The organism is Streptococcus pyogenes (genome assembly GCF_002055535.1).
GTDB lineage: Bacteria > Bacillota > Bacilli > Lactobacillales > Streptococcaceae > Streptococcus > Streptococcus pyogenes.
On record NZ_LN831034.1, the window covers coordinates 689,634 to 747,304 of the forward strand.

The 57,671-nt window shown below is 37.0% G+C and carries 55 protein-coding genes and 3 pseudogenes (2 of these 58 cut by a window edge); 48 read left to right on the forward strand and 10 right to left on the reverse strand.

Annotated elements, in window-relative coordinates; genetic code table 11:
* From B6D67_RS03670 to B6D67_RS03700, 7 genes are all read left to right on the forward strand, one after another.
* Positions 1 to 299, forward strand: the end of a protein-coding gene (locus B6D67_RS03670) for an ABC transporter ATP-binding protein (protein WP_002990237.1). 412 nt of this gene lie to the left of the window's left edge; the window shows 299 of its 711 coding nt (coding positions 413-711); the start codon falls outside the window, past its left edge; the stop codon is at positions 297 to 299.
* An 11-nt stretch (positions 300 to 310) separates the two neighbouring features.
* Positions 311 to 1,531 carry an ABC transporter permease gene (locus B6D67_RS03675; RefSeq protein ID WP_010922149.1) on the forward strand — a complete coding sequence of 407 codons (1,221 nt, stop codon included), beginning with the start codon at positions 311 to 313 and terminating at the stop codon, positions 1,529 to 1,531.
* A 253-nt stretch (positions 1,532 to 1,784) separates the two neighbouring features.
* Entirely contained in the window at positions 1,785 to 3,518 is a 1,734-nt protein-coding gene (locus B6D67_RS03680; protein WP_010922150.1) for a glycerophosphoryl diester phosphodiesterase membrane domain-containing protein, read from the forward strand.
* Positions 3,519 to 3,644: 126 nt separating this feature from the next.
* Complete coding sequence (rpsP, locus tag B6D67_RS03685) at positions 3,645 to 3,917, forward strand: 30S ribosomal protein S16 (protein ID WP_002985074.1); 273 nt, start codon at positions 3,645 to 3,647, stop codon at positions 3,915 to 3,917.
* A 9-nt stretch (positions 3,918 to 3,926) separates the two neighbouring features.
* Positions 3,927 to 4,166: a KH domain-containing protein gene (locus tag B6D67_RS03690; RefSeq protein WP_002985072.1), complete on the forward strand. Its 240-nt coding sequence runs from the start codon at positions 3,927 to 3,929 to the stop codon at positions 4,164 to 4,166.
* 1,033 nt (positions 4,167 to 5,199) lie between these two features.
* Positions 5,200 to 8,103, forward strand: coding sequence for a leucine-rich repeat adhesin HupY/LrrG (hupY, locus tag B6D67_RS03695; RefSeq protein ID WP_413225543.1), 2,904 nt, complete (start codon positions 5,200 to 5,202; stop codon positions 8,101 to 8,103).
* Between the two features lie 19 nt (positions 8,104 to 8,122).
* Positions 8,123 to 8,524, forward strand: coding sequence for a pyridoxamine 5'-phosphate oxidase family protein (locus B6D67_RS03700; protein ID WP_002985067.1), 402 nt, complete (start codon positions 8,123 to 8,125; stop codon positions 8,522 to 8,524).
* 179 nt (positions 8,525 to 8,703) lie between these two features.
* Here the strand turns inward: B6D67_RS03700 and B6D67_RS03705 are convergent, their stop codons facing one another.
* Complete coding sequence (locus B6D67_RS03705) at positions 8,704 to 9,579, reverse strand: cation diffusion facilitator family transporter (RefSeq protein ID WP_010922152.1); 876 nt, start codon at positions 9,577 to 9,579, stop codon at positions 8,704 to 8,706.
* A 135-nt stretch (positions 9,580 to 9,714) separates the two neighbouring features.
* Between B6D67_RS03705 and B6D67_RS03710 the strand changes: the two genes are divergently transcribed.
* The 11 genes from B6D67_RS03710 (at position 9,715) to B6D67_RS03760 (ending at position 20,225) form a co-directional block, all read left to right on the forward strand.
* Positions 9,715 to 10,236, forward strand: coding sequence for a TetR/AcrR family transcriptional regulator (locus tag B6D67_RS03710; protein ID WP_002985059.1), 522 nt, complete (start codon positions 9,715 to 9,717; stop codon positions 10,234 to 10,236).
* A gap of 214 nt (positions 10,237 to 10,450) precedes the next feature.
* A complete protein-coding gene (rimM, locus tag B6D67_RS03715) occupies positions 10,451 to 10,969 on the forward strand; it encodes a ribosome maturation factor RimM (RefSeq protein WP_010922153.1) in 519 nt (172 codons plus the stop codon).
* Positions 10,959 to 11,690 carry a tRNA (guanosine(37)-N1)-methyltransferase TrmD gene (gene trmD, locus B6D67_RS03720; protein WP_010922154.1) on the forward strand — a complete coding sequence of 244 codons (732 nt, stop codon included), beginning with the start codon at positions 10,959 to 10,961 and terminating at the stop codon, positions 11,688 to 11,690. Before rimM ends, trmD begins: the two co-directional genes overlap by 11 nt.
* The gene (locus B6D67_RS03725; protein WP_010922155.1) at positions 11,690 to 12,682 is read left to right on the forward strand and encodes an NAD(P)/FAD-dependent oxidoreductase; all 993 of its coding nucleotides are present in this window, start codon (positions 11,690 to 11,692) and stop codon (positions 12,680 to 12,682) included. Before trmD ends, B6D67_RS03725 begins: the two co-directional genes overlap by 1 nt.
* 177 nt (positions 12,683 to 12,859) lie before the next feature.
* Positions 12,860 to 13,918, forward strand: coding sequence for a PTS transporter subunit IIC (locus B6D67_RS03730; RefSeq protein WP_002985048.1), 1,059 nt, complete (start codon positions 12,860 to 12,862; stop codon positions 13,916 to 13,918).
* 12 nt (positions 13,919 to 13,930) lie between these two features.
* Entirely contained in the window at positions 13,931 to 14,854 is a 924-nt protein-coding gene (locus B6D67_RS03735) for a 2-dehydropantoate 2-reductase (RefSeq protein WP_010922156.1), read from the forward strand.
* Positions 14,855 to 15,109: 255 nt separating this feature from the next.
* A complete protein-coding gene (locus B6D67_RS03740) occupies positions 15,110 to 15,823 on the forward strand; it encodes a DeoR/GlpR family DNA-binding transcription regulator (protein ID WP_002990215.1) in 714 nt (237 codons plus the stop codon).
* Complete coding sequence (gene pfkB / locus B6D67_RS03745; protein WP_010922157.1) at positions 15,820 to 16,731, forward strand: 1-phosphofructokinase; 912 nt, start codon at positions 15,820 to 15,822, stop codon at positions 16,729 to 16,731. The genes B6D67_RS03740 and pfkB overlap by 4 nt, the downstream gene beginning before the upstream one ends.
* On the forward strand, positions 16,728 to 18,674 hold the full coding sequence (locus B6D67_RS03750; RefSeq protein ID WP_010922158.1) for a PTS fructose transporter subunit IIABC: 1,947 nt from the start codon (positions 16,728 to 16,730) through the stop codon (positions 18,672 to 18,674). The genes pfkB and B6D67_RS03750 overlap by 4 nt, the downstream gene beginning before the upstream one ends.
* A 92-nt stretch (positions 18,675 to 18,766) precedes the next feature.
* Entirely contained in the window at positions 18,767 to 19,366 is a 600-nt protein-coding gene (locus tag B6D67_RS03755; protein ID WP_010922159.1) for a glycoside hydrolase family 73 protein, read from the forward strand.
* 151 nt (positions 19,367 to 19,517) lie between these two features.
* Positions 19,518 to 20,225 (forward strand): glycoside hydrolase family 73 protein, encoded by a 708-nt coding sequence (locus B6D67_RS03760; protein ID WP_002990206.1) that lies wholly within the window; start codon positions 19,518 to 19,520, stop codon positions 20,223 to 20,225.
* 56 nt (positions 20,226 to 20,281) lie between these two features.
* Here the strand turns inward: B6D67_RS03760 and B6D67_RS03765 are convergent.
* From B6D67_RS03765 to ideS, 3 genes and pseudogenes are all read right to left on the reverse strand, one after another.
* Positions 20,282 to 20,572: pseudogene (locus tag B6D67_RS03765) on the reverse strand (IS3 family transposase); the annotation flags it as partial.
* Positions 20,573 to 20,796: 224 nt separating this feature from the next.
* Positions 20,797 to 21,078, reverse strand: coding sequence for an exotoxin beta-grasp domain-containing protein (locus B6D67_RS10210; protein WP_306462805.1), 282 nt, complete (start codon positions 21,076 to 21,078; stop codon positions 20,797 to 20,799).
* Positions 21,079 to 21,180: 102 nt separating this feature from the next.
* Positions 21,181 to 22,200, reverse strand: coding sequence for an IgG-specific cysteine endopeptidase IdeS (gene ideS, locus B6D67_RS03775; protein WP_010922160.1), 1,020 nt, complete (start codon positions 22,198 to 22,200; stop codon positions 21,181 to 21,183).
* Between the two features lie 498 nt (positions 22,201 to 22,698).
* On the opposite strand from ideS, the pseudogene B6D67_RS03780 reads away from it, so the two are divergent.
* The 5 genes and pseudogenes from B6D67_RS03780 to B6D67_RS03800 all read left to right on the forward strand — a co-directional run.
* Positions 22,699 to 22,901 (forward strand): annotated as a pseudogene (locus tag B6D67_RS03780) (nucleoside-diphosphate kinase); the annotation flags it as partial.
* 201 nt (positions 22,902 to 23,102) lie between these two features.
* Positions 23,103 to 23,483 carry a DUF1149 family protein gene (locus tag B6D67_RS03785; protein ID WP_002985011.1) on the forward strand — a complete coding sequence of 127 codons (381 nt, stop codon included), beginning with the start codon at positions 23,103 to 23,105 and terminating at the stop codon, positions 23,481 to 23,483.
* The gene (locus tag B6D67_RS03790) at positions 23,483 to 24,331 is read left to right on the forward strand and encodes a DegV family protein (protein WP_010922161.1); all 849 of its coding nucleotides are present in this window, start codon (positions 23,483 to 23,485) and stop codon (positions 24,329 to 24,331) included. The genes B6D67_RS03785 and B6D67_RS03790 overlap by 1 nt, the downstream gene beginning before the upstream one ends.
* Before the next feature lie 124 nt (positions 24,332 to 24,455).
* Positions 24,456 to 25,664, forward strand: a complete 1,209-nt coding sequence (locus tag B6D67_RS03795) for a CCA tRNA nucleotidyltransferase (protein WP_011285485.1) — start codon at positions 24,456 to 24,458, stop codon at positions 25,662 to 25,664.
* Positions 25,661 to 27,538 (forward strand): ABC-F family ATP-binding cassette domain-containing protein, encoded by a 1,878-nt coding sequence (locus tag B6D67_RS03800; protein WP_010922163.1) that lies wholly within the window; start codon positions 25,661 to 25,663, stop codon positions 27,536 to 27,538. Before B6D67_RS03795 ends, B6D67_RS03800 begins: the two co-directional genes overlap by 4 nt.
* Positions 27,539 to 27,635: 97 nt before the next feature.
* On the opposite strand, the pseudogene B6D67_RS10610 reads toward B6D67_RS03800, so the two are convergent.
* Positions 27,636 to 27,713, reverse strand: a pseudogene (locus B6D67_RS10610) (IS3 family transposase); the annotation flags it as partial.
* A gap of 242 nt (positions 27,714 to 27,955) precedes the next feature.
* On the opposite strand from B6D67_RS10610, the gene B6D67_RS10405 reads away from it, so the two are divergent.
* Positions 27,956 to 28,174 carry a hypothetical protein gene (locus B6D67_RS10405; protein ID WP_011285486.1) on the forward strand — a complete coding sequence of 73 codons (219 nt, stop codon included), beginning with the start codon at positions 27,956 to 27,958 and terminating at the stop codon, positions 28,172 to 28,174.
* A 255-nt stretch (positions 28,175 to 28,429) separates the two neighbouring features.
* The gene (locus tag B6D67_RS03810) at positions 28,430 to 28,840 is read left to right on the forward strand and encodes a peptide deformylase (RefSeq protein ID WP_002984994.1); all 411 of its coding nucleotides are present in this window, start codon (positions 28,430 to 28,432) and stop codon (positions 28,838 to 28,840) included.
* A gap of 81 nt (positions 28,841 to 28,921) precedes the next feature.
* Here B6D67_RS03810 and B6D67_RS03815 read toward each other — a convergent pair whose 3' ends face one another.
* On the reverse strand, positions 28,922 to 30,934 hold the full coding sequence (locus B6D67_RS03815; protein ID WP_010922164.1) for a surface-anchored 5'-nucleotidase: 2,013 nt from the start codon (positions 30,932 to 30,934) through the stop codon (positions 28,922 to 28,924).
* A 219-nt stretch (positions 30,935 to 31,153) separates the two neighbouring features.
* On the opposite strand from B6D67_RS03815, the gene B6D67_RS03820 reads away from it, so the two are divergent.
* The 7 genes from B6D67_RS03820 (at position 31,154) to fni (ending at position 37,796) form a co-directional block, all read left to right on the forward strand.
* Complete coding sequence (locus B6D67_RS03820; RefSeq protein ID WP_002984988.1) at positions 31,154 to 31,804, forward strand: GTP pyrophosphokinase; 651 nt, start codon at positions 31,154 to 31,156, stop codon at positions 31,802 to 31,804.
* A gap of 2 nt (positions 31,805 to 31,806) precedes the next feature.
* On the forward strand, positions 31,807 to 32,475 hold the full coding sequence (locus B6D67_RS03825; protein ID WP_002984985.1) for a response regulator transcription factor: 669 nt from the start codon (positions 31,807 to 31,809) through the stop codon (positions 32,473 to 32,475).
* 8 nt (positions 32,476 to 32,483) lie between these two features.
* The gene (locus tag B6D67_RS03830) at positions 32,484 to 33,716 is read left to right on the forward strand and encodes a sensor histidine kinase (protein ID WP_010922165.1); all 1,233 of its coding nucleotides are present in this window, start codon (positions 32,484 to 32,486) and stop codon (positions 33,714 to 33,716) included.
* A 293-nt stretch (positions 33,717 to 34,009) separates the two neighbouring features.
* On the forward strand, positions 34,010 to 34,888 hold the full coding sequence (gene mvk, locus B6D67_RS03835) for a mevalonate kinase (protein WP_015055939.1): 879 nt from the start codon (positions 34,010 to 34,012) through the stop codon (positions 34,886 to 34,888).
* The gene (gene mvaD / locus B6D67_RS03840; protein ID WP_010922167.1) at positions 34,870 to 35,814 is read left to right on the forward strand and encodes a diphosphomevalonate decarboxylase; all 945 of its coding nucleotides are present in this window, start codon (positions 34,870 to 34,872) and stop codon (positions 35,812 to 35,814) included. Before mvk ends, mvaD begins: the two co-directional genes overlap by 19 nt.
* On the forward strand, positions 35,807 to 36,814 hold the full coding sequence (locus B6D67_RS03845; RefSeq protein ID WP_010922168.1) for a phosphomevalonate kinase: 1,008 nt from the start codon (positions 35,807 to 35,809) through the stop codon (positions 36,812 to 36,814). The genes mvaD and B6D67_RS03845 overlap by 8 nt, the downstream gene beginning before the upstream one ends.
* Positions 36,807 to 37,796 carry a type 2 isopentenyl-diphosphate Delta-isomerase gene (fni, locus tag B6D67_RS03850; RefSeq protein WP_010922169.1) on the forward strand — a complete coding sequence of 330 codons (990 nt, stop codon included), beginning with the start codon at positions 36,807 to 36,809 and terminating at the stop codon, positions 37,794 to 37,796. Before B6D67_RS03845 ends, fni begins: the two co-directional genes overlap by 8 nt.
* 229 nt (positions 37,797 to 38,025) lie before the next feature.
* Here fni and B6D67_RS03855 read toward each other — a convergent pair whose 3' ends face one another.
* A complete protein-coding gene (locus tag B6D67_RS03855; protein WP_010922170.1) occupies positions 38,026 to 39,303 on the reverse strand; it encodes a hydroxymethylglutaryl-CoA reductase, degradative in 1,278 nt (425 codons plus the stop codon).
* Positions 39,290 to 40,465, reverse strand: a complete 1,176-nt coding sequence (locus B6D67_RS03860; protein ID WP_010922171.1) for a hydroxymethylglutaryl-CoA synthase — start codon at positions 40,463 to 40,465, stop codon at positions 39,290 to 39,292. Before B6D67_RS03860 ends, B6D67_RS03855 begins: the two co-directional genes overlap by 14 nt.
* Positions 40,466 to 40,673: 208 nt before the next feature.
* Here B6D67_RS03860 and B6D67_RS03865 point away from each other — a divergent pair, with 208 nt between their 5' ends.
* The 6 genes from B6D67_RS03865 to B6D67_RS03890 all read left to right on the forward strand — a co-directional run bounded on the left by B6D67_RS03865 (position 40,674) and on the right by B6D67_RS03890 (position 45,139).
* Positions 40,674 to 41,513: a thymidylate synthase gene (locus B6D67_RS03865; RefSeq protein ID WP_010922172.1), complete on the forward strand. Its 840-nt coding sequence runs from the start codon at positions 40,674 to 40,676 to the stop codon at positions 41,511 to 41,513.
* A 79-nt stretch (positions 41,514 to 41,592) separates the two neighbouring features.
* On the forward strand, positions 41,593 to 42,090 hold the full coding sequence (locus B6D67_RS03870; protein ID WP_002984955.1) for a dihydrofolate reductase: 498 nt from the start codon (positions 41,593 to 41,595) through the stop codon (positions 42,088 to 42,090).
* Positions 42,091 to 42,109: 19 nt separating this feature from the next.
* A complete protein-coding gene (locus B6D67_RS03875; protein WP_002984950.1) occupies positions 42,110 to 42,280 on the forward strand; it encodes a hypothetical protein in 171 nt (56 codons plus the stop codon).
* A 129-nt stretch (positions 42,281 to 42,409) separates the two neighbouring features.
* Positions 42,410 to 43,639 (forward strand): ATP-dependent Clp protease ATP-binding subunit ClpX, encoded by a 1,230-nt coding sequence (gene clpX, locus B6D67_RS03880; RefSeq protein WP_002984948.1) that lies wholly within the window; start codon positions 42,410 to 42,412, stop codon positions 43,637 to 43,639.
* Positions 43,640 to 43,648: 9 nt separating this feature from the next.
* Positions 43,649 to 44,248, forward strand: a complete 600-nt coding sequence (gene yihA, locus B6D67_RS03885) for a ribosome biogenesis GTP-binding protein YihA/YsxC (RefSeq protein ID WP_002984945.1) — start codon at positions 43,649 to 43,651, stop codon at positions 44,246 to 44,248.
* Positions 44,249 to 44,395: 147 nt separating this feature from the next.
* Positions 44,396 to 45,139, forward strand: coding sequence for a hypothetical protein (locus B6D67_RS03890; RefSeq protein WP_029713994.1), 744 nt, complete (start codon positions 44,396 to 44,398; stop codon positions 45,137 to 45,139).
* Positions 45,140 to 45,196: 57 nt separating this feature from the next.
* Here the strand turns inward: B6D67_RS03890 and B6D67_RS03895 are convergent, their stop codons facing one another.
* Entirely contained in the window at positions 45,197 to 47,296 is a 2,100-nt protein-coding gene (locus tag B6D67_RS03895; protein ID WP_010922175.1) for an AAA family ATPase, read from the reverse strand.
* 378 nt (positions 47,297 to 47,674) lie between these two features.
* On the opposite strand from B6D67_RS03895, the gene rpiA reads away from it, so the two are divergent.
* From rpiA to B6D67_RS03925, 6 genes are all read left to right on the forward strand, one after another.
* Positions 47,675 to 48,358, forward strand: coding sequence for a ribose-5-phosphate isomerase RpiA (gene rpiA / locus B6D67_RS03900; RefSeq protein WP_010922176.1), 684 nt, complete (start codon positions 47,675 to 47,677; stop codon positions 48,356 to 48,358).
* A gap of 76 nt (positions 48,359 to 48,434) precedes the next feature.
* A complete protein-coding gene (locus B6D67_RS03905) occupies positions 48,435 to 49,646 on the forward strand; it encodes a phosphopentomutase (protein WP_002994004.1) in 1,212 nt (403 codons plus the stop codon).
* 18 nt (positions 49,647 to 49,664) lie between these two features.
* Positions 49,665 to 50,105, forward strand: coding sequence for an arsenate reductase (glutaredoxin) (gene arsC, locus B6D67_RS03910; RefSeq protein WP_010922177.1), 441 nt, complete (start codon positions 49,665 to 49,667; stop codon positions 50,103 to 50,105).
* Positions 50,089 to 50,898: a purine-nucleoside phosphorylase gene (locus B6D67_RS03915; RefSeq protein WP_010922178.1), complete on the forward strand. Its 810-nt coding sequence runs from the start codon at positions 50,089 to 50,091 to the stop codon at positions 50,896 to 50,898. The genes arsC and B6D67_RS03915 overlap by 17 nt, the downstream gene beginning before the upstream one ends.
* Before the next feature lie 662 nt (positions 50,899 to 51,560).
* Positions 51,561 to 52,274: a purine-nucleoside phosphorylase gene (gene deoD, locus B6D67_RS03920; RefSeq protein WP_002990147.1), complete on the forward strand. Its 714-nt coding sequence runs from the start codon at positions 51,561 to 51,563 to the stop codon at positions 52,272 to 52,274.
* Complete coding sequence (locus B6D67_RS03925) at positions 52,267 to 53,055, forward strand: hypothetical protein (RefSeq protein WP_029713993.1); 789 nt, start codon at positions 52,267 to 52,269, stop codon at positions 53,053 to 53,055. Before deoD ends, B6D67_RS03925 begins: the two co-directional genes overlap by 8 nt.
* A 78-nt stretch (positions 53,056 to 53,133) precedes the next feature.
* Here the strand turns inward: B6D67_RS03925 and B6D67_RS03930 are convergent, their stop codons facing one another.
* Entirely contained in the window at positions 53,134 to 54,039 is a 906-nt protein-coding gene (locus B6D67_RS03930) for a LysR family transcriptional regulator (protein WP_002984924.1), read from the reverse strand.
* 221 nt (positions 54,040 to 54,260) lie between these two features.
* Here B6D67_RS03930 and B6D67_RS03935 point away from each other — a divergent pair, with 221 nt between their 5' ends.
* The 4 genes from B6D67_RS03935 to B6D67_RS03950 form a co-directional block, all read left to right on the forward strand.
* Positions 54,261 to 54,797, forward strand: coding sequence for a hypothetical protein (locus B6D67_RS03935; protein WP_002984923.1), 537 nt, complete (start codon positions 54,261 to 54,263; stop codon positions 54,795 to 54,797).
* A gap of 276 nt (positions 54,798 to 55,073) precedes the next feature.
* Entirely contained in the window at positions 55,074 to 55,766 is a 693-nt protein-coding gene (gene pyrF, locus B6D67_RS03940; protein WP_010922179.1) for an orotidine-5'-phosphate decarboxylase, read from the forward strand.
* A gap of 57 nt (positions 55,767 to 55,823) precedes the next feature.
* Positions 55,824 to 56,453: an orotate phosphoribosyltransferase gene (gene pyrE, locus B6D67_RS03945; RefSeq protein WP_010922180.1), complete on the forward strand. Its 630-nt coding sequence runs from the start codon at positions 55,824 to 55,826 to the stop codon at positions 56,451 to 56,453.
* A gap of 196 nt (positions 56,454 to 56,649) precedes the next feature.
* Positions 56,650 to 57,671, forward strand: partial view of an amidase gene (locus B6D67_RS03950; RefSeq protein ID WP_010922181.1) — the 5' portion only. 433 nt of this gene lie beyond the right edge of the window; only the first 1,022 of its 1,455 coding nucleotides appear in the window; it begins with the start codon at positions 56,650 to 56,652; the stop codon falls past the right edge of the window.

The window sequence follows — 57,671 nt, forward strand, 5'->3', positions numbered from 1 at the left end:
TTGGACGACGTATCAAACATCTACCGTCAGAACTGTCAGGAGGTCAAAAGCAAAGGGTGGCTATCGCACGAGCTTTAGTAAATGACCCATCTATTATTTTAGCGGATGAACCAACAGGTGCACTAGATACTAAAACAGGTCAGCAAATTATGGAACTCTTGACAGAGTTAAACAAAGAAGGTAAAACAATTATTATGGTTACTCATGAACCAGAAATTGCTGATTTTGCAACTCGGAAAATTATTATTCGTGATGGTGATATCACAACGGATACTACAGCTAGTGTTGTTATTGACTAGGAGGAAAAATAATGGAAAATTGGAAATTCGCTCTTAGCTCAATTTGGGGGCATAAGATGCGCTCAATCCTGACAATGTTGGGAATTATCATCGGTGTAGCAGCAGTTGTGATTATTATGGGGTTGGGAAATGCTATGAAAAATAGTGTAACAAGCACATTTTCTAGCAAGCAAAAAGATATTCAACTCTATTTTCAAGAAAAAGGAGAAGAAGAAGACCTGTATGCCGGATTGCACACGCATGAAAATAATCACGAAGTGAAGCCAGAGTGGTTAGAACAAATTGTTAAAGATATCGATGGTATTGATTCTTATTACTTTACCAATTCTGCTACTTCTACTATTTCGTATGAAAAAAAGAAAGTAGACAATGCTTCGATCATAGGGGTAAGTAAAGATTATTTTAATATAAAAAACTATGATATCGTAGCTGGTCGTACACTAACAGATAATGATTATTCTAATTTTTCGCGTATCATTCTTTTAGATACAGTATTAGCCGATGACCTATTTGGCAAAGGTAATTATAAGTCAGCTTTAAATAAAGTGGTAAGTTTATCTGATAAAGATTATTTAGTTATTGGTGTTTATAAAACTGATCAGACGCCAGTTTCTTTTGATGGATTATCAGGCGGCGCTGTCATGGCGAATACTCAGGTAGCTTCAGAGTTTGGCACCAAAGAAATAGGATCTATCTACATTCATGTGAACGATATTCAAAACAGTATGAACTTAGGAAATCAAGCAGCTGATATGCTAACCAACATATCGCATATTAAAGATGGACAGTACGCTGTCCCTGATAATAGCAAAATCGTTGAAGAAATCAATAGTCAGTTCAGTATCATGACAACAGTCATAGGTTCAATTGCAGCGATCTCTCTTTTAGTGGGAGGAATTGGTGTTATGAATATTATGTTGGTATCTGTCACAGAGCGAACTAGAGAAATTGGTTTACGTAAAGCACTTGGTGCAACACGCCTGAAAATTTTATCACAATTTTTGATTGAATCCGTTGTTCTAACAGTTCTTGGAGGCTTGATAGGATTATTATTAGCTCAATTAAGTGTAGGGGCTTTAGGAAATGCGATGACATTAAAAGGAGCTTGTATTTCTCTTGATGTGGCCTTAATAGCAGTTTTATTTTCTGCCTCAATAGGTGTCTTTTTTGGAATGTTGCCAGCTAATAAAGCTAGTAAGTTAGATCCAATTGAGGCATTACGTTATGAATAGAATAGTTCGTATCAATTAATCTATAGACGCTGACTAGTTTAACGTCTGATTATACCTAGTTTTTGTATTAGCACAGTAGTTATATCATTGAAGTGTTAGTGCATTTTTTGAGGTGATAATATCTAGCAAAGCTATCATTGGTATGATGATGTGGATAGCGTATAAGTGATACATCTCTTATTTCTAGCTGAACTTCGGTTCGGCTAGGAAGTTGTCAGGCAATGAGTTGTTTAAAATAAAGGAGATTAGTTCAATGACATTTTTATCTGATTTGATATCATTAATGACAAAAATCAGATTATCTTGGGTAATAAAGGCGGGTATTTTTCAATTATTATTTGTAACGATTGCTAATATTGTCTTATCAGAATTTTTCTATTTTATATTAGACGTTACTGGTCAATATCATTTAGATAAAGACAATGTTGTGACTTTTTTAAAAAATCCTATAGCACTTGCTTTATTAGGTGCCTATTTATTTTTATTAGCTGCTTTTATTCACCTTGAGTTTTTTGCTCTATATCGAATTATTGCGGATCAAGAAATTAGTTTCTATCTTTTTAGAAAACAGTTTTCTTATTACCTAAGGGGGCTTTGGAAAACATTTTCTGGTTACCAATTATTACTTTTTTTGCTTTATATCCTATTGACTATTCCAGTCTTACATATTGGTTTATCTTCTGTGATTACTCAAAAGCTTTATCTTCCAGAATTTATTGTTGGGGAATTATCAAAGATAACTAGCACAAAGTACTTGCTTTATGGCAGTCTTATTCTTGTGTTTTACCTTAACCTAAGATTAGTATATTTTTTACCATTGATAGCAATCAACCATCGTACGGTTGCTCAAGCATGGAGAGAGAGTTGGCAAAAGACTAAAAAGAAACATGTATTGTTATGGATGAAACTTTTTGCAATCAATGGTCTTACGATTGTAGTCTTATCGCTAGCTATTTCCATGATTCTTATTTTTGTTGATATGTTTAATCCTAAGGGGAATAATATTATTGTTCAGCTGGGAGCTTTGACCTTTACATGGGAACTCATTTTTTTTACTACTATTTTTTTTAAACTCTGTTCAGCAATGATTTTAAAAGAGGCAATTGAACCACAAAAGCAATATGATGAGCCAAGAAGAAGTAATAAGGCATATGTTGTAATCTTTATCGTGGTTACAGTAGGTTTTGCTTATCAATCTCTTGAACGTTTAACTTTTTTTGACACATCTCACTCTAAGACAGTTATCGCGCATAGAGGACTTGTATCAGCAGGTGTAGAAAATTCTCTGGAAGCCCTTGAAGGTGCTAAGAAAGCAGGAAGTGATTATGTAGAACTGGATCTAATCTTGACTAAGGATAATCACTTTGTGGTGTCTCATGATAATCGATTGAAGCGTTTAGCTGGAGTAAATAAGACGATTCGCAACTTAACCTTAAAAGAAGTTGAACATCTAACGAGTCATCAAGGACATTTTTCAGGGCGTTTTGTTTCTTTTGACACTTTTTATCAAAAGGCTAAGAAGTTGAATATGCCATTACTTATTGAACTCAAGCCAATTGGTACAGAACCTGGAAATTATGTCGATTTGTTTTTAGAAACTTATCATCGACTTGGTATAAGCAAAGATAATAAAGTCATGTCTTTAGATTTAGAAGTAATAGAAGCTATCAAGAAAAAAAATCCATCAATTACGACTGGTTATATCATACCAATTCAATTTGGATTTTTTGGAGATGAATTTGTTGATTTCTATGTCATTGAAGACTTTTCTTATCGGTCTTATTTGTCGTCCCAAGCTTTTTGGAATAATAAAGAAATTTACGTTTGGACTATTAATGATCCCAAGCGCATAGAGCATTATCTCCTAAAGCCTATTCAGGGAATTATTACAGACCAACCAGCTTTAACTAATCAATTGATTAAAGACTTAAAACAAGATAATTCTTATTTTAGTCGATTAGTCAGAATTATTAGTAGTCTTTATTAAAGGTTTAAGGAAAGTGTCAAGAAAAAAACTTGACACTTTCTTTAAACTGAGTTATACTGTTTAACATAGGAATTTAGCGTAGCTGTATTTCTTATACATTACTAAAAGAAAAGAGACTATTTAAAAATGGCAGTAAAAATCCGTTTAACTCGTATGGGTTCTAAGAAAAAACCTTTCTACCGTATTAATGTTGCAGATTCACGTGCACCACGTGATGGTCGTTTTATCGAAACAGTTGGAACATACAACCCATTAGTGGCTGAAAATCAAATTACTATTAAAGAGGATCGTGTTCTTGAGTGGTTATCTAAAGGAGCGCAGCCTTCTGATACCGTTCGTAACATCTTGTCTAAAGCTGGTGTTATGGCTAAGTTCCACGACCAAAAATTCTCTAAATAATAACAGCCTATGGATACCATTGAAAATCTTATTATCGCTATTGTGAAACCTTTGATTTCACAACCAGATAATCTTACCATTAAAATTGAAGATACTCCTGACTTTTTAGAGTATCATCTTGACTTGGATGCTCAAGACATCGGTCGTGTTATCGGCAAAAAAGGTCGAACTATTACTGCGATAAGATCGATTGTCTACTCGGTTCCAACACTAGGAAAAAAAGTTCGCTTAGTTATTGATGAGAAATAATCACTAACTTGAGATGGATTGAAAAGCTTGTTGACTTAAAGTCAACAAGCTTTTTGAATAGCAAAAATCTTAATATTTCTGAAATGAAAAGATTAGATTTTTCTGTCTTTAACTAAAAAGAAGTTAAAGAATGGCTTAGCTGATTGCCTTTATAAGAGATTATACTGGTTTTTGATAGCTGCTGTCATGTAAAATAGCTACAATTCATCTTACGAGATAGTCTTTATTTTCCAACCTGCTGTTTGTTGTATGTTTATAGTTTCCTAAAAAATGCTCTCTCAGTTTTTTGGGGGGCATTCCTAAAATTAAGTATACTTAATTTTAGGAATGTTTATATTCTTTACATTCTGATGAAAATACAAATTATCCTAACATGATGTATTGAAAGGGGAAATAGTTTATGTTAGTATACTGATTAAGTGAAGCTGTAATGAGGCTTATACGATCAAAAAAGTTAGAGTAACTTTATAAAACAGTGGTGTTGAAGCAAGTTTAGCTTCTTCTCAGAAATAGATTATCTATAAAAAATCCCAAAAGTAGTTTGTTTCCAGTTAATGAACTTCTTTTGGGAAGGCTTTTTTGCTGATCGCCACTTCACTTGTATATCGGGAACATTCACGCTAAGATGTATAAGTTGAATCGTTTGTCTATGGCTTGATGAAAATTAATCAAAAGATAATGTTCAACTCTATAATTAGTACAAGCAAAATGAGATAGCTTATTCATTAGTAAGCATAAGATATAACAAGAGAAATTACCTTAAAACAGGAAGTACTAGAGTATTTAAAATAAGTGATAGACTTGGATATTATTAGGTCGACTAGTGTTCTTTTCAATAATTTAATATCGTTATTATTAGTATCAGCCAATCAAATGTGGATAAGTTGGCTTTTAGAAAGGTTTTACCACAATGAAGAAACATCTTAAAACAGTTGCCTTGACCCTCACTACAGTATCGGTAGTCACCCACAATCAGGAAGTTTTTAGTTTAGTCAAAGAGCCAATTCTTAAACAAACTCAAGCTTCTTCATCGATTTCTGGCGCTGACTACGCAGAAAGTAGCGGTAAAAGCAAGTTAAAGATTAATGAAACTTCTGGCCCTGTTGATGATACAGTCACTGACTTATTTTCGGATAAACGTACTACTCCTGAAAAAATAAAAGATAATCTTGCTAAAGGTCCGAGAGAACAAGAGTTAAAGGCAGTAACAGAGAATACAGAATCAGAAAAGCAGATCACTTCTGGATCTCAACTAGAACAATCAAAAGAGTCTCTTTCTTTAAATAAAACAGTGCCATCAACGTCTAATTGGGAGATTTGTGATTTTATTACTAAGGGGAATACCCTTGTTGGTCTTTCAAAATCAGGTGTTGAAAAGTTATCTCAAACTGATCATCTCGTATTGCCTAGTCAAGCAGCAGATGGAACTCAATTGATACAAGTAGCTAGTTTTGCTTTTACTCCAGATAAAAAGACGGCAATTGCAGAATATACCAGTAGGGCTGGAGAAAATGGGGAAATAAGCCAACTAGATGTGGATGGAAAAGAAATTATTAACGAAGGTGAGGTTTTTAATTCTTATCTACTAAAGAAGGTAACAATCCCAACTGGTTATAAACATATTGGTCAAGATGCTTTTGTGGACAATAAGAATATTGCTGAGGTTAATCTTCCTGAAAGCCTCGAGACTATTTCTGACTATGCTTTTGCTCACCTAGCTTTGAAACAGATCGATTTGCCAGATAATTTAAAAGCGATTGGAGAATTAGCTTTTTTTGATAATCAAATTACAGGTAAACTTTCTTTGCCACGTCAGTTAATGCGATTAGCAGAACGTGCTTTTAAATCAAACCATATCAAAACAATTGAGTTTAGAGGAAATAGTCTAAAAGTGATAGGGGAAGCTAGTTTTCAAGATAATGATCTGAGTCAACTAATGCTACCTGACGGTCTTGAAAAAATAGAATCAGAAGCTTTTACAGGAAATCCAGGAGATGATCACTACAATAACCGTGTTGTTTTGTGGACAAAATCTGGAAAAAATCCTTCTGGTCTTGCTACTGAAAATACCTATGTTAATCCTGATAAGTCACTATGGCAGGAAAGTCCTGAGATTGATTATACTAAATGGTTAGAGGAAGATTTTACCTATCAAAAAAATAGTGTTACAGGTTTTTCAAATAAAGGCTTACAAAAAGTAAAACGTAATAAAAACTTAGAAATTCCAAAACAGCACAATGGTGTTACTATTACTGAAATTGGTGATAATGCTTTTCGCAATGTTGATTTTCAAAATAAAACTTTACGTAAATATGATTTGGAAGAAGTAAAGCTTCCCTCAACTATTCGGAAAATAGGTGCTTTTGCTTTTCAATCTAATAACTTGAAATCTTTTGAAGCAAGTGACGATTTAGAAGAGATTAAAGAGGGAGCCTTTATGAATAATCGTATTGAAACCTTGGAATTAAAAGATAAATTAGTTACTATTGGTGATGCGGCTTTCCATATTAATCATATTTATGCCATTGTTCTTCCAGAATCTGTACAAGAAATAGGGCGTTCAGCATTTCGGCAAAATGGTGCAAATAATCTTATTTTTATGGGAAGTAAGGTTAAGACCTTAGGTGAGATGGCATTTTTATCAAATAGACTTGAACATCTGGATCTTTCTGAGCAAAAACAGTTAACAGAGATTCCTGTTCAAGCCTTTTCAGACAATGCCTTGAAAGAAGTATTATTACCAGCATCACTGAAAACGATTCGAGAAGAAGCCTTCAAAAAGAATCATTTAAAACAACTGGAAGTGGCATCTGCCTTGTCCCATATTGCTTTTAATGCTTTAGATGATAATGATGGTGATGAACAATTTGATAATAAAGTGGTTGTTAAAACGCATCATAATTCCTACGCACTAGCAGATGGTGAGCATTTTATCGTTGATCCAGATAAGTTATCTTCTACAATAGTAGACCTTGAAAAGATTTTAAAACTAATCGAAGGTTTAGATTATTCTACATTACGTCAGACTACTCAAACTCAGTTTAGAGACATGACTACTGCAGGTAAAGCGTTGTTGTCAAAATCTAACCTCCGACAAGGAGAAAAACAAAAATTCCTTCAAGAAGCACAATTTTTCCTTGGCCGCGTTGATTTGGATAAAGCCATAGCTAAAGCTGAGAAGGCTTTAGTGACCAAGAAGGCAACAAAGAATGGTCAGTTGCTTGAAAGAAGTATTAACAAAGCGGTATTAGCTTATAATAATAGCGCTATTAAAAAAGCTAATGTTAAGCGCTTGGAAAAAGAGTTAGACTTGCTAACAGGATTAGTTGAGGGAAAAGGACCATTAGCGCAAGCTACAATGGTACAAGGAGTTTATTTATTAAAGACGCCTTTGCCATTGCCAGAATATTATATCGGATTGAACGTTTATTTTGACAAGTCTGGAAAATTGATTTATGCACTTGATATGAGTGATACTATTGGCGAGGGACAAAAAGACGCTTATGGTAATCCTATATTAAATGTTGACGAGGATAATGAAGGTTATCATGCCTTGGCAGTTGCCACTTTAGCTGATTATGAGGGGCTCGACATCAAAACAATTTTAAATAGTAAGCTTAGTCAATTAACATCTATTCGTCAGGTACCGACTGCAGCCTATCATAGAGCCGGTATTTTCCAAGCTATCCAAAATGCAGCGGCAGAAGCAGAGCAGTTATTGCCTAAACCAGGTACGCACTCTGAGAAGTCAAGCTCAAGTGAATCTGCTAACTCTAAAGATAGAGGATTGCAATCAAACCCAAAAACGAATAGAGGACGACACTCTGCAATATTGCCTAGGACAGGGTCAAAAGGCAGCTTTGTCTATGGAATCTTAGGTTACACTAGCGTTGCTTTACTGTCACTAATAACTGCTATAAAAAAGAAAAAATATTAAATTGATTTAAGGAGAAAAAATGATAACACAAGAAATGAAAGATCTTATTAATAACCAATTAGCAATGGTTGCGACGGTTGATGCCAAAGGTCAACCCAATATTGGTCCAAAACGTTCTATGCGTCTCTGGGATGATAAAACATTTATTTATAATGAAAATACAGATGGTCAAACTCGTATTAACATTGAAGATAATGGGAAAATTGAAATTGCCTTTGTTGATCGTGAGCGCCTTTTAGGTTACAGGTTTGTAGGAACTGCTGAAATTCAAACAGAAGGTGCTTATTACGAAGCAGCGAAAAAATGGGCACAAGGACGCATGGGGGTACCAAAAGCAGTTGGTATTATTCATGTCGAGCGTATTTTTAATTTACAATCTGGTGCTAATGCAGGTAAAGAAATAAACAGTGAAAGTAACTAAAATTAACTGTAACAGTATTTAGGACCCTTATTTTAAACGCTAAAAAACAAGCATACTCTTTTTTACAGCATAGTGACTATGTTGTAAAAAGGGGTATGCTTATTAGGTGCTCTTAATATTTATAGATAACTGCACCTAATAAGTTTTCAATAGACTTATAGCACATTAATTGACTTCAATTAGTTGACTTCAATACTAGAAAGAGAAGAACAGTGATGTTGGTGTTCGTTTAAAGAAGTATCGATTTCCACAGTGACTGAGTTTATATTGTACCTTTGACAAATCAGTCTAATAGATTTTTTGCAATGTTTTTCAGTGGTAGATTCTCTCAAGCAGCAATGTATAGTTGCTCTATGATCAATACCATCCATCGACCAAACATTAAGCTGATTAACAGACACTATATGAGGAAGTTGGCTGAGTTCATGGTGCAAAGTGCAATAGTCTATAGAATCAGGAACACCATCTAAAAAAATGTTAGCAGTTGCTACTAACTTTGGAAGAGCTTTAGATAATATAAAAGAAGCAATGGCAATTGATAATAAAGGATCAAGAATGTACCAAGGTTTCCATTTTAAGATCAGTGACAGTATGATAATGGCTAACCACCCAAGGATATCTTCTAAAAAGTGAAGGCTTAATATTTCTTCATTTTTTGTCTGGTTAGAGTGAATGATGAAGCTAGCAAATCCATTGATTATAATTGCAAAAATAGCTAAAACGAACATACCGTCATAATTAACAATAGTAGGATGCCATAATTTTGGTATCGTTTCAATCATTACTAATAATGACCCGCTAATAAGTATTAGATTTGTCGTTAGCGCTCCTAAAAGGCTAAATCGCTTATAGCCTAGTGAAAAATTTGGACTCTCTTTTTTAACAGCCTTTCTTTCTAAGATAGCTGAGATACCAATAGCAATGGCATCTCCAAAATCGTGGACAGCATCTGCTAAAATAGCACCCGAAAAGAATAATGTCCCAAAAATAAATTCAATGAGGGAAAAACTAAGATTTAATATAAAAATAATGGTGACTTTTTTACTTGCTGGCATAATTTTCTCCTTTTGTTATACTGGTAATATGTATAGTAGAATGCTTTATTCTATTATCTAAAAGTTAAAATACAATTACTATAACCAAAAATGAGCACCTGTTCAATAGTGAACAACATTTAGAAAGTGTCCGATATGACAAAAGACAGACAAATCAAAAAAACAAAAACAGCTATCTATAGTGCTTTTATTGCTTTATTACAAAAAAAAGAATATTCGAAAATAACTGTTCGAGATATGATTACACTTGCTAATGTAGGGAGATCAACCTTTTATGCACATTATGAAAGCAAAGAAATGTTACTAAAAGAACTCTGTGAAGAACTTTTTCATCATTTGTTTAGGCAAAAAAGAAATGTGACTTTTGAGGACTATTTGGTACATATTTTAAAGCATTTTGAACAAAATAAAGACAGCATTGCGACGTTGTTACTTTCTAATGATCCCTATTTTTTATTAAGATTTAAAAACGAACTAGAACATGATGTTTACCCTAACTTGCGCTGCAAGTATATCGACAAAACGACTATTCCAGAAGTATTCCTAAAACAATTTGTTCTATCTAGTTTTATAGAAACCTTAAAATGGTGGCTCCATCAAAGGCAAAGGATGTCTGCAAATGAACTATTAAAGTATTATTTAGAGCTCATAAAATAATGACTAGTGAGTCATCTTGCCAAATTCAATTTTTTAATACAGACGGATTTTAACAATTTAACAGATAAAGACAAAACTGTAAGTGCAAAATAGACTATAACGTGATAAAATAATAGGTAATTTGGTTCTGAAAAAGAAGTGTCTATCAAACTTTAGAATCAAGAGAGGTCGCTAAAGTGACGTGAGATAAAGAGTTAACGATTTAGGAGCTACCATGGAATATTTTAATGTTGGAAAAATTGTCAACACGCAAGGCCTGCAAGGAGAGATGCGCGTGTTGTCTGTCAGTGATTTTGCTGAGGAACGCTTTAAAAAAGGCTCACAATTAGCTTTATTTGATGATAAAGATCGGTTTGTTCAAGAAGTGACAATTGTTAGTCACCGTAAACAAAAGCATTTTGATATTATCAAATTTAAAGACATGTATCATATTAATGCTATTGAAAAGTACAAGGGATACACTTTAAAGGTCTCAAAAGACAATCAAGGGGATTTACAAGAAGGAGAATTTTATTACCATCAGATTATTGGCATGGCTGTTTATGAAAAGGATGTCCTTATTGGACATGTTAAGGAAATCTTGCAGCCAGGTGCTAATGATGTTTGGATAGTGAAACGCCAAGGAAAACGAGACTTGCTCTTACCATATATTCCCCCAGTAGTTCTTAACGTAGATGTTCCTAACAAGCGCGTGGATGTTGAATTGATGGAAGGCTTAGACGATGAAGATTGATATTTTAACCCTTTTTCCTGAAATGTTTGCCCCTCTAGAGCATTCCATTGTAGGCAAGGCAAAAGAAAAAGGTCTGTTAGACATTCACTACCATAACTTTCGAGATTATGCTGAAAAAGCTCGTCATGTGGATGACGAACCCTATGGTGGGGGCCAAGGCATGTTATTGAGAGCGCAGCCCATTTTTGACACCATTGAACAGATTGAAGCCAAAAAACCAAGGATTATTCTTTTAGATCCAGCAGGTAAACCCTTTACTCAGGCTTATGCTGAAGAATTAGCTCTTGAGGAAGAGTTAATTTTTATTTGTGGTCATTATGAAGGTTATGATGAGCGGATTAAGACCTTGGTGACGGATGAAATTTCATTAGGCGACTTTGTATTAACAGGAGGTGAGTTGGCGGCCATGACTATGGTGGATGCGACCGTCAGGTTAATTCCACAGGTACTTGGGAAAGAAAGTAGCCATCAGGACGATTCTTTTTCATCAGGACTTTTAGAATACCCTCAATACACAAGACCTTATGATTATCGTGGTATGACAGTTCCAGATGTTCTAATGAGTGGTCATCACGAACGTATTCGCTTGTGGCGTCTAGAAGAAAGTCTCAAAAAAACTTATTTAAGGCGGCCAGATTTACTTGAACATTACAATTTTTCCGAGGAAGAGCGCAAGCTATTGGATAAGATTAAAGAAGCATTGGATCAAGGAGAAGATTAGTGAAAGATAAAGCATATGATATTACGATTATTGGTGGTGGTCCAATAGGTTTATTTGCAGCCTTTTATGCAGGTCTTAGGGGCGTAACAGTAAAGATTATTGAGAGTTTGTCAGAACTTGGTGGACAGCCTGCCATTCTTTATCCTGAGAAAATGATTTATGATATTCCAGCTTATCCATCTTTAACAGGTGTTGAGTTGACAGAAAATTTAATAAAACAATTGAGCCGTTTTGAAGATCGTACAACCATTTGTTTAAAAGAAGAAGTATTAACCTTTGACAAGGTTAAAGGTGGTTTTTCGATTAGGACTAATAAGGCAGAGCATTTTTCAAAAGCCATTATCATTGCTTGTGGAAATGGCGCTTTTGCACCAAGAACTTTAGGGTTAGAAAGTGAGGAAAACTTTGCTGATCATAACCTTTTTTATAATGTTCACCAGTTGGACCAGTTTGCGGGACAAAAAGTTGTGATTTGTGGTGGTGGAGATTCAGCAGTTGATTGGGCTTTGGCTTTAGAAGATATTGCTGAGAGTGTGACGGTTGTGCACCGTCGTGATGCTTTCAGAGCACATGAACACAGTGTGGAATTATTGAAAGCATCAACGGTCAACCTCTTAACACCTTATGTGCCAAAAGCATTGAAAGGAATTGGAAACCTGGCTGAAAAATTAGTTATTCAAAAAGTGAAAGAAGATGAAGTGTTAGAACTTGAATTGGACAGTCTTATTGTTAGTTTTGGTTTTTCAACTTCTAATAAGAATTTGAAAAATTGGAATCTCGACTATAAGCGTTCAAGTATTACTGTTTCACCACTTTTTCAAACAAGTCAAGAAGGTATTTTTGCCATTGGTGATGCAGCCGCTTATAATGGGAAAGTGGATTTGATTGCTACTGGTTTTGGCGAAGCACCAACAGCAGTTAATCAGGCCATTAACTATATTTATCCAGATCGAGATAACCGTGTGGTGCATTCAACCTCTTTAATTGACTAAGGGAGTCGGAAGTTTCAAGAGCAGTAGCAACAGCTAATATTCAGTTTGTCAGGAGAGGACAAATGGTTTTTACCTAAGTCTTCGTGACAAGTTTTATACTTTGTGATAAAATAGTCATTGTGAAAAAAGTGTGATGGTTTTCACAGATTAACACATTACAATGAAAAGGGGTCTATCATGACAACAACAGATAAAGAGACATTTAGTTCTTTTATGAATAAGGTCTTGGCTGGTACAGCGATTGCTATCGTTGTGGCACTCATTCCAAATGCTATTTTAGCGACTTTCTTAAAACCGCTTTTGCCAAATATGGCAGCTGCTGAATTTTTACACATTGTGCAAGTCTTCCAATTCTTCACGCCGATTATGGCTGGTTTCTTGATTGGGCAACAATTTAAGTTTAATCCTATGCAACAGTTGGCTGTTGGTGGAGCTGCTTATATCGGTTCTGGAGCCTGGGCTTATACAGAAGTCATTCAAAAAGGTGTGGCGACAGGAACATTCCAACTTAGAGGTATTGGGGACTTAATCAATATGATGATTACAGCTAGCCTTGCGGTTTTAGCTGTGAAATATTTTGGGAATAAATTTGGCTCTTTAACCATTATCTTGTTACCTATCACTATAGGAACTGGCGTAGGTTATATTGGTTGGAAATTTTTGCCTTATGTGTCTTACGTGACAACCCTGATCGGACAAGGGATTAATTCTTTTACAACCTTACAACCTATTTTAATGTCTATTTTAATTGCAGTTGCTTTCTCGCTTATCATTGTTAGTCCGATTTCAACTGTTGCAATCGGTTTAGCTATTGGGCTTAATGGAATGGCTGCGGGAGCAGCTTCTATGGGAATTGCATCGACAGCAGCAGTCTTAGTGTGGGCGACGCTTAAAGTTAATAAATCTGGTGTACCAATTGCTATCGCACTTGGGGCTATGAAAATGATGATGCCAAACTTCTTGAAACATCCTATCATGGCTATTCCGATGGTGTTCACTGCAGCAATTAGCTCATTAACAGTACCATTGTTTAATCTTGTTGGAACACCAGCTTCATCTGGTTTTGGCTTAGTTGGTGCAGTAGGTCCGATTGCTTCTTTAGCAGGTGGTAGCTCAATACTTATTATTATCCTTGCTTGGATCATTGTTCCGTTTGCGGTTGCTTTTGCGGCGCATAAGGTTTCTAAAGATATTCTAAAACTGTATAAAGAAGACATTTTCGTCTTTGAAGGCTAATAGGAGGAAAATATGTTAGTTTATATTGCTGGCTCAGGAGCCATGGGGTGCCGTTTTGGTTACCAAATTTCAAAAACAAATAACGATGTGATTTTGTTAGATAACTGGGAAGATCATATCAATGCCATTAAAGAAAACGGTTTAGTGGTGACAGGGGATGTGGAAGAAACAGTTAAGCTTCCTATTATGAAACCGACTGAAGCCACTCAAGAAGCCGATTTGATTATCTTGTTTACAAAAGCAATGCAGTTGCCACAAATGCTTCAAGACATTAAAGGCATTATTGGAAAAGAAACCAAAGTGCTTTGCCTTTTAAATGGTCTTGGACACGAAGACGTTATTCGTCAGTACATTCCAGAGCACAACATTTTGATGGGGGTCACTGTCTGGACTGCTGGTCTAGAAGGTCCTGGTCGTGCTCATCTTCAAGGTGTGGGAGCACTTAACTTACAAAGCATGGATCCAAGCAATCAAGAAGCTGGACACCAAGTGGCTGATTTGTTAAATGAAGCTAACTTGAATGCGACTTATGATGAGAATGTTGTGCCAAACATCTGGCGAAAAGCTTGCGTGAATGGTACCATGAACTCAACTTGTGCCCTTCTAGATTGTACAATTGGTGAATTATTTGCCAGTGAAGACGGTCTCAAAATGGTAAAAGAAATCATCCATGAGTTTGTTATCGTTGGTCAAGCAGAAGGTGTCGAACTAAACGAAGAAGAAATCACACAATATGTAATGGATACATCTGTTAAAGCTGCTCACCATTACCCATCAATGCACCAAGACCTTGTGCAAAATCACCGATTGACTGAAATTGATTTTATCAATGGTGCAGTCAATACCAAAGGTGAAAAGCTTGGTATCAATACTCCATACTGCCGTATGATTACAGAGCTAGTTCACGCTAAAGAAGCAGTGTTGAACATCCAATAAACGCTATCAAATCGTTATACTCAATATTATGGCTAAAGCTTTAATATTGAGTTTTTTGTTATGCTGATAGTATTTTTCTTAGGCGTCATTATTTGTGAGCCTAGATTATGAGTTAATAAAAGAAATAATAATTGGTAGAATTTGATAGATTTTGAAAGGTTATGCTTGACTTTTAGTTATAAAATAGTATAATAATTGTAAACGATTTCAGTTAGGGGTGGTTCTATCTTAAAATCAAAACGAAAACAATTAATCATGGCAAAGATCACTGAAGAAAACTATGTTTCTTTAGAGGATTTAATGCAATTACTCAACTCCTCTGAGTCTACTATCCGTAGAGATCTAGGAGAGTTGGAGCAAGAAGGACGGCTACATCGTGTTCATGGAGGTGCTGAACTTTTTCACTCTTTACAAGAGGAACTTTCGAACCAAGAAAAGTCTGTCAAAAACAGTCATATTAAAAAAGCTATTGCGCAAAGAGCCTCTCAGCTTATCTATGACAACGATGTGATCTTTATTGATGCTGGGACAACGACTGAATTTTTATTACCTTTTTTACAAGCTAAAAATTTAACTGTAGTTACTAATTCTATTCATCATGCTGCTAGATTAGTTGAACTCTCTATTGAGACGATTATTGTAGGGGGTTATGTCAAACAAACGACCGATGCCAGTATTGGTAACGTAGCTTTGGAACAGATTAGGCAGATGAATTTTGACAAGGCATTTCTTGGAATGAATGGTGTTGATGATTCTTACCTGACGACTCCTGATATGGAAGAAGCAGTTATTAAAAAAGCGGTTCTGTCAAATGCAAAATTAGCTTACATTTTAGTAGATGGCACTAAAATTGGTCAGGTATCGTTTGTAAAAGTAGCTCCTATTAATGATGTGACTATTATTACATTAGGAGGATCAGCAAGTATTCTTAAACAAATAAAGGAAAAGGCAAAGGTGATTGAATTATGATTTATACCGTGACCTTAAACCCTTCTATTGACTTTATTGTCAGAATTGACCAAATAAATCTTGGGTCAGTGAATCGCATGGCGAGTGATGATAAGTTTGCTGGAGGTAAAGGCATTAATGTGAGTCGCATCTTGCAACGTTTAGACATTGCTAGCACGGCGACAGGGTTCTTGGGTGGTTTTACAGGACGTTTTATCGAAGAAAGTTTGAGTGCAGAAGGCGTTAAAACTGATTTTGTAAAAGGTGATCAAGATACTCGAATCAATGTTAAAATCAAGTCACAAGAAGAGACCGAATTAAATGGTCAAGGACCTATCATTAGTCAGGAACAACTGGAGGATTTGAAAACTAAGCTTTCCCAGCTAACAGCAGAGGATACAGTTGTCTTTGCAGGTTCAGCGCCAGCTAATCTTGGCAATGCTGTTTATAAGGAATTACTTCCTTTAGTTAGGCAAAGCGGTGCTCAGGTGGTTTGTGATTTTGAAGGACAGACTTTAATAGATGCGCTTGCATATAATCCTCTGTTGGTTAAACCTAATAATCATGAACTAGAAGCTATTTTTGGTACGATTCTGACCAGTCTTGATGATGTTGAAACCTATGCCCGTCGTCTTTTAGAGATGGGTGCTCAAAACGTCATCATTTCAATGGCTGGTGATGGTGCTTTGCTGGTTACTAAAGAAGCGACTTATTTTGCTAAACCGATTAAGGGAGAAGTTAAAAATTCTGTCGGTGCTGGTGATTCGATGGTTGCTGGCTTTACAGGCGAATTTATGAAGAGTCAAAATCCAATAGAAGCCTTAAAATGGGGCGTGGCTTGTGGTACAGCGACGGCTTTCTCTGATGACTTGGCGACAATTGCATTTATTAAGGAAACATATCATAAAGTTGAGGTAGAAAAACGATGAAAATTCAAGATTTATTGAGAAAAGATATTATGATTCTCGATTTACAGGCTATTTCTAAAGAAGTTGCCATTGACGAGATGATTACTAAATTAGTTGAAAAAGATATTGTACATGATTTTGATGTCTTTAAAAAGAGTATCATGACACGTGAAGAACAAACATCAACAGGGCTTGGTGATGGGATTGCCATGCCTCATTCTAAAAATATTGTAGTAGATAAACCAGCGGTCTTGTTTGCGAAATCAAATAAAGGTGTGGATTACAAGGCTTTAGATGGTCAACCAACGGATCTCTTCTTTATGATTGCTGCGCCTCAAGGAGCAAATGATACTCACTTGGCTGCACTAGCAGAATTATCACAATACCTTTTGAAAGACGGCTTTGCTGATAAACTTCGTGCTGCAGCGACACCAGAAGCAGTCATTGCTGTTTTTGATGAAGCGTCAACAGCTAAAGAAGAAGTGGTTGCTCCAACAAGTGGTCAAGACTTTATCGTTGCTGTTACAGCTTGTCCGACAGGAATTGCTCACACTTATATGGCAGAAGAGGCTTTGAAAAAACAAGCTGCAGAAATGGGAGTAGCTATTAAAGTTGAAACAAACGGTGCTTCTGGTGTGGCTAATCGTTTAACCGCTGAAGATATTCAGAGAGCTAAAGGAGTTATTGTTGCAGCTGATAAAGCGGTTGAAATGGACCGTTTTGATGGTAAACAATTCATTGCTCGCCCTGTTGCAGATGGTATCAAGAAAAGTCAGGAATTGATTTCTTTGATTTTAAACAATGAAGGAAACACTTATCATGCTAAAAATGGAAAATCTGAAACAGCAGTATCAACTGAGAAAACAAGTTTAGGCGGTGCTTTCTATAAACACTTGATGGGCGGTGTCTCACAAATGTTGCCATTTGTTATTGGTGGCGGGATTATGATTGCTCTAGCATTTTTATTGGATAACATGCTTGGTGTGCCAAATGATCAGCTTGGAAGTCTTGGATCCTATCATGAAATAGCAGCTATTTTTATGAACATTGGTGGAGCAGCCTTTTCCTTCATGTTACCAGTACTAGCAGGTTATATCGCTTATTCTATTGCTGAAAAACCGGGCTTAGTAGCTGGTTTTGTGGCAGGTGCCATTGCCTCAAATGGTCTTGCTTTTGGTAAGGTACCATTTGCAGCAGGAGGAGAAGTGAGCTTGGGCTTAACGGGCGTGCCATCAGGTTTCCTTGGGGCGCTTGTGGGTGGTTTCCTTGCCGGTGGTGTTATTCTTGCCCTTCGTAAATTGTTGGCAGGCCTACCACGTTCTCTAGAAGGGGTTAAATCTATCCTCCTTTACCCATTACTTGGCGTCCTTGTCACTGGTTTCTTGATGCTTTTTGTCAATATTCCAATGGCAGCTATTAACACAGCCCTTAATGATTTCTTACAAGGTCTTTCAGGAAGCTCTGCTGTCCTTATGGGACTTCTTGTTGGTGGAATGATGGCTGTTGACATGGGTGGTCCTGTTAATAAGGCAGCTTATGTTTTTGGTACAGGAACTTTAGCAGCTACTGTGGCAAATGGTGGTTCGGTCGTTATGGCCGCTGTTATGGCAGGTGGTATGGTACCTCCTCTTGCTGTTTTTGTAGCCACTCTCTTGTTTAAAGATAAATTTACCAAAGAAGAACGTGAATCAGGCTTGACAAATATTGTTATGGGACTTTCATTCATCACCGAAGGAGCAATTCCGTTTGGTGCAGCTGACCCAGCACGTGCGATTCCTAGCTTTATCGCAGGTTCTGCCTTGACAGGAGCTCTTGTTGGTTTGGCTGGTATTAAATTAATGGCGCCACATGGTGGTATCTTCGTAATCGCTTTAACAAGCAATCCAATCTTATATCTTGTCTTTGTTGTGATTGGTGCCCTTGTATCAGGTATCTTATTTGGCGCTCTTCGCAAAAAAGCCTAAAAGGTAAAGAACTTTTTTCTTACTAAAACTAGAATCTGTCAAGGTTCTAGTTTTTTGCTATACTAGAGTTAAAGGATAAGAAATGAGGACCTTTGAAGGTGAAAAAAAGGAGAAGAAGGGCTAAATCATCAGTAAATCGACTTGTCTTAGGGTTAGTATTACTTAATCTGATTGTTAGTATGTGGACACTAAAATTGGGAAACCAGCGATTAGCTCCGTATGCGGATCACGAAACTCTGACATTTGTCAGGAAGATTAGTCATGCTGCTCAATCAGTCGCTCAAAAGAAACAGTTATACAGTTCGGTGATGATGGCTCAGGCCATTTTAGAATCCAATAATGGTAAGTCACAACTAAGTCAAAAACCTTATTATAATTTTTTCGGGATTAAGGGGAGCTATAAAGAACGGTCAGTCATTTTTCCAACTTTAGAAGACGATGGACAAGGGAATCTTTATCAAATTGATGCTGCTTTTCGTTCCTATGGGAGCCTGACAGCTTGTTTTTTAGATTACGCAAGAGTTTTGAATGATCCACTTTATGACAAAACCCACAAAAAGTTTTGGTCTCATTATCAAGATGCTACTGCAACCTTAACAGGCACTTACGCCACTGATACAACTTACCATACCAAATTAAATGAATTGATTGAATGGTATCAACTCACTAATTTTGATGGTCTAATGAAATAGTTATCCACAATTTTAAAAAAAATCAGAAGAAATATGTCGATTTCAAGACAAAAGTTATCAATCTCATTAAATTATCTGTGGAAAAGTTAATTTAAACGTTCGTGTGCTATAATAGAAACATAGAAAATGAATAAAAAAGGATATATGAATAATGACAAAAAAGAAAGGTAAGCTTGTACTTATCAGTCTTTTTGTTCTAGCAGCTTGTTTAGGAGCTTATAGTGCAATGAGACAATCTCATAAAACTTCAAACGTGTCAGCTGAGACTATCGCCAGTTCTTCAACCCGACATTTTATTGATGAAATTGGTCCAACTGCTAGTACTATTGGTCAAGAACGTGATCTTTATGCGTCTGTTATGATAGCACAAGCGATTTTAGAATCAAGTAATGGTAAATCAAGTCTAAGTCAAGCACCTTATTATAATTTTTTCGGTATTAAGGGTGCCTATAACGGTTCTTCTGTGACGATGTCAACTTGGGAAGATGATGGTAATGGCAATACCTATACGATTGATCAAGCCTTTAGAGCTTATCCAAGTATTGCAGACTCCCTTAATGACTACGCGGACTTGCTAAGTTCTAGCACTTATATAGGTGCTAGAAAATCAAACACGCTATCGTATCAAGATGCTACAGCAGCTCTAACTGGCTTATACGCTACAGACACCAGTTATAACTTAAAACTAAATAATATTATTGCAACCTATGGTTTGACGGCTTATGATGTTGCTAATAGCTCAGCTCAAGAAACTGGTCTAGCAACTTCGGGTTATGTTTGGAATGAATATCGTCGTAATTACACTGATGCGGAGACCCTAGCAGTTGATGAGGCTTGGGCTAAACGCATGACTTATTAATGTAACACTAACAACAATCTGCTTGCACTGACCCCAAAAAAGCTGGATACTCTATTTTAAGTAAAGGATTTAGTTCTGTATTGTACAGAACTAAATCCTTTTAGTTTTACTTTGATATGTTTATCGTTGTAATAATCAATGTCATTTGTAATCGCTTGTTCTAAGTCTTCTAGTGATTTATAGTTATTCTCATAACCATAGAACATTTCTGACTTTAAGATGCCAAAGAAAGATTCCATCATGCCATTGTCAGGACTGTTTCTTTTACGTGACATAGACGGACGAATTCCTTTAGAGTTTAGGAAATGATGATAATAGTTGTGTTGATATTGCCAACCTTGATCACTCTATCATATAGTTCCGTCATAGCATTTATTTGGAGATGCCTTTTTCCATTATTGGTTTAATGTGATTTAAGCAAGGTTATTAGCTAAATTTAATGCCAGACAAAAATACCCCAATTATTAGATTTTTTGTCTAACTTTTGGGGCGCAATTCAATCTGAGCAGTTTTAGATTTGGTATCAATGTTATTATAGGTCAATTGATCATATTTATCCAAAGCTTTTAGCTTATTTAGTCCAAAGATAAATATCAAAATGGCTGAAATCTTTCATATTTATAGTCTTATTGTCTTTATATTTTTTAAAGACATCAGATCTGGTGCTATTGGGTTTTGCGTCATATAAATTGATTTTTTCATGTTTCCTATTTTTACTGTGAATTTCTAAACTCCCCCTTATATAAGGAGACTTAGTCAAATAAATTTCTTTTGATTCCATCAAAAATTTTCTTATTTTAAAATCGAACTCTTGAATCGTAACAATATCCTTATCGATTTTTATAGGATTTATTAATGTTTTTGCTGTTGCCCATCTATAAAAAAATTCCCTGCAATAGTATTAGTCCTTAGAATACCATCATCTGTTGAAGGTAATCTTTCTTATTGATACGCTTTAATTGGTCTGATTCCAACTATCTTGCCCTGTTGAAAGTGTAAATAACCCTAGTACTTGAGCACCAATATTATCTTCTTTTATTTCTTTAGCAGAAATAGCTACTTTTCCAGCGGAATTAACACCAACAAAGTATTTCTTCATACCAATAGATGCATTACTATCAGAGTCTGTTACATAAATAGCTTTAAGGTTCCCGTTAGAATCAAAGTCAGCTCCCCACAGGTTTATAACATGGTTGATGCGTACGTTAGCGTAGGTGTGTGATAGGCCTAGAGCCTTGCCTTCGGTTAACTCTTTCTTAATGAGATCACTGATTTCTTTGAGATTTTTTTCTTTAAAATCATGACGACTTGTCAATAGCTTACTTTGATCACCTCTTGTAAATACGGCGTCAAAAATACCACCTCGGGGATCTTTACTACCTTCTTTTACTGGCGTTGGACCGTGGTTAGTTAGACTAAGGCGGTAGCCGTTAATGAACATATCAATTACATGATCAGGGAAAACTCCTAGGTGTTTAGTAGATAGATAAGGGAAAGCTTTTTCTTTAAAATATTCAAATAATTTACTATCTAGCTGGTGGTTTTTAGTGTCGATAGCTTCTTTTACGTCAAACATCTGTTCGCCATTGAAGTTTATTTTTTGCTTTTCTGGATGCTCTTCCAAATAACGTTTAATTTGGTCTTTGTTTTGATCGAACCACCAGTGAAGCATATTCCCTGCTGTGGCAGCCCCGCAAAGAAGATCGTCTTTTCCATTGAATGTTTTGGTAATATCATACCATCCTTGGTTAGCAACATAAGGAGCGTGAAAAACATCTTCACCTTGAGTGAAGTTTGCTGGAGGAGTAACTCCTTTGGTCCAAACGGAAGTAACGTGATAAGGTGTTACTTCCGAATATCTAATCTCTTGATTAGCAGAAAAACTATCTGCTATAACACCACGATCTACCGATAGAACAAATAAAGTCACTGCTGCCAATACTGCAGCTGAAGTTGAATAGCATCTTTTTCTCATAAGAATACCTTTTTCTATATAATTTTATGATAAATAAATTATATAATATAGACATATATTATTGCAAGTTCTTAAAATAATATTTAATTTTTTTAAATAATTTTTAATAAAATTAAACATGCGATTGCAATGGAGACAGCACAAGAGATACAGTAGTGGTTGTGCTTAAAAATGAACGGTTTTTTGATGATATGTTGCTGCATGAGGAAGTGAGCAATAGGAGAGCTGTGATAGAAGAAAGAGGGGAAGAAGCGTTGATGAAATTAGACAAATAAAAAAAGACCTCATCCAGAAGAGGTCGTGTATAACTGGGGACGATAGGTTCAATTGATAAAAAATCTTGTTAGCTTACGATCTATGTGGTTTTGAATGCCTTTAACTCAACATCGTTAATGGAGTTTGAGATAAAAAAATAAATCCAATAGTCTGGTACTTTCCTATTTTTTGTCTGTTAAAACGTTTTTATTTTATAATGGATAAAAGAAGAAGGGCGGAGCGATGATTAAGCCCTATGGGTTTAAGTATGGGTTAGTTGGAGAGGTTTTGCGGCGGATTGAACGCCTAGGGTTTACGTTTGAGCGATTAGAGCTAAGACAAGCTAGTTCGAAATACTTGGCTAAGCATGATGAGGCCTTGGTGATAAACCTTTTTATCCTGGACTTAAAACTTACCTGACCAGTGGTTCTGTTTTAATTGAGGTGCAGTACAAGACCACTAACGGGTGTTTTTTTGGTATAATGTCAGTATAAGGACGACTAAATATAAATAGGTGAAAAAATAGATATCTGTTCGAGAGATAGCACTGTTTAAAACGTTATGCGAAAATAGTAGTTTAGGGGCTACTTTAATAATTTTCAAATCTATGCTATAATGGATCATATTGATACCAAGGAGAATAAAAAATGCAATTAGTTCGTGAAAAAGAATTTGTCAACCAGTACCATTATGATGCTAGAAATTTAGAGTGGGAAAAAGAAAACGGAACACCAGAGACCAATTTTGAAGTGACTTTTCAGTTGATTGATAAAGATGAGCAGCAAAAAGAAACAGTAATTGTATCTGTATTGCAATTTGTTATTGTCAAAGAAGAATTTGTTATTAGTGGGGTCATCTCACAAATGGTTCGTATTTTAGATCGTTTAGTGGATAAACCAAGCGAATTTACGCAAGAGGAAGTTGAATCCTTAGCTGCTCCTTTGCTAGATATGGTTAAGCGATTGACTTATGAAGTCACAGAAATTGCCTTGGATCGTCCAGGTATTCATTTGGAGTTTAAAAATTAATGAAATTAGCAGTAATTACTGACAGTACAGCAACACTACCAACAGATCTGAAACAAGATAAAGCTATTTTTAGCCTTGATATACCAGTTATCATTGACGATGAGACCTATTTTGAAGGTCGAAATTTGAGTATAGATGATTTTTATCAAAAGATGGCTGACTCCCAAAATCTTCCCAAGACAAGTCAGCCAAGTTTATCTGAACTAGATAATCTTTTAGGACTTTTATCTTCTAAAGGTTATACACATGTTATTGGCTTGTTCTTAGCTGGAGGAATCTCAGGCTTTTGGCAAAATATTCAATTTTTAGCTGAAGAACATCCTGAGATTGAAATGGCATTTCCAGACAGTAAGATCACATCTGCTCCTTTAGGTAGTATGGTAAAAAATGTGCTAGATTGGTCACGTCAAGGAATGACATTTCAAGCTATTTTAAACAAGCTGCAAGAACAGATTGATGGGACGACAGCCTTTATTATGGTTGATGACCTTAATCATCTGGTTAAAGGCGGACGCCTGTCAAATGGGTCTGCTCTTCTTGGAAATCTTTTGAGTATTAAACCTATTTTACGCTTTGATGAAGAGGGAAAAATCGTTGTTTATGAAAAAGTGAGAACAGAAAAGAAAGCCATGAAACGCTTGGTTGAGATTTTAAATGACTTGATAGCAGACGGTCAGTATAATGTGTTTATTATTCACTCAAAAGCACAAGACAAAGCTGATTATTTGAAACGACTCTTACAAGACAGTGGTTATCAATATGACATTGAAGAGGTTCATTTTGGAGCGGTGATTGCTACTCATTTAGGAGAAGGAGCCATTGCATTTGGCGTAACACCGAGGCTTTAATTGTCGATTAGAAAAAATAGTTAATGGCAAGAATCACTAAAACAATAACAAAATGTGATAGAACCCAATTAGCCTAATCACACTTTAGATTGGGCTAGTTGGATGATAGGTTAGAAAACAACGTATGAAATTAATGACAATGCCTTCTGAGTTTCAGAAGGCTTTACCCATATTGACTAAAATAAAAGAAGCTGGTTATGAAGCCTATTTTGTGGGAGGAAGCGTCAGAGATGTTTTACTCGAGCGTCCCATTCATGATGTAGATATTGCAACTAGTTCCTATCCTGAAGAGACTAAAGCGATTTTTAACAGAACTGTCGATGTTGGCATTGAACATGGTACAGTGCTCGTGCTTGAAAATGGCGGTGAGTATGAAATTACAACCTTTAGGACAGAAGATATCTATGTTGATTATCGCCGTCCTAGTCAGGTTTCTTTTGTGCGCTCTTTAGAGGAAGACTTAAAACGAAGAGACTTTACCGTCAATGCCTTGGCCTTGGATGAAAATGGTCAAGTTATTGATAAATTTAGAGGACTCATTGATTTAAAGCAAAAACGGTTACGAGCAGTGGGTAAAGCAGAGGAACGTTTTGAAGAAGATGCACTACGCATTATGAGAGGCTTTCGATTTGCGGCGAGTCTGGATTTTGACATTGAAGCTATAACTTTTGAAGCTATGAGGAGCCATTCACCTCTATTGGAAAAGATTTCTGTGGAACGTTCTTTTACTGAATTTGATAAATTATTGATGGCACCGCACTGGCGAAAAGGGATTTCTGCCATGATTGCTTGTCAGGCTTACGACTATTTACCAGGCTTGAAGCAGCAGGAAGCAGGCTTGAATCATCTGATAGTTTCTTTGAAAGATAACTTTACCTTTAGTGATTATCACCAAGCTTGGGCTTATGTGATGATTAGTTTAGCCATTGAGGATCCTAAAAGCTTCCTAAAAGCATGGAAGACTTCAAATGATTTTCAGCGTTATGTCACAAAGTTGATTGCTCTTTATAGAATTCGTCAGGAAAGATCTTTTGAAAAATTGGATATTTACCAGTACGGCAAGAAAATGGCGAGTCTAGTGGAAGACCTCCGAAAAGCTCAAAGCTTATCCGTTGACATGGATCGTATTAATACTTTAGATCAGGCACTGGTTATTCATGACAAACACGATATCGTCCTTAATGGTTCTCACCTGATTAAGGATTTTGGGATGAAATCAGGTCCTCAGCTAGGGCTTATGCTTGAGAAAGTTGAATTAGCGATTGTAGAGGGGCGCCTAGATAATGATTTCACTACAATTGAAGCATTTGTTAGAGAGGAATTAGCAACATGAGCCATTTTTTGGTGGAGAAATTAACAAAAACGGTGGGAGATAAGACCGTCTTTCAAGATATTTCCTTTATTATTCATGACTTTGACCGTATTGGGATTATTGGGGTTAATGGAACAGGAAAAACAACTCTTTTAGATGTGTTGTCGGGAAGGCTTGGTTTTGACGGAGATCATTCACCATTTTCTAAAGCCAATGATTACAAAATCGCTTACTTAACACAAGACCCTGAATTTAACGATGCAGCTTCTGTTTTAGATACGGTATTATCAGCTGATGTTAAAGCTATTCAACTGATTCGTCAGTACGAACTATTGATGGCGAATTATACTGAGGATAAACAAGAAAGCTTAGAGTCCCTCATGTCTGAAATGGATCGATTAGATGCTTGGTCTATTGAAAGTGATGTCAAAACAGTCCTATCAAAATTAGGCATCACGGATTTGGAACAAAAAGTGGGAGACCTATCAGGTGGTATGAGAAGACGTGTCCAGTTAGCTCAAGTGTTGCTAGGAGCTGCTGACTTACTCTTGTTGGATGAGCCGACCAACCATCTCGATATTGACACCATCGCTTGGTTAACAACCTATCTCAAGACAGCTAAAAAAACCGTCCTTTTTATTACCCATGACCGTTATTTCCTTGATCATGTGGCTACCCGTATTTTTGAATTGGATAAAGCGGGACTGACAGAATATCAAGGCAATTACCAAGACTATGTGCGCTTAAAAGCAGAACAAGACGAACGAGATGCTGCTAATTTACACAAGAAGAAGCAACTCTATAAACAAGAATTAGCCTGGATGAGGACGCAACCACAGGCGCGTGCAACCAAACAGCAGGCTAGAATCAATCGTTTCAGTGACTTGAAAAAAGAAGTTCACCAAGACAGTTCTGCGGATAAATTGGAGATGACTTTCGAAACGAGCCGAATTGGGAAGAAGGTGATTCACTTTGAAGACCTTTCTTTTGCTTATGGCGACCGACAGTTGATTAAGGATTTTAACTTGATTATTCAAAATAAAGATCGTATTGGAATTGTTGGAGATAACGGCGTCGGAAAATCTACCCTGTTAAATATCATTAACGGTGATCTCAAACCAACTTCTGGGAAGCTTGATATTGGAGATACTATTCGTGTAGGTTATTTCTCTCAGCAGCTCAAAGATATGGATGAGACCAAACGGGTCATTAATTACCTTCAAGAAGTGGCTGATGAGGTTAAAACAAGTGTGGGAACAACGAGTATCAGTGAGCTTTTAGAACAATTTCTTTTTCCGAGATCAAGTCATGGCACGCTGATTGCTAAATTATCTGGTGGGGAGAAAAAACGGCTCTACTTGCTAAAACTGCTCATTGAAAAGCCAAATGTTCTTCTCCTTGATGAGCCAACAAATGATTTAGACATTGCCACCTTGAAGGTCTTAGAAAACTTTTTAGCTAACTTTGCAGGACCAGTCATTACGGTTAGTCACGATCGTTATTTCCTAGACAAAGTAGCTACTAAGATTTTAGCCTTTGAAGAAGGCGATATTCGTGTTTTTTATGGCAATTACAGTGATTACCTTGATGAAAAAGTTTTTGAAAAAGAAACAGTTGAGGCAGACTTAGCTAAAACAACAGTCACTGAAGAAGTGCCACTTCCTCAAAAAGAGGAAAGAAAGCGCATGTCCTACCTTGAAAAACAAGAATGGGCTCAGATAGAAGATAAAATAGCAACTATTGAGGCTAATATTGAAGAAATTGAAAACCAAATGTTAACTGTAGTTAGTGATTATGGCCAGTTAGCTCAATTACAAAAGGAACTCGATCAGCGCAATAATGATTTATTATTGGCGTATGAACGGTTTGAGTATTTGAGTGGACTAGACATATAAGTATACTATGGTAATGTTATGTTTATAATAAACAAGTGATAATAGAAAAGAAGGGCTCTTGCACTGAGCCCCAAAAGTTGGCTACTCTATTTGAAGTAAAGGATTTAGTTCTGTGTTGTAGAGGACTAAGTCCTTTTCGTTTTATTTTAATACGGTTATTGTTGCAATAATCGATAATAATAGTAGGTAGAACGAGTCAATTTAGCCGTTCTTAAAAGAAAATTTAATCAGAACTCGTCTTTGTCCATTCTTTATAATGGTTTTTTGTCTTCTTCTTTGCAGAGATGCTTCTTTCAAACGGAGTTCCCTCGGTTTTTTTAGCGCTAAATATCTAGCTTATCTTCATAGCTTAATGTCATACAAAAACACCCCAAACGTTAGATTTTTTTATCTAACGTTTGGGGTGTAGTTTACATTATGGCGCTTCTTTTCTATTATTACGTGAGGAAAAATCAAGTAAAAAAGTTAAGTCAACTGAAAAACTTGACAGAAATATTCAGAAAATTTATAATACTAACTATTAACAACATATCAGCTATTAAAGCATTTCAAACAGCAGGTGTTTTGTTTGGACCTATCAAGGCTGCAAATGCAAGAGAAAGCAGTATCTGGTTTGAAAATCTCACAAAGCAATAACTATCTCTCTTAGACATTTGAAGAAGCAGACAGTAAATTCGATAATATTGTGATGAGAACTTATTAACAATCTGCTGATGCAGGTCAATTTTTATTTGGTACTCATATTGCAGAATTTCATAAAGTTGCCCAAGATATCTTGAAATAAGGAATCACCTGATGTTTTAAACAGATGATACTAAGTCTATCATATGGTGATAATAGTCCATTGAACATGTAGTTTATGAATTAAAAAGAAGGTTTAAGGAGATAAGAATGATTAGAGAAATCATAACAGATCATTTTTTATTACAGCAAAAAGCGCAAGTCGCCAAGAAAGAAGATCTATGGATTGGCCAAGATTTACAAGATACCTTAGCCTTTTATAGACAGGAATGTCTTGGGATGGCTGCCAATATGATTGGTGAACAAAAGCGCATTGTTATTGTGAGTATGGGATTTATTGATTTGGTTATGTTTAATCCTGTGATGGTTTCTAAAAAGGGAATTTACCAAACTAAAGAATCTTGTTTGTCGTTATCTGGCTATCGCAAAACACAGCGGTATGATAAGATTACTGTTGAGTATTTGGACCATAATTGGCGACCAAAGCGATTAAGCTTAACAGGCTTAACTGCTCAAATATGCCAGCACGAATTAGATCATCTAGAAGGTATTTTAATTTAACAAAAAACCTAGAGTAGGACGCTTTAGGTTTTTTTGGCAAAGATGCCTGATTATATAAGGGTGATCGATTACTAGTAAACGCTAGGATTTCCTTTTTTTAATAAAAGCGTTTAGTCCACCTAAGCTTATCAAGGCAAGGATTGTCATAATAGGAGACATTTTATAATTGTCCCCTGTTATTGGAAGAGTGGAACTAGAGATAGTATTTTTGTTTGTTGTTGTTTCTTTTTTGCCAAGGCTGTTATTAGTGTTTTCAGTAGAAGTCAAAAGGTCTGAAATGACTTCACTAGACACTGTATTGCCATCACGATTTCTAAAAACCTTACTAATGATACTGTGTTTACCAGCACTATTAACTTTTGTCGAACTTTCAAGGTTTGAAGTTACATAATTTTTAACCCCTTTTATAGTAGCATTAACAGTTTTACCTGATGCTTCTAAATTTGTGATATATGTGATGAAAGCTTCAGTATCTGTGTTAATAGCTCCGATTAATTTAGCTTTTTTAAATGCTGAAAAGCCATCACCACCACCATAAAGAAAGTCGTTGACAACAACGGTGTAAGTAGTTGTTAAGTTAATTTCTTCACCATTGTCTTTATAAACCTTAACTATCTTGAAGGGGGTATCAGAGTTCTTAGGATCATTATCTGTATAAGTGTATGTTAAACCTGACATTTGAAGAAAATAGGTCTGGTTTTCATCGTATTGCTGATTTAGGACATCGTAAATGTGTTGACCAGTCATTTGAATGACTTGAAGGATATTACCAAATGGTTGTACAGCCTGTGCAGCTCCCCAGGTGATGGTCCGGTCATTTTTGACAACTAGGTCACTTCGAATACCACCATTATTGGTCATAGCAAAGTCAACAGTTGGAAAAGTTTTCTTAGCAATAGTAAGCTGAGCCGTTGTTGCTAAGTTACCGACAGGAGATTCTTTATCAATATTTTCTGTTTTAGAAATAGTTGAAGAATTAGTTGCAGTTCCGATTTTTCGTTCAGTAACTGTTTTAACAATATCATTAGCATGATTTATTATAGCTTTGATATCTGAATTTTCTGTTTTGATACCTGGTGCTACAGCAACAACATTTGCTGATGGAGTTTTAATAAAATCATTGGTATCAGTATCTAGCGTACCACGGACATCTGCATAAGCTTTTCCTTGAGAGAGGGCTTGAACGATACGTGTTTTACCGATAGTTCCATTAGTGTATTGATGATTATGTCCTGCAAAAATAATATCAATGCTATGTTCGGGATAGATTTGGTTCACTTTTTCCATAACCGTAGCCATTTCATGATCAACAACACCATCTTTACTTGTTGCAGGAACATGAGCTAAAACCACAATAGCATGAACATGTTGTTCTTGTAGTTCTTTAGCATATTTGGCAATGGTTTCAGCTACATCTAAAAATTGATAGTGTTCATAGTTTTGCTTTAAAACGAGATTTGGAATCTCTGTAGTCACAACACCAATGAAGCCAATCTTAACGATTTTGTCATTAATGGCTATGTCTTTTATAGCATAAGGTTTCCAACCATAGGGGATATCCTTGGTTTTTTTATCAATAACATTAGCAATGACGATGGTTTGATGCGAAGCTTCGTGCTCATATTGTTTGGTGATATCATTAATTGTTGATTCAGGATCAGGCGCTTGACCTGTCATGATACGGTTAAATTCATCTAGTCCTTCGTCAAATTCATGATTACCAAGAGTGCCATATTCAAATTTCATTTTGTTAAAGACTTTGACAGTAGGCTCATCTTGTAAAAGTGCAGAGTTAGCAGGACTGGCTCCGACCATATCTCCAGCTTGAACACGTATACTTGTTCCGTCTTGATTTGCTTGCTTGAAGTCTATCTCAGCGTCATCCATATAAGCACCTAATTGAGCAGCCGTCCCAGCATTTGGTATTTTACCACTTGGTGTGTAAGCTGTTCCGGTATTATCAAGAGCGCCGTGAAAATCATTGACGCCAAGGAATTGCACATCAACTTGATCTGCTTGAACATCTGTAACTAATAGAGTAAAACTAGTCAGGATACTCAATACACTACTTTTTAAAATAAAATATTTTTTCATAAAATCTCCTAATAAGTTAACGTAATCGTTATAGATCAAGTTTACTATGATTTTGTTTGTAATTCAATGGTATTTTTAAAAAATAACGTACAAAAAATATATGAAAGCGATTTAAAAACAAACGATACAGATCATTTGAAGTTATATAGTTAGAAATAAAGATAACCGATCATTGCAGAGATTTAAGCATTTGTTGAGAAAATTTGTTATAATAAGCGTATGAAAGAAAGACTAGAACATTATTCTACCAGCTCTATATATAGCGGATTTGAAGTGTACTTGCCGTTGGTACTACAGACAATAACAGATGTGATTATTGCTGAGAATATCAAAAGCAAAAAAGAAACGGGGTTTAAACTATACGAACACTTTACATCCCGTATTAAATCGGAAGCTTCGATGATTGAAAAATGTCAACGCAAACAGCTTCCTCTAACAAGCAAATCTGCGTTAAAAATCATTAAAGATAGTATCGGTATTCGCATTATTTGTGGTTTTATTGATGATATTTATCGGATGGTAGACTTGCTCAAAAGCATTCCTGGTATGTCAGTTAACACTGAAAAAGATTATATTTTAAATGCCAAGCCTAATGGCTATAGATCATATCATCTCATTTTGGAATTAGAAACACATTTTCCAGATATTTTAGGGGAAAAAAAAGGATGTTATTTTATAGAAGTGCAGTTGCGAACCATTGCTCAAGACTCTTGGGCTAGCTTGGAACATCAAATGAAGTACAAACATCAAGTTGCTAATGCAGAAATGATTACAAGAGAGTTAAAGCGTTGTGCAGACGAGTTGGCATCTTGTGATGTTACCATGCAAACCATTCGTCAATTGATTCAAGAAACGACGGAGGAAGAGTAACCATGAAAATTTTGTTAGCTGAAGACGAATGGCAGATGTCTAATGTTTTGACAACTGCCATGACTCATCAAGGTTATGACGTTGATGTGGTTTTTAACGGTCAAGAGGCAATTGATAAAGCCAAAGACAATGCATATGATATTATGATTTTAGATATCATGATGCCGATTAAGTCTGGCATTGAGGCTTTAAAGGAGATTCGCGCTTCAGGAAATTGCTCACATATTATTATGCTGACGGCTATGGCAGAAATTAATGACCGTGTTACCGGACTAGATGCGGGAGCTGATGATTATCTGACTAAACCTTTCTCATTAAAAGAACTTTTAGCTAGATTAAGGTCGATGGAAAGACGAGTAGAAAGTTTTACTCCTCAGGTATTACAATTTGCTGGTGTCACATTAAATATTAATGAGCAAGAATTGAGTGCCGGTAATGCTATACGATTAGCTTCTAAAGAAGGTAAATTAATGGCCTTTTTAATGTTAAATCAAGGAAAGTACTTGGATACTAAAACGCTTTACCAACATGTTTGGTCAGACCAAGAAGATTATGATACTTCTATTGTTTGGGTTTATATTTCTTATCTTCGTCAAAAATTATTAGCTATTCAAGCAAATGTCATTATTGCAGGTGATAAAGATACTAGCTATTGTTTATTAGAAAAATAGGAGGTGACATGTTTAATCGTATCCGCATTCGTTTTATCATGATTGCTTCTATTGCCATTTTTATTATTTTAAGTTCAATTGTTGGTATTATTAACACGGCACGCTGTTACCAAAGTCAACAAGAAATTAACCGTATTTTACATTTAATTTCCTCAAATAAAGGTAAATTACCTGGCACTACGGAAAGCTCTAAACGACTTGGAACGAAACTGTCTGAAGATAGCCTAAGCCAGTTTCGGTATTATAGTGTCATTTTTAATGCTAATGGACATCTACTTTCTTCTAATACTGCTAATATTTCAGCTTTAGATAGAGAAGAAGCCCAATATTTTGCTAGACTTTTTGCTAAGTCTGGGGAAGAAAAAGGCAGTTACCGTCACCAAGATAGTGTTTATTCGTACTTGATTACTCAGCTGCCAAATGAAGAAAAACTGGTTGTAATTTTAGATACTACCTTTTATTTTCGTAGTGTAGGAGATTTATTAGCTGTTTCAGTGATGTTGGCCTTTGGAGGATTTATCTTTTTTGTTGTTTTAGTGAGTCTTTTTTCCGGTATGGTCATCAAACCTTTTGTCCAAAATTATGAGAAGCAGCGTCGCTTTATTACTAATGCAGGCCACGAGTTAAAAACACCACTAGCCATTATCTCAGCCAATAATGAATTGGTCGAATTAATGACTGGAGAATCAGAATGGACCAAGAGTACAAGTGATCAGGTGAAGCGATTGACAGGCTTGATTAATCAAATGATTACTTTGGCTCGTTTGGAGGAACAGCCAGATGTGGTATTACATATGGTAGACTTTTCAGCTATTGCTCAAGATGCAGCTGAAGATTTTAAGAGTCTGGTTTTGAAAGATGGTAAACGTTTTGATTTGACGATTCAACCGAATATTATGATTAAAGCGGAGGAAAAGTCATTGTTTGAACTTGTGACAATTTTAGTTGATAATGCCAATAAATATTGTGATCCTAAAGGCTTGGTCAAGGTATCTTTAACCACTATTGGAAGAAGACGAAAACGAGCGAAATTAGAAGTTTCTAATACCTATTTGGAAGGAAAATCCATTGATTACAGCCGCTTCTTTGAACGCTTTTATCGCGAAGACGAATCCCATAATAGCAAAGAAAAAGGTTATGGAATTGGTTTATCTATGGCAGAAAGTATGGTTAAGTTATTTAAAGGAACGATAACTGTAAATTATAAAAACGATGCTATTGTTTTTACAGTGGTGATTTGACTTAAACATTTTTCAGTACCTTTAGCTAGTAATAATGTCTAGGTAAAGGTAATAAACGATGCTTAACCAGCCCATGAGGCTGGTTTTTAACGTTTAATTTAGTAGAAGAGTGATTAAAGAAGGTAGTTTGAAATAAGAAAATTTTTGTTATGATCTTAAAAAGAGTAGATAGTCTTTATTGTTAATTTCAGTGAAGAAATGATTTTAAAAAGATATATCATCGCATTTTCTAATCATTTAGTGTAAAATAGTAAGGTAAAAGTTTAGAAGAATTAGTAATGAAAAGACAAAAAATGAACGAAAACATTGGATATGGTAAGGCACACAGTAAGATCATTTTGATAGGTGAGCATGCTGTTGTGTATGGCTACCCAGCTATTGCTTTGCCTTTAACAGATATTGAGGTGGTTTGTCATATTTTTCCAGCTGATAAGCCATTGGTCTTTGATTTTTATGATACTCTATCAACAGCCATTTATGCTTCCTTGGATTATTTGCAGCGACTACAAGAACCAATTGCTTATGAGATTGTTTCACAAGTGCCACAAAAGCGTGGTATGGGGTCTTCGGCAGCCGTTTCTATTGCAGCTATTAGAGCCGTTTTTTCTTATTGTCAAGAACCCCTCTCGGATGATTTGTTGGAAATTTTAGTCAACAAGGCAGAAATTATTGCCCACACCAATCCTAGTGGTTTAGATGCCAAGACATGCCTTAGTGACCATGCCATTAAGTTTATCCGAAACATTGGCTTTGAAACTATCGAAATCGCCTTAAATGGTTATCTTATCATTGCAGATACAGGGATTCACGGTCATACACGTGAGGCCGTCAATAAGGTAGCACAGTTTGAGGAAACGAATTTGCCCTATCTGGCTAAACTAGGAGCTTTGACACAAGCCCTTGAAAGAGCGATTAACCAAAAAAATAAGGTGGCTATCGGTCAGCTCATGACACAAGCGCACTCTGCTTTAAAGGCCATTGGCGTTAGCATCAGTAAAGCTGACCAACTTGTGGAGGCTGCCCTAAGAGCAGGTGCTTTAGGCGCTAAGATGACAGGCGGTGGCTTGGGTGGCTGTATGATTGCCCTAGCAGATACCAAAGACATGGCCGAAAAAATCAGTCACAGATTAAAAGAAGAAGGAGCCGTAAACACGTGGATCCAAATGTTATAACCGTAACATCCTATGCTAACATTGCTATTATCAAATATTGGGGAAAAGAGAATCAAGCTAAGATGATTCCTTCGACCTCTAGCATTTCTTTGACTTTGGAAAACATGTTCACCACAACCAGCGTTTCCTTCTTACCAGATACTGCAACCAGTGATCAGTTTTACATTAACGGTATCTTGCAAAATGACGAAGAACATACCAAAATTTCTGCTATCATTGACCAATTTCGCCAACCTGGTCAGGCTTTTGTAAAGATGGAAACTCAAAATAATATGCCAACAGCTGCAGGTTTATCATCAAGTTCCAGTGGCTTATCAGCCTTGGTTAAAGCCTGTGACCAATTATTTGACACCCAGCTAGATCAGAAAGCTTTAGCTCAAAAGGCTAAGTTCGCCTCAGGATCATCTTCTCGTTCTTTTTTTGGCCCAGTCGCTGCTTGGGACAAAGATAGTGGTGCTATTTACAAGGTTGAGACTGACTTGAAAATGGCCATGATTATGCTGGTCTTAAATGCTGCGAAAAAGCCAATTTCTAGCCGAGAGGGCATGAAGTTATGCCGCGATACCTCAACTACATTTGATCAATGGGTAGAACAATCGGCAATCGATTACCAACATATGCTTACCTATCTCAAAACTAATAATTTTGAGAAAGTTGGTCAGTTAACAGAAGCTAATGCCTTGGCCATGCATGCCACGACAAAGACAGCCAATCCTCCTTTTTCTTACCTAACAAAAGAGTCTTACCAGGCTATGGAGGCTGTGAAAGAACTGCGTCAAGAAGGTTTTGCTTGTTATTTTACCATGGACGCAGGTCCAAATGTGAAGGTCCTATGTTTAGAAAAAGACTTGGCTCAACTAGCAGAACGACTTGGCAAGAACTACCGTATTATCGTTTCAAAAACAAAGGATTTACCAGATGTCTAATTATTGTGTGCAAACAGGTGGGAAACTATACCTCACAGGCGAATATGCTATCTTAACACCAGGACAAAAAGCCTTAATTCACTTTATTCCATTGATGATGACAGCAGAAATTAGCCCAGCAGCCCATATTCAATTAGCTTCAGATATGTTTTCCCATAAAGCGGGCATGACACCCGATGCCTCTTATGCACTGATTCAAGCAACGGTTAAAACCTTTGCTGATTATCTAGGACAGTCAATTGACCAACTGGAGCCATTTTCCCTAATTATAACGGGAAAAATGGAGCGCGATGGCAAAAAATTTGGCATTGGTTCAAGTGGTAGCGTCACCCTCTTAACCTTAAAGGCCTTATCGGCCTATTATCAGATTACTTTAACCCCAGAGTTACTCTTTAAACTAGCGGCTTATACCTTGCTTAAGCAAGGAGATAATGGGTCTATGGGGGATATTGCCTGTATCGCTTATCAGACTTTAGTCGCCTATACCTCCTTTGACCGAGAACAGGTCAGTAATTGGCTGCAGACCATGCCCTTAAAAAAACTTCTCGTCAAAGATTGGGGTTACCATATCCAAGTCATTCAACCAGCCCTGCCTTGTGACTTTTTGGTTGGCTGGACTAAAATACCTGCTATTTCAAGGCAGATGATTCAACAAGTGACAGCGAGCATTACCCCAGCTTTCTTAAGAACAAGTTACCAGCTAACGCAATCAGCTATGGTAGCTTTGCAAGAAGGTCATAAGGAAGAACTCAAGAAAAGTTTAGCAGGAGCAAGTCATCTCCTAAAAGAGCTTCATCCAGCTATCTACCATCCTAAGCTAGTAACCTTGGTAGCTGCTTGTCAGAAGCAAGATGCTGTTGCTAAATCTTCAGGTTCTGGTGGTGGAGATTGTGGCATCGCGCTTGCCTTTAATCAGGATGCTAGAGATACCCTTATTTCCAAATGGCAAGAAGCTGATATCGCATTACTTTATCAAGAAAGGTGGGGAGAGAATGACTAACCGTAAAGATGATCACATCAAATATGCTCTCAAGTACCAATCGCCTTATAATGCTTTTGATGACATAGAACTCATACACCATTCCTTACCTAGCTATGATTTGTCTGATATTGATCTCAGTACTCATTTTGCTGGGCAAGACTTCGACTTTCCCTTTTACATCAATGCCATGACAGGAGGAAGTCAAAAAGGCAAAGCTGTCAATGAAAAATTGGCCAAAGTAGCAGCAGCAACAGGGATTGTCATGGTGACAGGGTCTTATAGCGCTGCTTTAAAAAATCCTAACGACGATTCCTATCGTTTACATGAGGTGGCAGATAACTTGAAACTAGCCACGAATATTGGTCTAGATAAACCTGTGGCGCTAGGACAACAAACGGTTCAAGAAATGCAGCCCCTCTTTTTACAGGTTCATGTGAATGTGATGCAAGAGTTGCTGATGCCAGAGGGTGAGCGCGTCTTTCATACCTGGAAAAAACACCTCGCTGAATACGCTAGTCAAATACCAGTTCCTGTCATTCTCAAAGAAGTTGGTTTTGGCATGGATGTCAATAGTATCAAGCTAGCACATGACCTAGGCATTCAAACCTTTGATATTTCAGGTAGAGGAGGAACTTCATTTGCTTACATTGAAAATCAAAGAGGGGGAGACCGCTCTTACTTAAACGATTGGGGACAAACCACTGTTCAGTGCTTACTGAATGCACAAGGACTGATGGACCAAGTGGAAATCTTAGCTTCGGGTGGTGTCAGACACCCCTTGGACATGATTAAGTGTTTTGTCTTAGGAGCACGTGCAGTGGGACTCTCACGCACCGTTTTAGAATTGGTCGAAAAATACCCAACCGAGCGTGTGATTGCTATCGTTAATGGCTGGAAAGAAGAATTAAAAATCATTATGTGTGCTCTTGACTGTAAAACTATTAAAGAATTAAAGGGAGTCGACTACTTACTATATGGACGCTTGCAGCAGGTCAATTAGGCTTCATCACCTCTACAATAGTGTCACCTACTACAAAGATGATAGAGCTTTTTTAGAACATAATATAAAATATTTATAAATACCTCATCAAACTCAGAATAGAGTAGATGAGTAAATAGAGTATGTTATGGAGACTATTTCTAAGACTTGTATGTATAGAAATAAAGATTAAACACCCATGTAAACCAATTGTTTACATGGGTGTTTGCCTTATATTAGTTGTTTAAATCTAAGACTGTCTTAGCTGGGATAAGTAAAAATGTGCTTTTTCTAGATTTATTGGTTTATCAGCTAGTAAAGCATTAACTAAAGGAGCAATTTCGTCTTGGGTTGCCCCCGCCAAAAGAGCTAATGATTTCGCATGTAGTTTCATGTGACCAGCTTGGATGCCAGATGAGGTCAGAGCTTTTAGTGCAGCAAAGTTTTGAGCTAACCCCACAGATGCAATCAATTGGGCTAATGTTTTGGCATCAGGTTGATTAAGAAGATCATGTGCGATAGAAACAGTAGGGTTAAGCCCGATAGATCCCCCCTTACTAGCAATAGGCATAGGGAGGGTCATTTGGCCAAGCAGAACTTGTTTATCTTGGTCAAAATGCCACTGACTAAGTCCTTGATAGCTACCATTTCTTGAGGCATAAGCATGGGCCCCTGCTTCAATAGCACGCCAGTCATTTCCTGTGGCTATTACCACTGCATCAATGCCATTAAAAATACCTTTATTATGAGTAGTAGCCCGGTAAGGATCTACTTGAGCTAGTCGGCTGGCTAGCTCTATTTTTTGAGCTAACTGTAGGGATTTTGTTTTATCGTGATCTAAAAGGCGCACGGGAATCTCACAACTAGTAGTAACAAGCGACTCTGTTGCGTAATTAGATAAAATCGCCATTAGACAATGCCCCTTAGACAGTCTTGTTAAATCAGGAACAAGAGCTTCCATCATAGTATTGACCATATTTGCTCCCATAGCTTCTTGGGTATCAACAGTCAGATAGAAAATCAAAAATTCTCCTTTTTCTTCCAAATGAATGGTTCTAGCGCCTCCACCTCTTTTAACAATGGAAGGATAAGCTTTATTTGCCAATGCAATTAGCTTTTTTGTTTTATGAAGGATGGCGGCTTTAGCGTTATCTATTTGGTCGATATCGTAAAGAACAATTTGACCAATCATTTGTCGGTTTAGGGTTTGAGCTTTAAAACCACCTGAGCGTTTGATTAGTTTTGCTGCGAAAGATGCTGCAGCAACAACAGAAGGTTCTTCCGTGACAAAAGGCATCTGATAAGTTGAACCGTTGACAAGAAAATCAGGAGCTATGCTAAAGGGCAAAGCCAATCGTCCTAAGACATTTTCAGTCATTTGATTAGCTGTTTGGATAGGCAAAAGAACGTCTGTTTTGAGTTGATTTAAGTTTTCAGCATTAAGTAGTTTAAATTTTTCGATAAGTTGGAGGCGTTCTTCGAATGTTTTCTTTGAAAAACCGCTCCAGTTAAGATTAGTTTTTGTCATTGGTATGATAGATCCTTCGATGCTCCTTGATGGCTGTTAGAGCAAATTTTCCAGTTAAGTAAATGTCAAAATTGGCATTACCATTATCATCTAATTGGACTTGTTCGTAGAAAAGGTCTTCGTATTTAGAAACAGAAAGACGTGTTCGTTGATCCAGTAAAGCTTGTCGATTAGTCATTAACATTTTATCGTACCCAGCAACTAACTGACCGGAATAAAATTCACTTACGGCACCGGAACCATAGCTAAAAAAACCAATTTTATCTCCAGATTGTAATACTTTACTATTTTCAAGTAAAGATAACAATCCTAGATAAAGTGAGCCAGTATAAATATTTCCAATTTGTTTGCTATAACTAATAGAAGCTTGAAAGGCTTCTATTAGTTTTTCCCTGTGTTCAGGAGGTACTGTGTTATCCATAATGTTATTTAGACCTTTTAGGGCTAACTTGGGAAATGGAATATGGAAACAAACTGCAGCAAGATCAGATAACTGAAGGTTTTCTCTTTTCTGATAAGCTTGCCACGTGGTTTCTAAGCAATTGAGATATTGCTTGGTAGAGTAAATACCATCAACATAAGGTGTGAAACTATAGTTAGGCCTCCAAAAGTCCATAATATCCCTAGTTTGAGCCACATTATCTTCATTTAGAGCAAGAATACGAGGGTTAGCAGTTACCAAAAGAGCAATACTACCAGAGCCTTGAGTCGATTCCCCAGGAGATCCTACACCGTATCTAGCAATATCACTAGCAATAACAAGGACACGAGAATCTGGCTTAGAAGCCACATGCAGTTTAGCATAGTCTAGAGCAGCAGTTGCGCTATAGCAGGCTTGTTTTACTTCAAAGGAACGTGCAAAAGGCTGGATACCAACTAAGTGATGTACATAGATAGCTGATGCCTTTGACTGATCAGTACTCGATTCAGTTGCCAAAATAACCATATCAATCTTAGCTCGATCTTCGTCGGTTAAAATTTGATCTGCTGCAGAAGCAGCTAAAGTAATAATGTCTTCAGTGATTGGTGCCACACTAAAAGACTCAATGAGTAGCCCTTGACTAAATTTTGCTGGATCCACTTGGCGTGCAAGCGCTAAATCTTCCAATTTCAAGACATATTGACTGGTTGCAAAACCAATCTTATCAATTCCAATTGTCATATTTGTCCTTCTTTTAGTTATTTTTATAGTCTTACCCATTCTATCACATTTTACTGCAAAATTAGACTGATAAAGTTATTTGTTTTATCCTTTAATAGTTAAAATGTTCATGACCACATGAAGTTTTTCGAATGTTTATTTATTCTGGTATTTTTTGGTAAAATTAGTTAGAATAGTATGAAGTATGCTTACAGAAAGGTTATTAGAGATGACAAAAGCTGACCAGATTTTTAAAGCTAATATTCAAAAAATTATAAACGAAGGATCATTGAGTGAGCAAGCACGTCCTAAATATAAAGATGGTCGAACAGCTCATTCTAAGTATATTACTGGGGCGTTTGCTGAATATGATTTAGCTAAAGGAGAGTTTCCCATCACAACTTTACGACCCATTCCAATTAAATCTGCTATAAAGGAATTATTTTGGATATATCAAGATCAGTCTAACAGTTTAGATGTGCTAGAAGCTAAATATAATGTTCATTATTGGAATGAATGGGAAGTTGACCAGACACGTACTATTGGGCAACGTTATGGTGCTGTAGTCAAAAAACATGATATCATCTCAAAAATACTAAAGCAATTAGCAGAAAATCCTTGGAATCGTCGTAATGTCATTTCTCTCTGGGACTATGAAGCATTTGAGGAGACAAAAGGGTTGTTGCCATGTGCCTTTCAAATCATGTTTGATGTTAGACGTGTAGGGGAAGATCTTTATTTAGATGCTAGTTTGACGCAACGTTCTAATGACATATTAGTTGCTCATCACATCAATGCCATGCAATACGTTGCCTTGCAGATGATGATTGCTAAACATTTTGGATGGAAAATAGGTAAGTTCTTTTATTTTGTTAACAATTTACATATTTATGACAACCAATTTGATCAGGCTCAAGAATTGCTAAAACGACAGCCAGTTGCTAGTCAGCCTAAGCTTGTTTTAAATGTTCCAGATAGGACTAATTTCTTTGATATTAAACCAGATGATTTTGAATTACAAAATTATGATCCAGTGAAGCCTCAGTTGCACTTTGACCTTGCTATTTAAACTTTATTTAGATTTTTTGTGAGCATTTTGTTCATAAATTTGGTAAAATAAATAGAGTTTAAAATGAAGGAAATAATTAATGACAAAGGAAATTATTGCTATTTGGGCAGAGGATGAAGCAGGGCTTATTGGTGTTGCGGGTAAGTTACCATGGTATTTACCAAAAGAGTTAGAACATTTTAAAAAGACAACGCTACATCAAGCAATCTTAATGGGCCGTGTGACTTTTGAAGGAATGAATTGCAAAAGACTTCCTCAACGTCAAACCCTTGTCATGACAAGAAATAGAGATTATCAAGTAGATGAGGTGTTGACAATGACTAGTATTGAAAAAGTCTTGGAGTGGTACCATGCGCAGGATAAAACACTTTATATCATTGGTGGGAATAAGGTTTTAGAAGCGTTTAATGGTTATTTCGATCGTATCATAAAAACAGTTATCCATCATCGTTTTAAAGGAGATACCTACCGACCAAATCTAGATTTTAGTCATTTCACGCAAGAAAGCCAAACGTTCTATGCTCGAGACGCTAAAAATCCTTATGATTTTACCGTTACTGCTTTAAAACACAAATAGTCTGAGGAGATGATAAGCGATGCAACGTAGTATTTTTGGAGTATTTACGGCTTTTTTGTGCGTGATTTGTGTTCTTTGTGCCATTCCAGCTTTTAAAAAGAATCGTTATGGCTTAGCAAGTCTGTTCTTATTAAATGCGTTTACTAATCTGGTTAATAGTATTCACGCCTTCTATGGTACATTGTTTTGAGATGCGACTTGCAAAGACAGCACTGGTGAAGATTTAGCTATCAAGCAAGAATCACCAAAAACCAATACAACACATTGACTAATATTAAAATTCAGTAAAAGATAAGAGAAAGTAAGAGAATTATAAGAAATGGCAGGAAGTAGAACTAACGATATTAAAGTATACTGTTCATTTTGTGGTAAAAGCCAGGATGACGTTAAAAAAATTATCGCAGGAAATAATGTTTTCATCTGCAATGAATGCGTAGCTTTATCACAAGAAATTATAAAAGAAGAATTGGCTGAAGAAGTCCTTGCCGATTTGACAGAAGTTCCAAAACCAAAAGAGCTCCTTGATGTTTTAAATCAATATGTGGTTGGTCAAGATCGTGCTAAACGTGCTTTATCAGTTGCTGTGTACAATCATTATAAGCGTGTCTCGTTTACAGAAAGTCGTGATGACGATGATGTGGATTTACAAAAGTCCAACATTTTGATGATTGGACCAACAGGTTCAGGAAAAACCTTCTTAGCACAAACTCTGGCTAAAAGCCTCAATGTACCATTTGCTATTGCAGATGCAACTTCTTTGACTGAAGCAGGGTATGTTGGAGAAGATGTGGAAAATATTTTACTCAAACTGATTCAGGCTGCTGACTATAATGTCGAACGAGCAGAGCGTGGTATTATTTATGTTGATGAAATAGATAAGATTGCTAAAAAAGGTGAGAACGTATCTATCACACGTGATGTATCTGGTGAAGGTGTACAGCAAGCCCTTCTTAAAATTATTGAAGGTACGGTAGCAAGTGTTCCCCCACAAGGTGGGCGGAAGCACCCTAATCAAGAAATGATCCAAATTGATACAAAAAATATCTTGTTTATTGTTGGCGGGGCTTTTGATGGCATCGAGGAGATCGTTAAACAACGTTTAGGTGAAAAAGTTATTGGTTTTGGTCAAAACAGCCGTAAAATTGATGACAATGCTTCTTATATGCAAGAAATTATTTCAGAAGATATTCAAAAGTTTGGGCTTATTCCAGAATTTATTGGCCGCTTACCAGTTGTGGCAGCCCTTGAACAACTAAACACATCAGATTTGATTCAAATTTTGACAGAACCAAGAAATGCCCTGGTCAAGCAATATCAGGCTCTTCTTTCTTACGATGGCGTCGAATTGGCATTTGATAAGGAAGCCTTAGAAGCCATTGCCAATAAAGCCATTGAACGTAAGACAGGAGCACGTGGTCTTCGTTCTATTATCGAAGAAACGATGCTTGACATCATGTTTGAAATTCCAAGCCAAGAAGATGTCACAAAAGTGCGTATCACCAAGGCTGCTGTCGAAGGCAAGTCAAAACCCGTTTTAGAGACAGCTTAAGGAGAAATAATGGCTGAAGAACAAGTCTTAAATACCCATAACGCATCAATTTTATTGAGCGCTGCCAATAAATCTCATTACCCCCAAGATGATTTGCCAGAAATTGCCCTCGCTGGACGTTCAAATGTTGGTAAATCAAGTTTTATTAATACCATATTGGGGCGCAAAAATTTGGCAAGAACCTCAAGCAAGCCAGGAAAAACCCAACTATTAAATTTTTTCAATATTGATGACAAGCTTAGATTTGTGGATGTCCCTGGTTATGGCTATGCCAAGGTTTCTAAAAGTGAACGGGCCAAATGGGGAAAGATGATCGAAGAATACTTAACCAGCAGAGACAATCTGCGTGCAGTCGTGAGTTTGGTGGATTTACGTCATGCCCCTTCAAAAGAAGATATTCAGATGTATGACTTTTTGAAGTACTATGACATTCCTGTTATTGTTGTGGCAACCAAAGCAGATAAGATTCCTCGTGGCAAATGGAACAAACATGAGTCTGTGGTCAAGAAAGCTTTGAATTTTGACAAATCTGATACTTTTATAGTATTTTCTTCGGTAGAACGTATTGGTATCGATGATTCTTGGGATGCTATTTTAGAGCAGGTCTAGCGATAGGTGTTGATTTATCTATGCTAAAACATTCTCAGTAGAGGGTGTTTTTCTTATCGAAAACATAAAAAATCATAGTTAGGTTTACCGATTTTACTTGACGCCTTAATGATGACATGCTAGTATTTTATATTAAGGAGATGAGTCATGACACAAGTAGCCCAAGGGCGCTCTAAAGGAAAGTCATTGTTATGCCATCAATGCAATGCCCTTTTTGTATTTATTATTTTTCTTATCTTGCTTGCTGTACTTTTTGGTGTTCGATATCGTAATAGCTCTATTGAAGGTATCTGGCGAACAACAAGCATTGATCAGAAGTTAGGCGATGATTTTGCTAAACGTCTTACTGGTTTGCATCAGAGCCCTCTTATTGATGATAGTTTATTAACGTCATCTCAGATGATACTAACAGTTAAAAATAACAACGTTGACTTGAGTTTTAGTGTTCAAGTTGAACGAGACATTTTTGTCAAACGTTTAGCTGCTTATCACCAAAATGAATTATTAAAGACATTAAAGGAAAATCATTTAGTTGTTGGTGACTTGAGTAGTAAAGAACGCCAAATTATTGAGAATAGTATGCCAGCTAGCCATGAATTAGAAATGATTTTAGATCAAGCTTTTGAGAAATTAGCTTCTCAGATCGGAGGCAAATATAATCAAAAAACAGGACATTTATCTGCTGTTGTTCTCAAAGGAAAAGTTAATCGTATTTTGCACACCATTGATATCAAAGAAGAAGTAGCAGCGGGACATACTTCTTTTTCAAAAGGATTACTCACACCTAATGGTTATTTTGATTACACCAGATTTGGAAAGAAACTTGAGTTATTAGGCGATGAAAAAATTATTTTTAAAAAAGTGCTAAAAAAAAGTCCGTCAAGTGTATAACGTAGTCACAAGACGGATTTTTTCATGTTTTGAAAATTATTCAATTGAAGAAGTTTATTACTGATCGTTTTGCCTAATCACTAGTTGTCCTTCTTTTAGGATTGCCTGAAGTTTTTTGACTTCTGGATGGTCAAGATAATAATCAGTTATACGGTCACGAATTTCCTGTTCGATAATACGTCGTAATGGACGAGCTCCCATAGCGTGATTGTACCCTAAATCTATCAAATGAGCTTTAGCGTCATCAGTAATCGTTAAACTAATACCTTTTTTTGCGGTGGTTTGATTTACTTCAGCTAGCATTAAATCAACAATTTCTTCTAAACTTTCTTTTTGCAGATGATTAAATTTAATGATACTATTAAAACGGTTCAAAAACTCTGGTCTGAAATAAGGTGCAATGCGATCCATAATGTTAGACTCAGAAGTTTCCGTATCTTGTTGGCCAAAACCGGCATTTGATGTAGCAATAATAACGGTATTTTTAAAGTTAATAGTATTTCCTTGTCCATCTGTCAATCGTCCATCATCTAATACTTGTAGAAGAAGTGTAATAATTTGAGGATCAGCTTTTTCAATTTCATCTAGTAAGACAATAGCATAAGGGTTACGACGAACACGCTCAGTTAGGGTATTATTATTATCATCGTAGCCAACATAACCAGCCGTTGTCCCAATCAATTTTGACACAGCAGTGCGATCGTTATATTCGGACATATCAAGTCGAATAATAGCATCTTTGGAACCAAATAAATCAAGTGCTAATTGTTTAGCTAACTCTGTTTTACCAACACCAGTTGGACCCACAAAAAGGAAAGAACCTATTGGACGTTTACCATCATCAAAACCTGCCCGATTTCGTCGAATAGCACGTGCTACTGCTGCGACAGCCTCATCTTGTCCGATGACATGGCTTTTTAAGCGGCTGCTAATTCCTTTGAGCCTTTCTAAATCATTAGTCCCCATGTTAGAGACAGGAATACCAGTTAAGCGCTCTACAGACTCTGCGATATCATTGACTGTAGCAGTGACATTTTGGCTTTGGTTATGTTGCTCAATTTGCTTTTGTAATGTTTCAATCCGTGTTTTTGCTGCTAAAGCTTTTTCAAAGTCTTCTTTGGCGACAGCTTTTTCTTGACTCTCTTTTTGTTTAGCTATTTCAGTTTCGAGTGTTTTTAAGTCAGTGACCGGGTGTTGCGCAGCTAAATGAGCAGCTGTCATATCCAGTAAGTCAATTGCTTTATCTGGCAGGCTACGCTGTGGGATGTATTGAATAGAATAATCAACAGCAGCTTTTAGAACATTATCAGGAAGGGTAATATGGTGGTGTTGTTCATAAAGATTACGAATACCCATTAAAATGTGAAAAGTATCTTCAGCTGATGGTGCATTCACTTTAACTTCATTAAAGCGACGAGCAAGAGCAGCATTTTTTAAAATAGTATTGCGGTATTCGTCTTGAGTAGTAGCACCAATCAGTGTTAATTCTCCTCGTGACAAGGCTGGTTTAAGAATATCTGCAAGTCCCTTTGAGCCTGAATCACTGCTTGTGGCACCAGCACCAACTATTTGATGAATTTCATCAAAAAATAAGATGATATTCCCAGCTTCTTTTACTTCTTGAATCAAGTTTTGAATGGTCTCTTCAAAGGAACCACGATACTGTGTACCAGCTTCAAGACTAGAAATATCAATTGATACGATTTCCTTGTTTTTAATAGCAGCTGGGACATCTCCATTAACAATGGCTTGAGCTAAACCTTCAATGACTGCAGTTTTACCGACACCAGCATCTCCGACAAGGACAGGATTATTTTTAGTTCGTCGTGCCAAGATTTCAGCGGTATCTTGAATTTCTTTGTTACGACCAATGACGGGGTCAAGATGCCCTTGACGAGCTTCTTGTGTTAAGTTAGTTCCGAGTTGAGTCAATACACTATCAGCTTTAGGTGTTAACATTTGAGAATTTGTTGCTTTGGTTGTCGCTACAGGGAGTTGTCCTGTTTGACGATAGTGTTGGAATTCTTCGGGAGTTATTTCGCGACCGTTAACGAGATAGCGGGGATTTTCGCTACGATAACCACCCATGTTTGCCATTAATTGATTGAAAATATCATCCATATTTACAAAAGGATCTTTACCAGAAAAATGTGTCATATCAGTTACCTCGCAATAAAAAATAGACTATAAGATGTTTGTAAGCAGTCGCAGAATCGTTGTTAGGATTTCACATGATAGGAAATCCTTTGCTAATAAAATGATTCAGACATTATTTTTACTCATCTTATAGTATTATTATAATCAAAAGGTCAGTAAAGGTCAAACAAAAAACACTTGATTTTCAAAAAGCTAAATAAACACGAAAAGTAAGTGCTTATATGATGACTTTAGAATAAATCATAAGTTTTAAAAAGATCATCCTATTCTATAGCACTTAGGCTGTCAATGAGAGAAAAACAAATGTTTTCATTAACAAGTTGGCGCTTTCATGGTATAATAAAGTGCTAAGACGCAATTCTATTATAAGGGGGAATCATGGAAGCACTCAAAAAAATTGCCGGTGTTACCGCTGCGCAATATGTGACTGATGGCATGACCATTGGGCTTGGAACTGGGTCAACGGCTTACTATTTTGTTGAGGAAATTGGCCGTCGCGTAAAGCAAGAAGGACTGCAAGTGGTTGGTGTGACTACGTCAAGTGTGACTAGCAAGCAAGCAGAAGTCTTGGGCATTCCTTTAAAATCGATAGATGATATTGATAGCATTGACCTCACCGTAGATGGTGCTGATGAAGTGGATAAGAATTTCAATGGAATCAAGGGTGGCGGCGCAGCCTTACTAATGGAAAAAATTGTTGCAACACCAACAAAAGAATACATCTGGGTTGTTGATGCTTCTAAAATGGTAGAGCATCTGGGTGCCTTTAAGTTACCAGTCGAAGTCGTTCAATATGGTGCTGATCGTTTGTTCCGTGTCTTTGAAAAAGCTGGTTACAAACCGTCTTTTCGTATGAAAGGTGATAGTCGTTTGGTGACAGACATGCAAAACTATATTATTGATCTTGATTTGGGTTGTATTAAAGATCCTGTTGCTTTTGGTCACCTGCTAGATGGAACAGTTGGTGTTGTGGAACACGGTCTCTTTAATGGTATGGTTGATAAGGTGATTGTTGCTAGTAAAGACGGCGTTACTGTTTTAGAAGCGCCTACAGCAGGCTAGTCTTAGCATATAACAGCGTTAATATATTTTATAGGTATTGGGGAGTCAACCGTAACCTCCCCTAGATTGGAGACTTATGTCAAAATTTAATCGTATTCACTTGGTTGTTTTAGACTCTGTCGGTATTGGTGCAGCACCAGATGCTGACAAATTCTTTAATGCTGGTGTAGCTGATACAGATTCTGACACCCTCGGTCATATTTCAGAAGCAGCAGGCTTATCGGTTCCAAATATGGCAAAAATTGGACTTGGAAACATTTCTCGTCCAATACCACTAAAAACTGTTCCAACAGAAGACAATCCTACTGGTTACGTGACCAAATTGGAAGAAGTATCTCTTGGAAAAGATACCATGACAGGCCATTGGGAAATTATGGGCTTGAACATTACGGAACCTTTTGACACTTTCTGGAATGGTTTCCCAGAAGAGATTTTAACTAAGATTGAAGAATTCTCAGGCCGCAAAATCATTCGCGAGGCCAACAAACCTTATTCAGGAACTGCGGTTATTGATGATTTTGGTCCGCGTCAAATGGAAACAGGTGAGTTGATTGTTTACACCTCAGCAGACCCAGTGCTTCAAATTGCAGCCCATGAAGACATTATTCCTGTGGAAGAGCTTTACAAGATTTGTGAATATGCTCGCTCCATCACGCTTGAACGCCCTGCCCTTTTAGGCCGTATTATTGCGCGTCCTTATGTAGGCGACCCAGGAAACTTTACACGTACGGCTAACCGTCATGACTATGCAGTGTCTCCTTTCCAAGATACCGTTTTGAACAAACTGGCTGACGCAGGTGTCCCAACTTATGCCGTTGGTAAGATTAATGACATCTTTAATGGTTCAGGTATTACAAACGACATGGGACATAATAAGTCGAACAGCCATGGTATTGACACGCTTATTAAGACTCTTCAATTACCTGAGTTTACTAAGGGATTCTCCTTTACTAACCTCGTTGATTTTGATGCCAACTTTGGTCATCGTCGTGACCCAGAGGGTTATCGCGACTGCTTGCATGAATTTGACAATCGCCTACCTGAAATCATCGCAAATATGAAAGAAGACGATTTGCTTCTCATCACTGCTGACCATGGTAATGACCCAACCTATGCAGGCACCGACCACACTCGTGAATACATTCCATTGCTTGCCTACTCTGTATCCTTTACTGGAAATGGTCTTATTCCACAAGGGCATTTTGCGGATATTTCAGCAACTGTTGCAGAAAATTTTGGAGTTGATACAGCCATGATTGGGGAGTCATTCCTTAGTCACTTAAAATAAGAAAGTTAGTAATTGATAATGGAAGAAATCACGATTTATCATAATCCAAACTGTGGCACTTCACGTAATGTTCTTGCCATGATTCGCCATGCAGGTATTGAGCCTACTATTATTGAGTATTTGCAGACGCCACCTAATCGGGAGACTTTAATTGAGCTCTTACAATCGATGGGAATCTCTGCAAGAGAACTCTTGCGAACCAATGTTCCTGAATTTGAGGCTTATGGATTAGCAAATCAAGCAGTAGCTGAGAAAGACATTATTAATGCCATGTTGGCGGATCCAATTTTGATCAATCGTCCTATTGTTGTGACTCGCAAAGGAGTAAAACTTTGCCGTCCTTCTGAGACCTTACTGGATATTCTTCCTGTTCCCCTGCCTAGTCCTTATATTAAAGAGGATGGCGAGAGTGTGAACCCTATTGAGGTAAAAGGAGAAAAAGATGTCATTGATGACTAAAATTAACGAAACAAAAGACTTTTTAGTTACTAAAGGAATTGAAACTCCAGAATTTGGATTAATTCTGGGTTCAGGCCTTGGTGAACTTGCTGAAGAAGTAGAAAATGCTATTGTTATTGATTATGCAGATATTCCAAACTGGGGCAAGTCAACGGTTGTTGGCCATGCTGGAAAGTTAGTTTACGGAGATTTAGCTGGCCGTAAAGTGCTCGCCTTACAAGGACGTTTCCATTTTTACGAAGGAAATCCGCTTGAAGTGGTGACTTTCCCTGTTCGTGTCATGAAAGCTCTGGGATGTGAAGGCGTTCTTGTCACAAATGCAGCTGGTGGTATCGGCTACGGCCCAGGTACCTTGATGGCAATCACAGACCATATCAATATGACCGGAAATAACCCACTAATCGGTGAAAACTTGGACGAGTTTGGTCCACGCTTTCCTGATATGTCTGATGCCTATACTAAGGTTTATCGCAATAAGGCACATGAAGTGGCTGAAAAAATGAACATCAAACTAGAAGATGGTGTTTATATGGGCTTGACTGGTCCAACTTATGAAACACCAGCAGAAATCCGTGCTTTCAAAGTATTAGGAGCAGATGCTGTTGGCATGTCAACTGTACCGGAAGTTATTGTGGCTGCTCATTCTGGACTTAAAGTGCTTGGTATTTCAGCTATTACAAACTTTGCAGCTGGTTTCCAATCAGAATTGAACCATGAAGAAGTTGTGGAAGTGACCCAACATATCAAAGAAGATTTCAAAGGTCTTGTTAAAGCTATTTTAGCGGAGTTGTAGGACGAACAAAATCAACTGGAGCATTATTACAGGAATGTTATTTTATGTCGTCAGTTTGGCACATCTGTTCGCAATAAAAAAATCAAAAAATAATCACGGAGTGTGAGTTCCATGAATGTTGAACTCAGATTCTAGCTTTTCTAACTAACATAACCAACGAAGGGAAAGAGACGTATTCGGTTTAAATTGAGTATGGACTCGAACATTTCTTCGTATTAATTTTTAAATAATAAAGGAAAGAGAGTTAGTCCTTTCTTATTTGAACTCGATTTTTAGCTCTCTTCTATTCAATATCAATTATGAAAGGAATGGGGTTGTATTCAATTGAATACGGGCGGAAAGCTCGGAAACTAGATAAACTAACTTTTGAGCTCACACATGGCGTTAGTTCCCTAAATTTCAGTCGCTTTCTGTCCGCCCTCTGACCTTCTACAAAATAAAAGGAAAGGTAGGGCTAACTGTATTCATTGAATTGAATACGGGCGGAGAACTGTTTTTCTTCCTTATAAAAAATAAAAAAATAAGAAAGGTGAGGGCTGAGTTCATTAATTTGAATTCGGGCTAAGGACTTGGTCAAAAAGATAAGTTGTCTAGAAAATCAGGATTTTCTGCCAACTTCCTATTTTGCCATCGTTCTTTTAACGCCCTCAGTATCATAATTTATGTCTATCCATATTTCTGCCAAAAAAGGCGATATTGCTGATAAAATTCTTCTACCTGGAGATCCTTTGCGCGCGAAATTTATCGCTGAAAATTTCCTAGAAGATGCAGTGTGTTTTAACGAAGTGCGTAACATGTTTGGCTACACAGGAACTTACAAAGGGCACCGCGTTTCTGTCATGGGAACTGGTATGGGGATGCCTTCGATCTCTATCTATGCTCGTGAATTAATCGTTGATTACGGTGTCAAAACATTGATCCGTGTTGGTACTGCGGGTGCGATTGACCCAGAAGTTCATGTGCGTGAATTGGTGCTTGCCCAAGCAGCAGCAACCAACTCAAATATTATCCGTAATGACTTCCCAGAATTTGATTTCCCACAAATTGCTGATTTTGGTTTACTTGACAAGGCTTACCATATCGCCAGAGAAATGGGAGTAACAACTCACGTTGGGAATGTGCTTTCTTCTGATGTCTTTTACACTAACATGCCTGAGCGTAATATGGCTCTTGGTAAATTGGGTGTTAAAGCCATCGAAATGGAAGCAGCAGCTCTTTACTATTTAGCTGCTCAGCACCATGTCAAAGCCCTTGGAATCATGACGATCTCAGATAACTTGAATGATCCAACCGAAGATACTACAGCTGAAGAGCGCCAAACAACTTTCACTGATATGATGAAGGTCGGCTTGGAAACCTTAATTGCCAATGACTAATAATCAAACACTAGACATCCTTTTGGATGTCTATGCTTATAATCACGCCTTTAGAATTGCTAAAGCCTTGCCAAATATCCCTAAAACTGCCCTCTATTTACTAGAGATGTTAAAAGAGCGCAGAGAATTGAACTTTGCCTTTCTAGCGGAACATGCAGCAGAGAATCGGACCATTGAAGACCAGTATCACTGTTCATTATGGCTTAACCAATCGCTTGAAGATGAGCAGATTGCCAATTACATTTTGGATTTAGAAGTTAAAGTAAAAAACGGTGCTATTATTGATTTCGTCAGGTCAGTGTCGCCTATTCTTTACCGACTTTTTCTCAGACTAATCACGTCAGAAATTCCAAACTTCAAGGCTTATATTTTTGATACAAAGAATGACCAATATGATACCTGGCATTTTCAGGCCATGTTGGAATCTGATCACGAGGTTTTCAAGGCTTACCTGTCTCAAAAGCAGTCTCGCAATGTGACGACCAAAAGCTTAGCAGACATGTTGACGTTGACCTCCTTACCTCAGGAAATCAAGGACTTGGTTTTTTTGTTACGACATTTTGAAAAGGCTGTCCGTAATCCTCTGGCTCATTTGATTAAGCCTTTTGATGAAGAGGAACTGCATCGCACCACTCATTTTTCTTCTCAGGCTTTTTTGGAAAACATTATCACCTTGGCGACTTTTTCTGGTGTAATCTACCGACGTGAGCCTTTTTACTTTGATGACATGAATGCCATTATTAAAAAGGAGTTGAGCCTTTGGAGACAATCTATTGTCTGATATTTATCAAAAAACACGATAACTTGACCGATACAGGTCTTACTACCGTGTTTTTTAGTATGACGATTGAAAAAGACATTAATCAAAGGTTACTTCTTCGAGAAGGTATTCGATAAAACGTTCCCCCATTTTGGACAAGTTGGCTTTTTCATGCTTGATAAAAACAATGTCAATTTCGTCAGGGACATCTAGCGGGATAGCCACAATCTGGTCACCATTTAGATTGCTATTTAGAATACCACTGGCAACGGTGTAGCCATCTAAACCAATCATTAAGTTAAAGAGGGTGGCACGGTCACTGACCACAATTGATTTGTTGTGGGGCATCTGGGACATCATCTCTTCTGAAAAATAAAAGGAGTTGTGAATCCCTTGGTCATAGCTCAGGTAAGGAAAATCTCTCAAGTCGTCCATGCTTAATAGGCTTTTAGTTGCTAGAGGATTTGATTTGCTGACAAAAATATGAGGCTGTGCCTTAAATAATGGAGAGGCGGTCAAATGATTGTCATCAAATAATTTGGTCAAGACATCTCGGTTATAGTCGTTGATAAAGAGAACACCAATTTCAGATCGAAAGTTTTTGACATCATCAATGATTTCCCAAGTTCTTGTCTCGCGCAAAAAGAGTTCATACCGAGTCATGTCGGTCCGCTTGAGGAGTGAGACAAATGCATTGACTACGAAGGCATAATGTTGAGATGAAACGCTAAAGAGCTCTCGGCCAGTATTGTGGTTTTTATAGCGGTCTTCTAACAGTGATGTTTGCTCTATAATTTGGCGAGCATAAGATAAAAATTCCACCCCATCTTTTGTCAAGGTGATCCCTTTAGGATTTCGGTTGAAAATGGTAATGCCCATCTCCATTTCCAAATCCTTGACCGCATTGGATAGACTTGGTTGTGTGATAAATAATTGCTTAGCAGCTTCATTCATAGAGCCGCACTCAACAATTTTGATAATATAATGCAGTTGTTGAATTCTCATAAGTACAGTCTAGCTCAAAAAAAATAAAGACGCAAGCACAAACGTCATCATGGGTTTAGAACTTTGAAAAAGCGCTGGAGTCTTTTCTCAATATGGCCTAGGATAAATATGATTCAATTTTGAGAGTTGAATCTATCAATTTCATTGCCCTTTTATTTTTCTTGTGTTATATTAATAGTATTAACAAATAGGTATTTTTCTAATCAAAGGGTGGTGGTCGTGTGAATGTTACTGAACAAAATAGTCATCAAATCTTAATCCAAAAGTTATTGGTCAGTATCCACTATTTGACTCTTTTTCGAGATGAACTGAAGCTTGTAGAACGAACTCCTTCTATACTTGGAGGGGAATTTCCAGCTCATTTAGTACAGTCTGAGTTGGGAGATATTGTTGCGGCCATTGATACCTTGGATATGCAGCAACGCTTGATTGAGTCTACCTTTTGGTATGAAGAATCAGCTTTTAAGTTGATGAACAAAACTTTGGATATTGTCGATAATTGGATTAAAGGAGTGGATCATCTGATAGATTTATGCCAGTCCAAAGAAGTCTTTCAAATTATTATTGGAGATAAACGCATTCGAGTTTTTGGGGTCTTAAGTGATGTTTTTTCATCTTTAAAAGTGAGTGCTTTGTCACTTAAGGAAGCTCCTATTCCGGATGTGCTCTATGAACATATCCAGAGGGTTAATCTTGAAGAAGAAGCTTTTATAAAATATTACCAAAGCCCTAAGGTACCCACAGGTGAGTTTGAATAAATGATTGGGTAAAAATGATAAAATGAGTTGACGTAAGTATACAAAAAAAGATATAGTAGGAAAGATGTGTTCAAATAACAAAAAGTTTTGACATCTTGTTTTAAAAAAGCTATAATAGTTTAAATTTAGACACCTTTAAGTGAGTCCAGAGAGGCAAACAAGGTATACAAGATAAAAAAAGGGAATTCCCTTTTAGTTTGCTGTAGCCTCGCTTCTTTGGTAGCGAGGCTTTTTGGTGCTTAATGAGATATTGACACATTATAGAAAGGATAAGTTATGAAAGAAGAACGCCCAATTATTGCTTTAGACTTTTCATCATTTGAGGAGACTAAAGCATTTTTAGACTTATTTCCAGCAGAAGAAAAACTATACGTGAAAATTGGTATGGAATTATATTATGCGCAAGGACCAGATATTGTTCGGTATATCAAATCGTTAGGGCATAATGTATTTTTGGATTTAAAATTACATGATATTCCAAATACTGTTCGTGCTGCTATGGCAGTTCTTAAAGAATTAGATATTGATATGGCAACTGTTCATGCAGCTGGTGGTGTAGAGATGCTAAAAGCAGCTCGAGAAGGACTAGGTCAAGGCCCTACCTTAATTGCGGTAACGCAGCTAACTTCAACCAGTGAAGACCAAATGCGTGGTGATCAAAATATTCAAACGAGTCTTTTAGAGTCTGTTTTGCATTACAGCAAGGGGGCAGCTAAAGCTCAGCTAGATGGGGCGGTTTGTTCGGCACAAGAAGTAGAAGCTATCAAGGCGGTGACGCCTACGGGATTTACTTGCTTAACTCCTGGCATTCGTCCTAAAGGCAGTAATATTGGCGATCAAAAACGAGTGATGACTCCAAACCAAGCAAGACGCATTGGAAGTGATTATATTGTGGTAGGGCGACCAATTACCCAGGCAAAAGACCCAGTGGCTGCTTACCAAGCCATAAAAGCTGAGTGGGCAGGCTAACAGATAAGATTAGGAAACCAACACTTGTCTGTTAAAGAAGAAAAAGGAGAATAAGAAATGACACTAGCAAGCCAAATTGCAACTCAATTACTTGATATTAAAGCTGTTTATTTAAAGCCTGAAGACCCTTTTACGTGGGCATCTGGCATTAAATCACCTATTTACACTGATAATCGTGTCACCCTTTCTTATCCTAAGACTCGTGATTTAATTGAGAATGGGTTTGTGGAAACTATCAAGGCTCATTTCCCAGAAGTTGAGGTCATCGCTGGTACAGCTACAGCAGGTATTCCTCACGGTGCCATTATAGCAGATAAAATGACTCTTCCTTTTGCTTATATTCGCAGTAAGCCAAAAGATCATGGAGCAGGCAACCAGATTGAGGGGCGTGTGCTTAAAGGCCAAAAAATGGTTATCATTGAAGATTTGATTTCAACAGGTGGTTCGGTACTAGATGCAGCCGCAGCAGCCAGTCGTGAGGGAGCTGACGTTCTGGGAGTTGTTGCGATTTTCACTTATGAGTTACCAAAAGCTAGTCAGAATTTTAAAGAAGCTGGTATCAAGTTGATTACGCTTTCTAATTATACTGAGCTAATTGCAGTTGCAAAGTTGCAAGGCTATATTACTAATGATGGTTTACATTTACTTAAAAAATTTAAAGAAGACCAGGTAAACTGGCAACAATAAGGAACTATCAGCCAGGTTTATTTTTAATGAAAAAATCTCTTTAGCCCCAATTCAAAATGTTATGTTTTGATTGTTTTGTCTACATTCCTTACACATCACATTCTAATTTCTAACCTTTTAATGGTGGTTTTCTTTTATTTGTGTTTTAATAAAAAAGAATGTTTTAGGATTCATATCTTAGAAAGGAAGAGTAGCTATGACTTATCAAGATGCGACGGCTATGGCTATTGCTGTTCAGACTGGTCAGACCACACCACTAGAATTAGTAACCCAGGCTATTTATAAGGCTAAAAAGTTGAACCCTACCTTAAATGCTATTACCTCAGAACGCTTTGAAGCAGCCCTAGAAGAAGCCAAACAAAGGGATTTTTCAGGTCTGCCTTTTGCTGGTGTGCCTCTTTTTTTAAAAGATTTGGGACAAGAATTAAAAGGTCACTCATCAACCTCAGGTTCCAGATTGTTTAAAGAGTATCAAGCGACTAAAACGGATTTATTTGTGAAAAGATTAGAAGCTTTAGGCTTTATTATTTTAGGGCGCTCCAACACGCCTGAATTTGGCTTTAAAAATATTAGCGATAGCAGTTTGCACGGACCAGTGAATTTACCAAGGGATAATACACGAAATGCTGGTGGCTCATCTGGGGGAGCTGCTGCTCTAGTGTCATCAGGAATTAGTGCGCTAGCAACTGCTAGTGATGGTGGTGGTTCTATTCGAATTCCAGCCTCGTTTAATGGCTTAATTGGGCTCAAACCTAGCCGTGGGCGCATGCCTGTCGGACCTGGTTCTTATCGAAGCTGGCAAGGAGCCTCAGTTCATTTTGCCTTGACCAAATCCGTTAGAGATACTAGAAATCTACTCTACTATTTACAGATGGAACAAATGGAAAGCCCCTTCCCCCTAGCCACCTTAACAAAAGATAGTATTTATCAATCGCTACAACGTCCCTTGACAATTGCTTTTTATCAACGGTTAAGTGACGGTAGCCCAGTATCTTTAGATACTGCAAAAGCTTTAAGACAAGCAGTAACTTGGCTAAGAGAACAAGGGCATCAGCTAGTTGAATTGGAAGAGTTTCCTGTAAATATGACAGAAGTGATTCGTCATTATTATATTATGAATAGTGTGGAAACGGCTGCTATGTTTGCTGATATTGAAGACACTTTTGGACGTCCGATGACCAAAGACGATATGGAAACCATGACCTGGGCTATTTACCA

Bases quoted from the DNA above. Each gene is read 5' to 3' on its own strand.
- trmD (WP_010922154.1), top strand. From the start codon at position 10,959: ATGAAGATTGATATTTTAACCCTTTTTCCTGAAATGTTTGCCCCTCTA.
- pfkB (WP_010922157.1), top strand. From the start codon at position 15,820: ATGATTTATACCGTGACCTTAAACCCTTCTATTGACTTTATTGTCAGA.
- B6D67_RS03705 (WP_010922152.1), bottom strand. From the start codon at position 9,579: ATGCCAGCAAGTAAAAAAGTCACCATTATTTTTATATTAAATCTTAGT.
- B6D67_RS03735 (WP_010922156.1), top strand. From the start codon at position 13,931: ATGTTAGTTTATATTGCTGGCTCAGGAGCCATGGGGTGCCGTTTTGGT.
- B6D67_RS03790 (WP_010922161.1), top strand. From the start codon at position 23,483: ATGAAATTAGCAGTAATTACTGACAGTACAGCAACACTACCAACAGAT.
- ideS (WP_010922160.1), bottom strand. From the start codon at position 22,200: ATGAGAAAAAGATGCTATTCAACTTCAGCTGCAGTATTGGCAGCAGTG.
- B6D67_RS03925 (WP_029713993.1), top strand. From the start codon at position 52,267: ATGACTAATAATCAAACACTAGACATCCTTTTGGATGTCTATGCTTAT.
- pyrF (WP_010922179.1), top strand. From the start codon at position 55,074: ATGAAAGAAGAACGCCCAATTATTGCTTTAGACTTTTCATCATTTGAG.
- B6D67_RS03855 (WP_010922170.1), bottom strand. From the start codon at position 39,303: ATGACAAAAACTAATCTTAACTGGAGCGGTTTTTCAAAGAAAACATTC.
- fni (WP_010922169.1), top strand. From the start codon at position 36,807: ATGACTAACCGTAAAGATGATCACATCAAATATGCTCTCAAGTACCAA.
- B6D67_RS03865 (WP_010922172.1), top strand. From the start codon at position 40,674: ATGACAAAAGCTGACCAGATTTTTAAAGCTAATATTCAAAAAATTATA.
- B6D67_RS03800 (WP_010922163.1), top strand. From the start codon at position 25,661: ATGAGCCATTTTTTGGTGGAGAAATTAACAAAAACGGTGGGAGATAAG.
- B6D67_RS03795 (WP_011285485.1), top strand. From the start codon at position 24,456: ATGAAATTAATGACAATGCCTTCTGAGTTTCAGAAGGCTTTACCCATA.
- B6D67_RS03820 (WP_002984988.1), top strand. From the start codon at position 31,154: ATGAAAGAAAGACTAGAACATTATTCTACCAGCTCTATATATAGCGGA.
- B6D67_RS03930 (WP_002984924.1), bottom strand. From the start codon at position 54,039: ATGAGAATTCAACAACTGCATTATATTATCAAAATTGTTGAGTGCGGC.
- arsC (WP_010922177.1), top strand. From the start codon at position 49,665: ATGGAAGAAATCACGATTTATCATAATCCAAACTGTGGCACTTCACGT.
- rimM (WP_010922153.1), top strand. From the start codon at position 10,451: ATGGAATATTTTAATGTTGGAAAAATTGTCAACACGCAAGGCCTGCAA.
- rpiA (WP_010922176.1), top strand. From the start codon at position 47,675: ATGGAAGCACTCAAAAAAATTGCCGGTGTTACCGCTGCGCAATATGTG.
- B6D67_RS03680 (WP_010922150.1), top strand. From the start codon at position 1,785: ATGACATTTTTATCTGATTTGATATCATTAATGACAAAAATCAGATTA.
- B6D67_RS03890 (WP_029713994.1), top strand. From the start codon at position 44,396: ATGACACAAGTAGCCCAAGGGCGCTCTAAAGGAAAGTCATTGTTATGC.
- B6D67_RS03785 (WP_002985011.1), top strand. From the start codon at position 23,103: ATGCAATTAGTTCGTGAAAAAGAATTTGTCAACCAGTACCATTATGAT.
- B6D67_RS03860 (WP_010922171.1), bottom strand. From the start codon at position 40,465: ATGACAATTGGAATTGATAAGATTGGTTTTGCAACCAGTCAATATGTC.
- B6D67_RS03810 (WP_002984994.1), top strand. From the start codon at position 28,430: ATGATTAGAGAAATCATAACAGATCATTTTTTATTACAGCAAAAAGCG.
- pyrE (WP_010922180.1), top strand. From the start codon at position 55,824: ATGACACTAGCAAGCCAAATTGCAACTCAATTACTTGATATTAAAGCT.
- B6D67_RS03730 (WP_002985048.1), top strand. From the start codon at position 12,860: ATGACAACAACAGATAAAGAGACATTTAGTTCTTTTATGAATAAGGTC.
- B6D67_RS03690 (WP_002985072.1), top strand. From the start codon at position 3,927: ATGGATACCATTGAAAATCTTATTATCGCTATTGTGAAACCTTTGATT.
- clpX (WP_002984948.1), top strand. From the start codon at position 42,410: ATGGCAGGAAGTAGAACTAACGATATTAAAGTATACTGTTCATTTTGT.
- mvk (WP_015055939.1), top strand. From the start codon at position 34,010: ATGAACGAAAACATTGGATATGGTAAGGCACACAGTAAGATCATTTTG.
- B6D67_RS03740 (WP_002990215.1), top strand. From the start codon at position 15,110: ATGGCAAAGATCACTGAAGAAAACTATGTTTCTTTAGAGGATTTAATG.
- B6D67_RS03830 (WP_010922165.1), top strand. From the start codon at position 32,484: ATGTTTAATCGTATCCGCATTCGTTTTATCATGATTGCTTCTATTGCC.
- B6D67_RS03700 (WP_002985067.1), top strand. From the start codon at position 8,123: ATGATAACACAAGAAATGAAAGATCTTATTAATAACCAATTAGCAATG.
- B6D67_RS03905 (WP_002994004.1), top strand. From the start codon at position 48,435: ATGTCAAAATTTAATCGTATTCACTTGGTTGTTTTAGACTCTGTCGGT.
- yihA (WP_002984945.1), top strand. From the start codon at position 43,649: ATGGCTGAAGAACAAGTCTTAAATACCCATAACGCATCAATTTTATTG.
- B6D67_RS03815 (WP_010922164.1), bottom strand. From the start codon at position 30,934: ATGAAAAAATATTTTATTTTAAAAAGTAGTGTATTGAGTATCCTGACT.
- B6D67_RS03895 (WP_010922175.1), bottom strand. From the start codon at position 47,296: ATGACACATTTTTCTGGTAAAGATCCTTTTGTAAATATGGATGATATT.
- B6D67_RS03915 (WP_010922178.1), top strand. From the start codon at position 50,089: ATGTCATTGATGACTAAAATTAACGAAACAAAAGACTTTTTAGTTACT.
- B6D67_RS03710 (WP_002985059.1), top strand. From the start codon at position 9,715: ATGACAAAAGACAGACAAATCAAAAAAACAAAAACAGCTATCTATAGT.
- B6D67_RS10405 (WP_011285486.1), top strand. From the start codon at position 27,956: ATGGCGCTTCTTTTCTATTATTACGTGAGGAAAAATCAAGTAAAAAAG.
- B6D67_RS03870 (WP_002984955.1), top strand. From the start codon at position 41,593: ATGACAAAGGAAATTATTGCTATTTGGGCAGAGGATGAAGCAGGGCTT.
- B6D67_RS03675 (WP_010922149.1), top strand. From the start codon at position 311: ATGGAAAATTGGAAATTCGCTCTTAGCTCAATTTGGGGGCATAAGATG.
- B6D67_RS03875 (WP_002984950.1), top strand. From the start codon at position 42,110: ATGCAACGTAGTATTTTTGGAGTATTTACGGCTTTTTTGTGCGTGATT.
- B6D67_RS03750 (WP_010922158.1), top strand. From the start codon at position 16,728: ATGAAAATTCAAGATTTATTGAGAAAAGATATTATGATTCTCGATTTA.
- B6D67_RS03760 (WP_002990206.1), top strand. From the start codon at position 19,518: ATGACAAAAAAGAAAGGTAAGCTTGTACTTATCAGTCTTTTTGTTCTA.
- rpsP (WP_002985074.1), top strand. From the start codon at position 3,645: ATGGCAGTAAAAATCCGTTTAACTCGTATGGGTTCTAAGAAAAAACCT.
- B6D67_RS03825 (WP_002984985.1), top strand. From the start codon at position 31,807: ATGAAAATTTTGTTAGCTGAAGACGAATGGCAGATGTCTAATGTTTTG.
- deoD (WP_002990147.1), top strand. From the start codon at position 51,561: ATGTCTATCCATATTTCTGCCAAAAAAGGCGATATTGCTGATAAAATT.
- B6D67_RS03845 (WP_010922168.1), top strand. From the start codon at position 35,807: ATGTCTAATTATTGTGTGCAAACAGGTGGGAAACTATACCTCACAGGC.